Source organism: Nonomuraea sp. NPDC059194, assembly GCF_042754765.1.
In the GTDB taxonomy this organism is placed as follows: domain Bacteria; phylum Actinomycetota; class Actinomycetes; order Streptosporangiales; family Streptosporangiaceae; genus Nonomuraea.
In genome coordinates this window covers 111,632-169,302 of sequence record NZ_JBHZBH010000010.1, presented here as the reverse complement: position 1 = coordinate 169,302, position 57,671 = coordinate 111,632, and the positions used below count along the sequence as shown (strand labels likewise).

Genomic DNA, 57,671 nt, shown 5'->3' with positions numbered 1-57,671 from the left:
TAGATGGTCTGTTCGCCCACCCGGGCCTCGGCGGCGATGGCGTTGATGCTCGTGGCGGAGTATCCGGCGGTGGTGAAGAGCTCGGTGGCGGCGGCGACGATGCGGGCACGCGTGGCCCGTGACCGCGCGGTCCGGCCGTCCTGTGGCGATCTCACGGGATCATGGTAGCTGCACTACAAAAAGCTCAGCGGTCGAGCCGGTAGAAGCGGAAGAAGTCGTTCTCGACGGGCAGCACGGTGCACGCGCCGAAGCCCGCCTCCCTGGCGTACCGGTCCACGGTGGCGGCCCGCATCACGGTGCCGATGGCCGCCGAGGGCTGCTCGACGAGCTGGGTGGGCAGGCAGTGCGTGACGCTCCAGCCGTACATCATCCGCTCCACCTCGTCGCCCGGAGCGGTGAAGCGTTCGGCCACCCGCTCGTCGGCGACGAGCACGACGCCGCCCTCCGCCAGGGCGTCGCGCACCGCCCGCAGCGTCTCCACCGGCCGGGACAGGTCGTGCAGGACCTCCATGATGAGCACGAGGTCGTACGGCCCGCTGTCGCGCAGGGTCGTCGCGTCGGCGCGCACCAGCCGGACCCGGTCGCCGAGACCGGCCTGTTCGGCGTGGGCACGCGCGTCGGCGATCGAGGACTCGTCCGCGTCCAGGCCGTCCACCTGCGCGTTCGGGAAGGCGCGGGCGACCGCGAGCGCCGACCAGCCCTGCCCGCAGCCGAGGTCGGCGATGCGCGGGCGCGGCGCGGCCTGCAGCCGGGCCAGGACGTCGGGCATGGCGGCGATCCAGTTGCCTGCCAGCTCATGGGTGAAGGCGGGCCGGTTGATGTGGCCCTGACCGTGGCGAAATGCCCTGCCGTACGACTCGTACGGCACGCCGCCGCCGGTGCGGTAGGCCTGCGCGACCTGCGAGATGACGCCGCCGATCCCGGCCAGCATGTAGGCGAAGGGCGCGGCGTGCGCGGGATCGTCGGCGTCGACCAGCACCCGGGCGTAGGCGGGATCGAGGCGGTAGCGGCGCTCCTGCGCGGGCACGTCAGGGTCGGTGTCCAGCAGTCCGGCGACGGCCTGCTGCTCCAGCCACTCGGCGGCGTAGCGCGGCGCGATCCCGGCCCGCTCGCTCAACTGCTCCGCCGTCAACGGGCCGTGCTCCTGGAGGGCGCGGTAGAGGCCGAGCTCGCCGCCCAGGTAGACAGCGAACAGTTCGAGAGCGCCGAGGGTGCTCGCGAACAGGCGCTCGGCGAGCTGATCGGTGCGATCGGTATCCAAGGCATTCATGATGACTCGTCTCCAGCGCGGATGCCGTGGCGGTATGGAGAAGGGGGGTCGGGCGCCATGTCGGGCGCTCTCCTCTCCAACCCACGGTAGCCGAAGCACACCCGGCATCTGGTAAGCCAACGTTCCATCATGACCCGCGGCGAAGGAAAGTTTCTAGAGGGTAACCGCAAGGAAAATTTTCTTCCTCGATCTTCTTGACCTTCCGCCTTACCACTCGGAAAGCTCTTGGATATGACGCTCACAGTCCGCGCGTTCGCGCCCGGGGACGAGCACTCCCTGATCGAATCCTGGAACCTGAGCCTGCCGGGGGACCCGACGACCGCGACGTGGTTTCGCGACTGCGTCCTGCTCGACCCGAACTTCGATCCCCAGGGCCTGTGGGTGGCCGTGGCGGACGGGCGCGTCGTCGGGTGCGCCTACGCCGTCCGCCGGTTGACGCCGCTCGCGCCCGGCACTGACCTGGAGCCGGAGACCGGCTGGATCCCGTTCTTCTTCGTCGCACCCGGACATCGGGGCGGCGGCCTTGGACGGCGGTTGCTCACCGAGGCGCTCGACTTCCTGCGGGCCGACGGGCGCACCCGGGTCGACTTCGCCTCCTACACCCCCAACTACGTGCTGCCCGGCGCCGACCCCGAGCTCTATCCCGAGGGGGTCGCCCTGCTGGCCGGCATGGGGTTCACCACGCTCTACTCGCCGGTCGCGATGGACCGCACGCTGGTCGGCTACCTGACGCCGCAGGAGGTGCACGAGCTGCGCGCCAAGCGGGAGAGCGAGGGGTATGCCTTCCGCAGCCCGGCCGACGGCGAACTGCCCGAGCTGATCAGGTTCGCGGCCGAGAGGTTCAACCCCGACTGGGGCGAGGCGATCCGCCACCACAGGGACACCACGCGCATGGTCATCGCCAGGAAGGGCGACCGGCTGGTGGGGTTCGCCCTCTACGCCGCCTACCGCGGCATCCCCGAACGGTTCGGGCCGTTCGGCGTGGACGCCGGTGAGCGGGGCACCGGGCTCGGCAAGATCCTGCTCCACCTCACGATGACGCGGATGCGGGCCGAGGGCCTGCACTCCTCGTGGTTCCTCTGGACCGGGGAGGCCAGCCCGGCCGGACACCTGTACGCCAAGGCGGGCTACCAGGTCACCCGCCGCTTCCACGTCATGCGGTGGGCCGTCCGTGAACGAGCGTAGCGAGGGAACCAGTGAACACAGCCGTCTGAATTTCACGGCCGACGAAGGAGGTCGTGGAATTCTGGCGATCGGGGCGCATGCCGGGGACATGGACCTGACGGCGGGAGCCGTACTCGCGCAGCACGTCCTGGAGGGACACCGCGCCACGCTCCTGCACCTCACGCTCGGCGAGCGCGGCCACCCGCGGCTGCCCGTCGCCGACTACGCCAAGCAGAAGCACGACGAGGCGCTGGCGTTCGCGCAGGCGATCGGCGCCGAGGCCAGGTTCCTCGACTACGAGGACGGTCTGCTGCCCGAGGACGAGGACGTCAAGCTGCGCGTCGGCGACCTGATCAGGGAGCTGCGGCCGGACGTGATCCTGACCCACTGGAGCCGGTCGATCCACAAGGACCACGCCCGCACGCACCGCATCGTCGAGGACGCCCGCTTCTACGGCGGGCTGAAGACGCTGGAGCGGGAGCGGCTCGCGCACTGGGCGGGGCAGCTGTTCTATGCCGACAACTGGGAGGACGCCGAGGGCTACCGGCCCGACGTCTTCGTCGAGCTGACCGACGAGGCCTACCAGGTCTGGTCGGAGGCGATCACCGGCTACGCCTTCGCCAGGGGCGAGACCTACGGATTCCCTTACGTCGACTACTACCGTGCCCTCACCGTCGTGCGCGGCGCTCCGGCCGGTTTCGGCCGCGCCCAGGCCTTCGCCGCGCCGGTCGGCTCCCGTGACCTCCGCGTGAGAGGAACCTTCTGATGAGACGCTTGACCGCCGTCGTCTTAGCACTCGCCCTGGCCGGTTGTTCCAGCTCCGGCGCCCCCAAGCAGGCCGACGAGGCGCCGCCGCTGGTCGTGCACGCCATCGACTCCGGCACCTTCCAGGAGAACTTCAACCCGTTCCACCTCGAAGGCGTCAACTTCGGCACGACCGGGATGATCTACGAGACGCTCGAGTACTTCAACAAGCTCAAACCCGGTGAGGTCAAGCCGTGGCTGGCGCTGGGCCACGAGTGGGGCGACGACGGCAAGTCGCTCACCTTCACCCTGCGCCAGGGCGTGAAGTGGACCGACGGCAAGCCGTTCACCGCCGACGACGTGGCCTTCACCTTCGACACGATGACCAAGCACCCCGAGCTCAACAAGGGCGCGCTGGAGATCTCCGGCACCGAGGTGCTCGCGCCCGACAAGGTGCGCATCGACTTCAAGACCACGTCGTACGCCAAGCTGTTCAACATCTCCGGCAACACGGGCATCGTGCCGAAGCACGTGTTCGAGAAGGAGAACCCGGTCACCTTCACCAACCCCAAGCCGGTCGGCACCGGGCCGTACCAGCTCTCGAAGTTCTCCGCCCAGCTCTACGAGATGACGAAGAATCCGGCGTACTGGCAGCCGGGCAAGCCGGTCGTGCCCACGATCAGGTTCCCCGCCTACACCGCCAACGCCGTGCAGACCGGGCTCCAGCAGGGCGAGATCGACTGGGCGGGCGCGTTCGTCCCCGACATCGACAAGATCTACGTCCAGGGCCAGCCGGAGGTCAACAAGTACTTCTTCCCGCCCGAGGGCGTGGTCTCGCTGCTGCCGAACCTGACCCACCCCGTCCTGTCCAAGCCGGAGGTACGGCAGGCCATCAGCCTGGCCATCGACCGCGACAAGATCGTCAAGGTGGCGGAGCGCGGCTACACCAAGGTCGCCCACCCGACGAGCATCCCGATGCCCGGCGGCGAGGCGTTCCTGCCGCCGGAGTACAAGGACGCGGCCTACCAGGTGGACGTCGAGAAGGCCAAGGAACTGCTGAAAGGCCAGGGCCCGCTCACGTTCACGCTGCTGGTGCCCTCGCCGTTCACCGACTGGGTGAACGCCGCCCAGCTCATCAGGGAAGACCTGGCCAAGGTCGGCATCACGGTCGAGACCCGAGGGGTGGCCTTCCAGGACTGGGTGTCGAAGGTCGGCAAGGGCGACTTCGAGCTGTCGATCAGGGCCACGCCCGCCGGGGTCTCGCCGTACTTCCAGATGCGGTCGCTGCTGTTCGGTGAGCTGGCCAAGCCCGTCGGCACCGCCGCCACCGGCAACTACCAGCGGTGGAAGGACCCCGAGACGGACCGGCTGATCAACGCCTACGCCGCCACCGAGGACCTGGCCGAGCAGCAGCGGGCCACCCAGGCGCTCGGCAAGATCATGGTGGAGCGGCTGCCGGTGCTGCCGCTGTTCTACAGCCCGGCGTGGGCGCAGTTCAGGACCAACAAGTACGTGGGCTGGCCGTCGGAGCAGGACCCGTACGCGATGCCCTCGCCGTACACCTCGCCCGACGCCGCCGTGGTGCTGCTCAACCTGAGGCCCGCGGGCACGTGAGGTTCCTGGCCAGGCGGCTCGGGTTCTACCTCCTCACGGCCTGGGCCGCCGTCACGCTCAACTTCCTGATCCCCCGGATGATGCCGGGGGATCCGGTGGACCTGCTGGTCGCCAGGCTCAAGGGCAACGTGGACCCGGCGGCCATCGAGGCGATGAAGAAGGCGTTCGGGATCAGCGACGCGGGTCTGTGGACGCAGTACCTCGACTACCTGGGCAACCTGTTCCGGGGCGAGCTGGGCCGCTCGATCACCTTCTTCCCGACGCAGGTGTCCACGGTCATCGCCGACAGCCTGCCGTGGACGATCGGGCTCGTCGGCATCGCCACGCTGATCAGCTACGCGGCCGGCACCTCGCTCGGGGTGCTGATGGCCTGGAAGCGCGGCACCTGGCTCGACGGGGTGCTGCCCGCCGCGACCTTCCTGCACGCGGTGCCGTACTTCTGGGTGGCGCTGGTGCTGGTCTTCGTCTTCGGCTCGACGCTGGGCTGGTTTCCCGGCTCGCGCGCGTACGGGCTGGAGGTGACGCCCGGCCTCACCGGGGAGTTCCTGGCCAGCGTGGCCTACCACGCGACGCTGCCGGCGGTCACGATCGTGCTGGCCTCGATGGCCGACCGCATCCTCGGCATGCGCAACGTCATGGTCACCACGCTCGGCGAGGACTACGTGGTCATGGCCGAGGCCAAGGGGCTGACCAGCCGCCGCGTCATGTGGGCCTACGCCGCCCGCAACGCGATCCTGCCCAACATCACCAGCTTCGCGCTGTCGCTCGGGTTCGTGGTCGGCGGCTCGGTGCTGACCGAGATCGTCTTCTCCTATCCGGGCATCGGCTCGATGCTGCTGAAGGGCGTGGAGAACGAGGACTTCCCGCTCATGCAGGGCATCTTCCTGGTGATCTCGCTGGCCGTCCTCGTCGCGAACCTGCTGGCCGACCTCGCCTACGTGGTCCTCGACCCAAGGACGCGGCAATGAAGATCCGCATCGGCATCGCCATCCTGGCCTTCTTCACGCTGATGGCGCTCGTCGGCCCGCTGCTGCTGCCCGCCGACCCGGCCGCGACCAGCGACGCCGGGCTCCAGGGGCCCTCCGTCGAGCACTGGCTCGGCACCACGCAGACCGGTCAGGACGTGCTCACCCAGATCGTGTACGGCTCGCGCGTCTCGATGGGCGTCGGCCTGCTCTCGGCGATCATCGCCACCGTGCTCGCCGTCGCCGTGGGCCTGGTCGGCGGCTACGTCGGCGGCGCGGTCGACGAGGTGCTGTCGGTGCTCACCAACATCTTCCTGGTGCTGCCCGCGCTGCCGCTGATCATCGTGCTGGCGGGCTACCTGCCCCAGCGCGGCGTCGCCTCGGTCGCGGTGGTGATCGCCGTGACCGGCTGGGCCTGGGGCGCCCGCGTGCTGCGCGCCCAGACCCTGTCGGTACGGCGGCGCGACTTCGTCGAGGCGGCCAGGGCCGGTGGCGAGGGCCCGTTCCGCATCGTCTTCTTCGAGATCCTGCCCGTGCTGCTGCCGGTGATCGCCACCAGCTTCCTGGCCACCGTGGTCGGCGCGATCCTGGCCGAGGCGGGGCTGTCCTTCCTCGGTCTGGCCGACCTGTCCACGGTGAGCTGGGGCAGCATGCTCTACTTCGCGCAGAACGGCCAGGCGCTGCTGATCGGCGCCTGGTGGTGGTTCGTGCCGCCGGGGCTGTGCATCGCGCTCATCGGCACCGGGCTGGCGCTGGTCAACTTCGGCCTGGACGAGATCGCCAACCCCCGGCTGCGCACGGTCAAGCTCCCCAAGGAGGCGAAGGCGTGAACGTCCTGGAAGTCCGCGGGCTCGGCGTCGACTACCTGTCGAACACCGGCGCGGTCCACGCGGTCGCCGACGTCACACTCGACCTGCGGCGCGGCGAGATCCTCGGGCTGGCGGGGGAGAGCGGCAGCGGCAAGTCCACCCTCGCGCACGCGATCGGCAGGCTGCTGCGGCCACCGGCCGTGATCACCGGCGGCTCGGTGACCTACCGCAGGCCAGACGGCTCCGGCGTGGACGTGCTGGAGCTGAAACGCGAACGGCTTCGCGCCTTCCGGTGGCGGGAGCTGGCGGTCGTCTTCCAGAGCGCCATGAACTCCCTCAACCCGGTCAGCACCGTCGGAGCCCAGATCGACGACGTGCTCCGCATCCACGTGCCCGGCATGTCGCGCAAGGAACGCCTCGAACGCTCGGTGGAACTGCTCCGTCGAGTGGGAATCAGCGCCGACCGCCGCCGCAGCTACCCGCACGAGCTATCCGGCGGCATGCGCCAGCGCGCGGCGATCGCCATCGCGCTGGCGCTCAACCCCGAGATCATCATCATGGACGAGCCCACCACCGCGCTCGACGTGGTGGTGCAGCGCGACATCCTGCACGAGATCAGGGCGCTGCGGGAGGAGTACGGCTTCGCCGTCGTGTTCATCACCCACGACCTGTCCCTGCTGATGGAGATCTCCGACCGGATCGCCATCATGTACGCGGGCCGGGTCGTCGAGACAGGCACCGCCCGAGCCCTGCGCCAGGCGCCGCGTCATCCGTACACGCTGGGGCTGCTGCGCTCCTTCCCGCGCCTGCACGGGCCGCGCGAGGAGTTGCTCGGCATCCCCGGCACCCCGCCCGACCTGCGTTCGCTGCCGCCCGGCTGCGCCTTCCACCCGCGCTGCCGCTTCGCCTTCGACGCCTGCGACTCGACGCTGCCGCGGCTCGACCCCGACGTGGCCTGCCTGCTCAACGAGGGGAAGGGGATCCGATGAGCGAGATCGTGCTCGAAGGCAGGAACCTCACCAAGCACTTCAAAGCCGCCCGCGGCCGGGGTACCGTCCATGCGGTCGAGGACGTGTCGCTGGCGCTGCGCGCCGGGTCGGTGACGGCGCTGGTGGGGGAGAGCGGCTGCGGCAAGAGCACCGTGGCCAGGCTGCTGGCCCAGGTGTACCCGCCGACGTCCGGCGAGGTGCTGCTGCGCGGCGAGAAGGTGACGGGCTTCAGGGAGTACCGGCGGCAGGTGCAGCTGATCTTCCAGGACCCGTTCGCCTCGCTCAACCCCTTCCACCGGGTCCGCTACCACCTGGCCAGGCCGATGCGCGTCCACGGGCACGTGCGCTCGGCCGCGCACGAGCGGGAACGGGTGGCCGAACTGCTGGAACGGGTCAGCCTCACACCCGTCGAGCAGTTCATGGACAAGCTGCCGCACGAGCTGTCGGGCGGGCAGCGGCAGCGGGTGGCGATCGCCCGCGCGCTCGCAGTGCAGCCGATCGCGCTGATCGCCGACGAGCCCGTCTCCATGCTCGACGTGTCGATCAGGCTCGGGGTGCTGCGGCTGCTGGAGCAACTGGCCGCCGACAGCGGGCTGGCGCTGCTGTACATCACTCACGACATCGCCAGTGCCCGCTACTTCGCCGAGGACATCACCGTCATGTACGCCGGCCGGCTGATCGAGAGCGGCCCCGGCGAGGCGCTCACCCAGACGGCCCGCCACCCCTACACGCGGCTGCTGCTGGACTCGGCCCCCGACCCCGACCGGGTCACGCCGCCCGACCGCACCAGGCACGGTGAGCCGCCCAGCCTGATCTCGCCGCCGAGCGGGTGCCGCTTCCACCCGCGCTGCCCCGTCGCGCTGCCGATCTGCGCCGCAGAGGTGCCCGGCCGTACCGATCTCGGTGACGGCCGGTGGACACACTGCTGGCATGCCGCGAGCGGTTAACGTGTACCTGGTCGACAGACTTCGGCCCAGGAGGTTCGATCGCCATGCGGGATCTGGAAGGGGACGAACAGGGCCGCAGGACGGCCCTGTTCGACGCGGTCGAACGCGGTGACCTGGCGCTGGCCAGGATGCTGGTCGAGCACGGGGCCACCCGCGACGAGGACGCGTTCTACCACGCCTGCGAGCAGGCCGACACCGCGTTTCTCGACCTGCTCTACCAGCCAGGCTACGAACGCATGGTGGCCCACAAGCTCGACTTCGAGGACGCCGCGGGGCTGGCCTGGTTCCTGGACCACGGCGCCGACGTCAACGCCTGCCGAGCCCTGCACCACGCGATCGCCCGTGGGCGCGGGACGACCATCCTGACGATGCTGCTGGAGGCGGGTGCCGACGTGAACCTGCCATGGGACCGCTGGGACGTCGGCCGCCTGCCGCTGGCGCTGGCCGCGCGCTGTGGCCATCTGGCCGCCTACGAGCTGCTGGCCGCGCGTGGCGCGAGCGCCGAGCTCGATCCGGTCGACACCGCCGTTCTGGCCGTCGCGCGTGGCCAGTCGGTACGGTTGCCCACCGCACCGCCACCGGCGCTGGGCAACCCCGACGGCGACGACTACGGCTGGATCCTCGGCCAGTTCGCGCTGCTCGGCCGTACCGAGGTGGTGCGGGTGCTGCTCGACAGCGGCCTGGCCGTCGACACCCGCGGCTGGAGCAACTTCACGCCGCTGGAGCAGGCCGCCATGCACGGCCGTACCGCGACCGTGCGGTTGCTGGTCGAGCGCGGCGCGGACCTGCACGACCGCGCCTTCGACGACGACGGGCCCACCCCGCTCGACTGCGCGCTGTGGGGGCTGCGCAACAACCGGGCAGAGACGGAGACTACCTGGGCACGGTCGAGACGCTGCTGGCCGCGGGCGCTCCCACCCGCCTCGGCCCGCCGACCGGCGACGCGGCGATCGACGCCCTGCTGAGTCTCAGAGCTTGAGGACTCAGAGCTTGAGGACGAAGTCGCGCAGCGCGGCGCCGATCTCGTCCGGTGAGTCCTCCTGGATGTAGTGGCTGCCGGACACGGTCACCTCGTGCTGGTTCGGCCAGGTGCGGGCGAACTCCAGGGCGCGGCCGACCAGCAGGGCGCCGGGTTCGGCGCTGATGAGGAGCTTGGGCAGCTCGCTGCCGGCCAGCCACCGGCCGTACGTCTCGATGATCGCGGCGACGTCCTCGGGGGTGCCGTCGATGGGCAGTTCGCGGGGGAAGACCAGCGTCGGGACCCTCGACTCGGGTGTGGGGAACGGCGCGCGGTAGGCGTCCATCTCGGCCTCGCTCAGCGGGCGCAGGATGCTCTTGGGCAGCACGGTCTCGACGAAGAAGTTCTCCTGCAGGATGAGCCGCTCGCCCTCGGGGCCGCGCATCGTTCGGAAGAGCGCGTCGCGTCCGGGCGGGAAGTCGCTCCACAGGCGGGGCTGGACGATGGCCTCCATGTACGCGATCGCCCTGACCCGCTCGCGGTGCCGCTCGGCCCAGTGGAACCCGAGGGCCGAGCCCCAGTCGTGCAGCACGAGGGTCACCTCGCCGTCGAGCCCCAGGGCGTCGAACCAGGCGTCGAGGCGGCGGGCGTGGTCGGCGAAGCGGTAGGCCCCGTCGGGCGCGGGGCCGGAGGCGCCCATCCCCGCCAGGTCGGGGGCCAGGCAACGGCCGAGGTCGGCGACGTGGGGGATGACGTTGCGCCACAGGTAGGAGGAGGTGGGATTGCCGTGCAGGAAGACGATCGGGTCGCCGGAGCCGGTGTCGACGTAGCTGAACTCGGTACCGGCCGCGGCGACGCGCCTGCGGGGGTGGGGGTCGTGGGCGTTCATATCGTTCTCCGGAGGACGGTGGAAAAGATGATCTCTTGGAACCGCTGGAGCGGCTGGGCACTGTGGTCGACCTTCATCCGCAGGATCGCGCCCTGCCAGGAGGCCAGCAGGAAGTCGGCCAGGTCGAGGGCCGGCACGTCCAGCCGGATCTCCCCGGCCGCCGCGGCCTCCTCCAGGCAGTCGGCGAACGGCTCGCGCCACTGCGCGAAGATCTCCGACAGCCGCCGGCGCAGGGCCTCGCTCGTCTCGGCCGACTCCAGGCTCAGGTTGCCGATCAGGCATCCGTCGCGCCACTCACGCGCCTCGAACCGGGCGGTGATGGCGTCGAAGTAGGCCCGCAGCCGCTCGATCGGCGGCAGCTCGGGGTCACGCAGCGTCGCGTCGATCGCCGACCCGACGTCGTCGGTGAAGTACCGGTCGAGGATCTCCAGCCCGAACGCCTCCTTCGAGGCGAAATGGTTGGTGAACGAGCCCTGCGGTACGCCGGCGGCGGCGGTGATGTCCCGCACCCCGGCCGCGTTGAACCCGCGCCTGCGCACGACCTGGAGTCCTTCGCGGAGGATCTGCTCTTTGTTGGAAGCTCGCGCCATGCCTTCAATATGTACGACCGTATTACTTCTGTCAACCAGCTCCCGCTCATCGGACCGTCACGAAAGTAGCCCGCTGGTGGGCGGGTCGGGCGCCGCGCTGAAGGGCCATGCCGACGACATCCGCGCCGTCGCCGCCGATGCGACCGGCGGCGTTCCCATCGCGGTCAGCGGGGGCAGCGACGGGACCATGAGGCTGTGGAGTCTGGCGACGCCGTACCCGACGGGCCGCTGAGCCGGCGTCTCCTCCACCGGCGTGTCGGTTGGGAACGCGAGCGTAGGACCGCGATGACAACGATGTCAACAGGTGTCCTCCGTTAAACCCATAAGGCTTGACATGGTCGGATCTGTGGCACTACTAAATGCATTTAGCAGTCACCGACGAGCGGAGCAGACATGGGCTGGCCTGGAGACAGAGACCCGGAGACCCCGGGCACTCATCCGACGATCGCCGATGTCGCCCGGCTGGCCGGAGTGTCGAAGGGCGCCGTTTCGCTCGCGCTCAACGACAAGCCGGGCGTGAGCGATGAGACCAGGCGGCGGATCAAGCAGGCCGCCGAACAGCTCAACTGGCGGCCGAGCATCCACGCCAGGGCGATGCTCAGATCGCGGGCCTTCGCCGTCGGCCTGGTGCTGGCGCGCGACACCCGCCACCTGGCCGTGGACCCGTTCTTCGCCGGGTTCCTCGGCGGTGTGGAAAGCGTGCTGGCCGGCAGCGGCTCGGTGCTGCTGCTGCAGGTCGTGGGCGAGGACGCGGAGGTGGAGGCGGAAAGCTACCGGCGGCTGGTGCGCGAACGCCGCATCGACGGAGCCTTCTTACTCGACATCCGTGCCGACGACCAACGGCCAGAGCTGCTGCGGGAGCTGGGACTGCCCGCCGCGGCGGTCGGCCCGGCCGGGACCGACTGCGGGCACGTGCCCGTGGTGGGCATCCGTGACGGCGACGGGATCGCCGCCGCGGTCGACCATCTCGTACGGCTCGGCCACCGCGAGATCGCGTTCGTCGAAGGGGCGCCCGCCTACCGGCACTCCGCCTCCCGCCTGGACGCCTGGCGCCAGTCCATGCGATCCCACGGGCTATCCGCCGTCCTGCATGAGCCCGGGCACTTCACCGGCGGCGGCGGCGCGGCCGCGACCAGGCGGCTGCTGGAGCACCACCCGACCGCGATCATCTACGCCAGCGACCTGATGGCCATCGCGGGCATGTCGGTGGCCCGCGAGGCGGGCCTGGACATTCCCGGCGACCTGTCCGTCACCGGGTTCGACGACAACCCGGAGGCGGCGCATCTGCATCCGCCGCTGACCACCGTCCGGCAGGACCCGGTGTCGGTCGGGGCCATGGCGGCCGAGGTGCTGCTGGCCCAGATCGACGGCCGCAGGGCCCGGTCGGAGTCCCTCTCACCCCAGCTGATCGTGCGTGCCTCCACCGCGCCCCCACCATCGGCGCGTTAAACCCCCACCCCCCAATCCCACGAGCGGTAAGGAACGACCATGTCCGAACCCCGTAACCTGTCCAGGCGCGGACTGCTGTCCGGCCTCGCCGGCATCGGCGGCCTCGCGGCGCTGTCTGCCTGTGGCGGCGGCTCCGGCAGCCCCAGCGGCTCGGCCAGCCCGGCCGCGAACGGCGGCAAGTCGGCCGCCATCACCCACTGGGACAAGTGGGCCTCCCAGGAGCCCTGGGTGAAGAAGGAGATCGAACTCTTCCAGGCGGCCCATCCCGGCGTCACCGTCAACCGGACCCTCCAGGCGAGCGGCAACCTCGAGAACCTGCTCGGCCTGGCCGCGCGCGGCGACAACATGCCCGACGTGTTCATGGTGGCGCAGGACCGGCTGGACGAGCACATCAAGGAGGGATGGGTGCTGCCGCTGGACAAGTACGCCACGCCGGACTGGCAGAAGACCTTCCCCGCCTACTCCTTCGTCGAGGGCGTCAACGCCGCCGACGGCAAGATCTACTCGGCGCCCTTCGAGGGTAACGGGCCGTCCATGCAGCTCTACATCAACAACCAGGTCTTCAAGGACGCCGGGCTGGTCGAGGCCGACGGCACCGTCAAGATCCCCAAGACCTGGGACGACGTCACGCTGTTCGCCGAGCAGATCACCAAGAAGGGCAACGGCAGCGTCCACGGGCTCGGCTTCGGCAACAGCGCCTTCCCCATCATTCCCTGGTGGATCGGCTTCTTCCTGGGCGGCTCCGGCACCCCCACCCAGATGGCGTCGAGTGTCCCCGGCGGCATGGACATGCGCACCGGCAAGTTCACGGCGTACGCCGAGCGCGCCTACACCGACTTCCTCACGCTGTTCCTGGAGTGGAAGAACCGCGGCTACATCTTCCCCAACTCGCTCAGCATCGACGACGAGATCGCTCGCCAGCAGTTCGCCCGCGGCAAGTTCGGCATGACCGTCGGCGGCGTCTGGAACCAGCCGGGCTGGACCGATCTCGGCTTCACCGACTACACGACCGTCGTGATGGTCAGCCCCGACGGGCAGCAGAAGAGCTTCTTCTACCACGGCGCCGGCTCGGTCCACCTGGCGATCTCCGCCAAGGCCAAGAACCCCGATGCGGCGTGGGAGTGGTTCAAGTGGTGGTACAGCAAGGACGCGGCCGCACGCTTCGTGCAGGAGCTGAAGGGCGGCCTGTCGGTGTACCCGGAGGCCAACGACGCCAGCAAGATTGACTTCGCGCCGTTCGCGTCGTACGTCGCGGGGTCGAAGCTGGTCCTGCCCGGGCCGCAGCCCTCGCTGCGCAACCCGGCGACCATCCACGTCGTCCCCGAGGCCGCCAAACCCAGCTTCGACGACATCTGCACCGGCATCTACACCGGCCAGGTCAAGGACATCCGGGCGGCACTGGACAAGCTGTCGGAGAACCTCGAGAAGAACTTCGAGGACGCCCTGGACAAGGCGAAGAAGGAGGGCCACAGGGTCAGCAGGGACGACTACGTCTTCGCCGACTGGGACCTCACCAAGCCCTACAAGTGGGACATCCCCGAGTATCTCGGGGCCTGAGCAACCGAAGGGAGGTTCCCCGATGTCGACCACTCAGCTCACCACAGCGCGAACGCCCGGCCCCGCCGCCACCGCGCGCCACGAGCCGTCACGGTGGCGCCGCATCCGCGACAACCGCTGGTCCTACGCCTACCTGCTGCCGTTCGTGGTGCTCACCGCGGTGTTCACGATCTACCCGATCTTCGCCTCGCTCGGCTACACGCTGTACGACTGGGACGGCATCGGGGAACCGACCAGCTTCGTCGGACTCGACAACTTCCGTGACGTGATCACGGACGGCTTCTTCTGGAACGCCTTCAAGAACTCGGCCGTCTACACGGTCGTCCTGGTGCCGGTGCAGCTCATCCTGGCGCTCGCCCTGGCGCTGGTGCTGAACAACCCCAAGCTGCGCGGCTCCACGTTCTACCGGGCGGTCTACTTCCTGCCCGCCGTCACCTCGATCGCGATCGTCGGCATCGTGCTGAAGCTGATGCTGGCCAACTTCAGCGACACGCTCAGCGCGCCGCTCATCTCCCTCGGCCTCATCGACCAGCCCCTGCAGTTCCTCGGCGACCCCGACGCCGTGCTCTGGACGGTCATCGCCATCGGCATCTGGAACACGCTCGGCTACAACCTCATCTACTTCCTGGCCGGACTGCAGACGATCCCCAAGGACCTGTACGAGGCCGCCCAGCTCGACGGCGCGGGACGCCTCGCCCAGCTCGTCCACGTCACCATTCCCGGCCTGCGCAACGTCGGCCTGGTCATCCTGTTCCTGGCGATCATCGGCAGCCTGCAGGTCTTCGACCTGATCATGGTGCTGACCGGCGGCGGGCCGTTCTTCGCCTCCGAGGTCGTCAACACCTACATCTACCACCAGGCGTTCGGCCAGGTCGGCACGGGGACCGTGACGGAGCCCAACATCGGGTTCGCCTCGGCCGCCTCGTTCTTCTTCGGCCTGGTCCTGCTGGCCCTCACGGCGGGACAGATGCTGGCGATCAAGAAGATGCGGGCCCGCAAGGAGCACAAGTGAACCAGTTGAAGACGGCGGGCGCCCGCCGTGCCATGACCCACATCGTGCTGCTCGGCTTCGGGTTCGCCTATGTCTACCCGTTCCTGTGGGCGGTCGGCAGCTCGCTGAAGACCAAGCTCGACTTCCTGGACACCGGCCTGAGTCTGGTGCCGCCCACCCCGCGATGGGAGAACTACGCCGAGGCGTGGGACCAGGCCAGCTTCGGCACCTACTTCCTCAACTCGCTGATCATCTCGGTGACCAGCGTGGCCTTCACGCTGCTGTTCACCGCGATGGCCGGCTTCGCCCTGGCCAGGACCACCTTCCCCGGCAAGAAGGCGCTGCTCGGCGTCATCCTGATCACGTTCCTGCTGCCCACCGGCTACACCATCATCCCGGTCTTCGACATCGTGAAGGCGCTCGGGCTGCTCAACACGCTGTGGTCGGTCATCCTGGTGCAGGTCGGCGGCGGCCTGGTGTTCGGCACGTTCATGTTCATGGCCTACTTCACCACGATGCCCCGCGAGCTGGAGGAGGCGGCCAGAGTCGACGGCGCGGGCTTCAACACGCTGTTCTTCCGGGTGATGCTGCCGCTGTCCAAGCCGATGGCCGCCACGCTCGGCCTGTTCACGTTCATCAGCTCGTGGAACAACTTCTTCCTGCCGCTGGTGTTCACCCTCGGCAGACCGGAGCTGCGCACGGTCGGCGTGGGCCTGTACGCCTTCACCAACCAGACGTCCACGAACTGGACCCTGCTGTGCGCGGGCGCCATCATCTCGCTCGCCCCGATCGTGGTGGTGTTCGTCATCGCGCAGCGCTACATCGTCGAGGCCATCGCCGGGGCGGTGAAGGCATGATCACCGACCACGTCATCGTCTTCGGCGTCGACGGCGTCCGCTACGACACTCTGGGCGCCGCCCGCACCCCGGCGGTGGACGCTGTCGCGGCGGCGGGATTCGCCGCGCCGCTGCGGGTCAACGACGCCGCCCCCACCATCTCGGGCCCCGGCTGGGCGACGATCGCCACCGGCGTGCTCGCCGACCGGCACCGGATCTTCGGCAACGATCTGACCGGCCACCGGATCGCCGACCATCCCGACTTCCTGACCCGCGTCCGTGCCGCCCTGCCCGGCCGGGCCGCCCACGCGTGGGCCTGCTGGCCCCAGCTGGTCCACGAGACGTACGGCGGGCCGATCTTCCTCGGCGGCGGGAGCCTGCCGTACGGGCAGGACCCGCCCGACCGGGCGGCCTGGGAGCAGGCCGACGAGATGGTGGCCGACGCGGCGAGCGAGGCGATGGACAGTGAGGACGTGGCGGCGGCGTTCGTGTACTTCGGCCTGCCGGACGTCGTCGCGCACGAGGAGGGCGTCACCCCCGCCTACACGCGCGCGATCGAGAACTCCGACCGGCTGATCGGCCGGGTGCTGGCCGCCGTCCGGCGGCGGCCCGGCTACGAGCGCGAACGGTGGACCGTGATCGTGGTGACCGACCACGGGCACGTGGACGTCGTGGGCGGCCATGGCGGCGACAGCGAGGCCGAGCGCACCGCGTGGATCGCCGCCGCGGGGCCCGGCGTGCCCGGCGAACCTCCGGCCCGGCTGGAGCAGGCCGACGTGCACGCGCACGTGCTGTTCGCGCTGGGCATCGAGGCGCGGCCGGAGTGGGCGCTGGCCGGGCGCCCGTTCTGTCATTGATCCATAGAGATCCGTAGAGGATCCATTGAGGAGACATTGTGTCGTTGTTGATTCCGCTGGCTGACGGTTGGACCGTGCGGGCGGATTCGCCCAGCCCCCTGCCCGCCGGGACGGCGGTGGCCGCCCAGGTGCCGGGGTGCGTGCACACCGACCTGATGGCGGCGGGGTTGCTGCCCGACCCGTTCCTGGACGACAACGAGCTGAAGGTCGCCTGGGTGGGCCGGACCGGCTGGCTGTACGAGACGCGGCTGCCGGAGCTGGACGACTCCTACGAGCGGACCGACCTCGTCTTCGACGGCCTGGACACGGTGGCCGAGATCCGGGTGGGCGATCGGGTGCTGGGCGCGACGCGCAACATGCACCGCAGCCACCGGTTCGACGTGAGCGGCCTGGCGGGCTCGCTGTCGGTACGGTTCACCTCGGCCTACACCGAGGCCGAGGCCGTACGCGCCAAGGTGGGGGACCGGCCCACGACCTACAGCGAGCCGTTCAACTTCGTGCGGAAGATGGCGTGCAGCTTCGGCTGGGACTGGGGGCCCACGCTGGTCACGGCCGGGATCTGGCGCCCGGTACGGCTGGAGCGGTGGAACACCGCCCGCCTGGCCGGGGTCCGCCCCCTGGTCACCGTCGACGACGGGACCGGCCGCGTCGAGGTGCGCCTCGACGTGGAACGCACCACCGCGGGCGCGCAGGCGCCGCTGGAGGTGCGCGTGCGGGTCGGCGAGGCGCGCGCCCGCACGGTGATCGAGCCCGGCGCGAGCAGCGGCGTGGTGGTGCTGGAACTGCCCGGCGTGGAGCTGTGGTGGCCGCGCGGCTACGGCGACCAGCCCCTCTACGACTGCGAGGTCGGCCTGTTCTCCGGCGGGACGGAGCTGGGCCGGTGGAGCCGCAGGATCGGGTTCCGCACGGTCGAGCTCGACACCAGCGCCGACGAGCACGGCACCGGCTTCACCCTCGTGGTCAACGGCGAACCGATCTTCGCGCGCGGGGTCAACTGGATCCCTGACGACGTCTTCCCCAGCCGCATCACGCCCGAACGCTACCGGCATCGTCTGAGGCAGGCGGTCGAGGCGAACGTCGATCTGATCAGGGTGTGGGGCGGCGGCATCTACGAGGACGAGGCCTTCTACGACGCCTGCGACGAGCTCGGGCTGATGGTGTGGCAGGACTTCCTGTTCGCCTGCGGCGCCTACAGCGAGGAGGAGCCGCTGCGCGGTGAGGTCGACGCCGAGGCGCGCGAGAACGTGGCCCGGCTGTGCCCCCACCCCAGCCTGGTGCTGTGGAACGGCAACAACGAGAACCTCTGGGGCTTCAGGGACTGGGGCTGGGAGGAGCGGCTGGCAGGCGCGTCCTGGGGCGAGGGCTACTACCTGGGCCTGCTGCCGCGGATCGTGGCCGAGACCGACCCGACCCGCCCGTACTGGCCGGGCAGCCCGTGGTCCGGCTCCTGGCGGCATCACCCCAACGACCCCGCCCACGGCACCACCCACTCCTGGCGGGTGTGGAACGAGGCCGACCACGCCGACTACCTGAACGACGTGCCGCGCTTCATGGCCGAGTTCGGCTGGCAGGCGCCGCCCGCCTGGGCCACGCTCAGGCGGGCGCTGCCTGACGAGGCGCTGGCCACCGGCACGCCGCTGCTGGACCAGCGCCAGAAGGCCGAGGACGGGGTGGGCAAGCTGGCCCGCGGCCTGGCCCGCCACTTCGACGAGCCCGCGAGCTTCGACGACTGGCACCACCTGACACAGGTGGTGCAGGCCCGCGCGATCGCCACCGGGATCGAGCACTGGCGCTCCCACTGGCCCGTCTGCGCGGGCACGATCCTCTGGCAGCTGAACGACTGCTGGCCGGTCATCTCGTGGTCGGCGATCGACGGCGACGCCCGCAGGAAGCCGCTCTACTTCGAGCTGCGCCGCCTGTACGCCGACCACCTGCTCACCCTGCAGGAACGCGCCCACGGCCTGGTCAGCGCGGTGGTCAACCAGTCCGCCCACCCATGGCGGGGCACCGTCACCGTCCGGCGGATCCACACGGACGGCACCGTGCTGGCCGAGGTGGACCTGCCCTTCCACGCGGCGCCCCGTTCGGTGGCGACCCTGGAGCTGCCCGCCGAGGTGACCAAGGCCGCCGACGTGACGCGCGAGTTCTGGGTCGCCGAGACCGCGGGTCTGCGGGCCTGGCGGTTCGCCTGCCCCGACCGTGACTTCGCCTACCCCAGGCCGCGCATGGACGTGCGGGTGGCCCCCACCGAGACCGGCAGCGAGGTCACCGTCACCGCGCACACCCTGATCCGCGACCTCTACCTGCACGCCGACCGGCTCGACCCGCAGGCGGGCACCGACACCGGACTGACCACCCTGTTGCCCGGCGAGCGGTGCGCCATCGCCGTCCATGGCTGGCATGGTGATGCCGCCGAGGTCACGGCCGCGCTGCGCCACGTCAACGGCCACTGAAGGGAGCTCTTGTGCTGTTGCTCGACATCGCCTTCGCCGGAAGCTTCACCACGGCCACCGAATACACCCCGGCCACCGGCGAACGCGGCACGCTCGTCCGCCTCACCGGCCTGGAGACGATCCGGCCGGGCGAGGGCCTGCTGTTGACCTGAGCAGGGAGTGCGCCTTCCCGTGGTGCCCGAGGCTCGGGGCGTGGCCGTACGTGCCGCCTTCCTGCCCGAGGCGGGTACGGCCGAGCGCGCGTTGCTGCTCGTCAGGGAGCACGGCAGCGAGGCGGCGGCCGAAGGGATCGCCGTCGACGGCACGGACATCGTCATCCGGGGACTGCGCGGCACGCTCCGCCGGGTGACGGTGACCGCCTTCGACGGTTCGTATCAGCCCGAGCCCGACGTGCCGGGCCGTACCGGTCACCAACGCGAGGGCGGTCAGGCGCGGCCGGGGTGGCGGGTGCCGATCGGGCCCGGCGACGACCCGGTTGAGATGGCCGCGCTGGTCCGCCCGACCGAGCGGCAGCTCGCCTGGCACCGGCTCGAACGCACCGCGTTCCTGCACTTCGGCGTCAACACCTTCACCGGCCAGGAATGGGGCTACGGCGACGAGGACCCCAACCTGTTCCATCCGCAGGACCTCGACACCGACCAGTGGGCGCGGGAGCTGAAGGCGGCCGGGTTCACGCTGGCCATCCTGACCGTCAAGCACCACGACGGGTTCGTCCTCTACCCCTCGGCGCACACCGGGCACAGCGTGGCGTCCTCCTCCTGGCGGGACGGCAAGGGGGACGTGCTGCGGAACTTCACCGACTCGATGCGGGCGCACGGGCTGAAGGCGGGGGTGTATCTGTCACCCGCCGACGAGCACGCGTTCGCCGCCGGGACCTTCGCCAACGGCAGCCCGCGCCTCCCGCGCGAGGTGGGCGGGCTCACCCTGCCCGCGACCGACTACGGCCACTACATGCTGCGGCAGCTGCACGAGGTGCTGACCGGGTACGGGCCGATCGCCGAGGTGTGGTTCGACGGCTCGCAGGGCCGCATCCCCGCAGGCCAGGCGGAGGACTACGACTTCGACAGCTGGTACGCGCTCATCAGGCACCTGGCGCCCGAGGCGACGATCGCGGTGTGCGGGCCCGACGTGCGCTGGGTGGGCAACGAGAGCGGCCTGGCCCGCGAGGACGAGTGGAACGTCGTCCCGGTCACCGTCGCGCGCGAGCGGGTCGAGGTGGCCGACCGATATGACGCCGCCGACCTCGGCAGCCGGGCGGCGCTGGCCGTACCGGCCGACTATCTGCAGTGGTGGCCCGCCGAGGTGGACGTGAGCATCCGGCCCGGCTGGTTCTTTCACGACGACCAGCGGCCCAAGAGCGTCGACGAGCTGATGGACATCTACCACGAGTCGGTCGGGCGCGGCGCCGTCCTGCTGCTCAACATCCCGCCGGACCGGCGCGGCCGCCTGGCCGAGGCGGATGTTGGGGTGCTGCGGGAGTGGTCGGCCCGCATCGAGCGCAGCTACGGCACCAACCTCGCCCCGGACCTGCCGGTCTGGGAGGGGGACCGGCCGCTGATGCTCGACCTGCCGCAGCCGGTCACCTTCGACCGGATCGTGCTGGCCGAAGACCTGCGCCACGGCCAACTGGTGGAATCGCTCACCGTGGAGGCCTGGGGCGACGACGGCTGGCACCAGGTGGCCGCCTGCGGCACCGTCGGCGCCAAACGCATCCTCCTGCTGCCCGCACCGGTCACCACCGCAACCCTCCGGTTCACCGTACGGCAGGCCAGAGGACCGGCTCGGGTCAGCCACATCGGGCTGCACCTGGCCGACAAATGATCAACCGCTTCCGGGGCGGACGAGCCCGCTCTCGTAGGCGAAGACGACCGCCTGGACGCGCGTGGTCACGTTCAGCTTCATCAGGATCCGCGACAGGTGCGTTTTGACGGTCGCCTCGCCCAGGTAGAGCCGGGCGGCGATCTGGGTGTTCGTCAGTCCCTGCGCCAGCAGCCGCAGCACGTCGGTCTCCCGGCTGGTGAGCGACTCCAGCTCGGCCGCCCGGCTCGTCACCCGGGCCGGATCCGGCTGTCCGGCGAACGCCGCGATCACCCGCAGGGTGACCGCCGGGTCCAGCAGGCCGCCGCCCGCCGCGACCGTCCGCACCGCCTCGATCAGATGCTCCGGCGGGGCCACCTTCAGCAGGAATCCGCTGACCCCGGCGCGCAGGGCGGCCGCGACGTGCTCGTCCTCGTCGAACGTGGTCAGCACGATGACCTTGCTCTCCGGGTGCTCGCGGACGAGCTGCCGCGACGCCTCCAGGCCGTCCATGCGCGGCATCCGCACGTCGATGAGGACGACGTCGGGGCGGGTGCGGGCGACGAGGGCGAGCGCCTCGACACCGTCGGACGCCTCGCCGACGACCTCGATGTCCGGCTCGCCGCTGAGCACCATGCGCAGGCCGACCCGGATCATCGCCTCGTCGTCGACGAGCGCCACCGAGATTGTCATGTCGTTGTTCCTACCAGTTGTTTTTACCGTGGTGTCGAGGTTCGGGGGAGCGGGAAGCGGGCGCGGACCGTGAACCCGCCGTCCGGTTCGGGGCCGGCATGCAGGGTGCCGTGCACCATCGCCAGCCGTTCGCGCATGCCGACCAGCCCGCAATGCCAGGAACTTAAGAGTGAAGGGCATGGCCCCTCTCGGTGGCGCGCTGCGCGCGTTTCGGGTTCGGGACTGTTCTTCCCAGGGGCTTTCCAGCCCCTTCGACCCCGGCCTGGGCCGCTTGGACGACCAAAAGGGGAGATCACGATAGGGGACCAGGCCGGATCGTTGCCGGACACAGCAACGAAGCTGCTGCCAGGACGGCGATTGTCGAGATCGTTTCGCCTGGCAAGGAGCTTCGTTGGCTGCTCGTGCTGTCACATCGCGTGGCCGGTCCACCAGCCAGCCATGGCACTACTGGAAGTACTGTTGCGTGAGTCTCAGCGATTCTCGCACTGAGACTCTTCCTGCTTCATCGACCGCGGCCCACTCCGGAGAGTGAGGTCTTACGCGGTCTCCACGAGGCGTTTTACCTCTCCGGGGAACTTCCCGGCGAGGGGTCCGATGTCAAGCGGCCTGGTCGGCGAGCATCGCGTCCAGCAGGTTGCCGGCGGCGTTCTCGTCTCGGTCATGCAGCACGCCGCAGCCGGGGCACATCCAGCTCCGGTCAGCCAGGACCAGACCCCGGTTGATCCGGCCGCAGTCCCCGCACGTCTTCGAGGAAGGGAACCATCGGTCGGCCTTCCACACGGTCGAGCCGTACCAGTCGGCCTTGTAGCCGAGTTGGCGGACGAACTCGCCGAACCCGGCGTCGGAAATCGCGCGAGCGAGCCTGCGGTTCTTGACCATCCCCCGCACGTTGAGGGTTTCTACCGCGATGGCCGACTTGGTTCTCGTCAGCCTCGTCGTGGTCTTATGCAGGAAGTCACGCCGCCGGTCGGCCACCCGAAGATGCAGGGCGGCGACGCGGCGCCGTGCCTTGGCCCTGTTCTTCGAGTCCTCGGCGGATCGAGCCAGTTTGCGGTTGGCCCGCTTCAGCGCCCGCAGCGCGGCCTTGAGCGGCTTCGGTGCATCGATCTGTTCGGTGGTGCCGTCGCTGTTCTTGATGACTGCGAACGTCTTCAGCCCGAGGTCGATCCCGCATTCCGGGGCGTCGGTGTCGGCCTGGTGGCGCTTGTTGATCTCGTCTCGGTCCACGTCGACCTGGAAGGAGATCCACCAGCGTCCGGCCTGTTCCCGCACGGTGGCGCCGAGTATCCGGGCCTCGCCTCGGGCCAGGCGGTCGACCAGCCAGGACATGTCCTCCCGGGTCGCCACGTCCCCGATCGCGGGCAGCCGGACGGTGCGGGCGTCGAGTGGCTTGGCCCGGTCGGCGTCGTAGCGGAAGCGGGAGTCGTGCTTACGCTTGCGCCACCTCGGAAAGCCCATGCGCGGGCCTTTGCGCTCGCCCTTCCTCGATGCGAGGTAGTTGGCGAACCCTGCCGCCCGCACCCGGCAGGCCTCCTTGGGGACGCGGGAAGACATCCTGTTCTCGCCGAACCACGGGAACAGCTCCGGATGGGCGGCGCGCCATTCCTTCTCCAGTGCCGGGGCCGACCACGGCACGGGGGTCAGGTCGTCGCCGGTGATGCTGTAGGACTCCTCGGCCTTGCGCTGCGCCCATTTCTTGCGCACGATCTCCAGGCAGAAGTTCTCCACCACCCGCGACAGCCCGCAGTGACGGCCCATGAGGACGGCCTGCTCGTCGGTGGGGGCGAGCTCGAATCGGACGCCCTGCTTGTGGCTCACGCGGCGTCCTGCACCGCTCCGGCCAACGCGGTCTTGACCACCGGGACGGGCATCTTGCCGTCCCGTGCCCACTGCCAGGCGGTCTGGTCGTGCACACCATTCCACCGCGCCCACTCGGAAAGTTTCACACACTGATGATCCCAGGAGAGAGCTGACGAACGCTGAGGAATCAACTAACAGCTAACTCTTCCAGCACGTGGGCGACCGCCGAGATGATCTCGGGTAGTAAGACCTTCACCAGAGACTGGGTCGAGAACGGCACCACCAAGGGATCGACCGCCTTCGCCGTCGCCACCGGCGACGACTACGGCCGCTGGAAGGAGTCGGCGCCGATCACCTGGTCGGTCACCTGCAAGGCCGACGAACCAGGACAGGTCACCGTCGCCAAGGCGGCCGTCACCACCTGGAGCAGCGAGCCGGGCGCCTGCACGACCGCCAACCCCTACCAGCTCACCGCCGCGGCGACGCTCACCGCCACCAAGGGCCTCACCTACCCGCTGACCGTGACCTACCGCTGGCGCTGGGACGATGGCGGCTACTGGCAGGAGGAGAAGCTGCAGTTCACCGAGCCGGGAGCGCGGCGTGCCACGCACAGCTGGATGACCTCCAGGAGCCACGCGGCCAAGGTGTGGCTGGAAGTCACCGGCCCCGCCAGGGTGCAGGGCGAGCCGGGCGCGTACTCCCTGACCTGCAACGGGAAGCCGCCCGCGCCGAACACCGGCGGGAAGGTGACATCCGTGACGAACCCCGCCATCACCCCGTCCAACCACACGGGCGCCTGCCCCGTCGACCTGAAGGCCACCGCGACGATCACCGTGTCCGCGCCGACCACCGCACCGGTCGAGTACGCCTGGCGCTTCGACAACAACACCAGCAGCCCGGCCCAGCAGATCGCCTTCCCCGAGGGCGGCCCGCTCACCAGGACCGTGGAGTGGAAGGACTGGCGCGCCGTCGCGTCCACCAACGGGAAGGTGACCGGCTACCTCCAGGTCGTCGCGCCCAACACGGCGGTTTCCGCGCCCGTCTCCTACAGCGTCACCTGCGGCTGACGGCGCACGTCATGACAACCGGCAGGTCACCTCGAGTGCCGCCGCGTACACGGGCCGCTCCGCGACCGCGTCGCGGCCCTGGTACTTCCACTGGCACACGGTCGTCGGGGTGATCTTCGCGCCGCCGAAGCACCACAGGTTGTCCCAGTTGCCGCCGCCCATGTTCTGGCCCTGCGTCTTGCAGTACGCGTGGACGTCGTTGAAGGTGATCGTGCCCTGGGAGGGCGCGGGCGGGTCGTCGCTCGGGGGCGGCGGCGCGGCCTCGGTCGGTGTCGGCCTGGGCTCGGGGTTGCGGGTCGGCTTCTTGGTGCGCGGCGCGGTGGTGGGCTCGACCAGGGTTTTGTCGGTCGGCTGCTTGCTCGGCCTGCTCTTCGGGCTGGCGCCGGCGGTGGAGACCGCCTTGGCCGCCTGCGACCGCCTGGCGGCCCGCGGAGCGGGCGTGACGGCTGCGGTCGGCGTCGCGGGCGCGCTGGTGGAAGGCTCGCTCGGCAGCTCGGGGGTCGGGGGCGCAGATGACGGCACAGTGGACGACGGCATGGCCACTGGTTGCGACACCGCAGGGGATGCCCCCGCCGCTCGGCTGCCGGAAGCGATGGGCGCCAGGGCGAGGTAGCCGGTCACCGCGGTGGCGAGCAGGGCCGCGACCGCCGTACCCATGATCAGGCCACCGGGCCGCCGCCCGCCCGCTCGCTGAGCAGGGCCGCCCACAGCGGCTCCGGGCGCGGTCGGGACCCCGGACCCGCCCGAAACCCCGGACGCGCCAGGGACGGCGAGCCAGGCGGGCGCGGGAAGGGCGCGCAGGCGTTCGAGCACCTGGGCGGCGGTGGGCCGCCGGGCCGGGTCCTTGTCCAGGCACTCGGCCAGCAGCGCCCGCAGCGCCCCCTGCAGCCCGCCGAGGTCCGGCTCGCCCTGCAGGATCAGGTGCAGGATGCCGGGGATGGAGTCGCCGACGAAGGCCCGCTGCCCGGTGGCCGCATAGACCATGGTCGCGCCCCAGGCGAACACGTCGACCGCGGGCCCGACGCCGCGGCCGGCGATCTGCTCGGGCGCCATGTAGGCGGGGCTGCCGATGGGCTGGCTGCTGACGACCGACTGGCTGAGATCCAGCGCCCTGGCGATGCCGAAGTCGATGACGACCGGCCCGTCGGGCCCGAGCAGCACATTGCCGGGCTTGAAGTCGCGGTGCACCACCTCGGCCTCGTGGATGGCCGCCAGGGCGGTCGCGGTGTTGACCGCCAGCCGCTGCAGAGCCGCGGCCCGGCGCGGCCCGCCGTCGCGCACGGCGGTCTGCAGCGAGGGGCCGTCGATGAACTCGCTGACGATGTACGGCCGGTCGCCGACGAACCCGAAGTCGAGCACCTGGGCCGTGCAGAACGGCGCCACCCGCTGCGCGGTCTCCACCTCGCGCAGGAAGCGCTGCTGCTCCTTGTGATCGGCTATCAGGTGCGGGTGCAGCAGCTTGATCGCCACGAGCGCGTCGCCGTCGCCCCGCCCCACGTAGACGGTGCCCTGCCCGCCCGCCCCGAGCCGACCCTCCAGGTGGTACGGCCCGACAGCTCTGGGCTCCTCAGGTAACAGGGCCAACACCTCGGCCACCCAGCCTCCCGCCGGTCAAGTGGGTCAAGATCGTATCAGGGCCGGCGGCGGCGGGTTCGGGCGAGGCTAGCGGTCCGGCGGGATGCGGTAGACGGACACGTGGGAGCGCGACTCGGCGGTGAAGTCGGCCCCGGCCCAGTCGGCATGCCTGCTCTCCAGCTCGAACCCGGCGAGCTGAGCCATGAGGTCGAGCTCGGCCGGCCAGATGTAGCGGTGCGGGCTGCGGAACAGCTGAGCCTGCCTGCTCTCGTCGAACCTGAAGTGGTGCGACACGACGTGCTGGCGCAGGACGTCGTAGGTGTCCAGGCCGATGTAGCCGGGCTCGCACTGCCAGACCGTGGCCTGCTGACCCGGTGGCAGCTTGCGCAGCTCGGGCACCCAGAGCTCGATCACGAACCGGCCGCCGGGAGTGAGGTGACGGGCGGCGTTGCGGAAGCAGGCGACCTGCTCGGCCTGGGTGAGCAGGTTGGAGATCGTGTTGTAGACCAGGTAGACGAGCGTGAACTTCCCCGGAGCGACGGCCCTCGTCATGTCGCCGACGACCACGGGGACCGTCGCTTCGTCGACCTTCGTCCGTAGCTGGTCGATCATCGGAACCGACAGCTCGATGCCGGTCACGGGCACTCCTCGCGCGGCCAGCGGTACGGCCACGCGGCCGGTGCCGATGGCGAACTCGAGCGCCTGCCCGTCGCCCGCGAGCTCGGCCAGGCGGTCCACGGTCGGCTCCAGGACCTCGGCGGCGAACATGCCGGTGCCCGGCGTGTCATAGCGCAGGGCGGCATCGACGCCCCAGATCTCCTCCTGTTGCATGCCGCCCACGATGGTCATGGGCGCGGGCGTTGTCCAACGCTTTTAGCCGTCCGACGTGCGTCTGGTGCGGGCCTGGCGGCGGCGGGCGGCGCGCTGCTCGGGGGCGGACGGCTGCCGCTCCCCGCCGGTCAGGTGCTCGGCGAGCCTGGCGACGGTCGGATAGGCGTACAGCGTGCTGAGCGGCAGGCGCGTGCCCAACGACAGTTCCAGTCGATGCTGCACCTGGGCCATCAGGAGGGAGTGGCCGCCGACGTCGAAGAAGTTCTGCTCCCTGCCCACCTCGGCCACCCCCAGCACGGCGCACCAGGCCGCGGCGATGACCGATGCCAGGTCGCCGCGCCCCTCGGACGGCGGGCTCGCGTCGGGTCCGGCCGGTTCGGGGAGCGCGGCGGTGTCGACCTTGCCGGTCGGGGTCAGCGGGAAGGCGTCCATCCTGACGATCAGGCTGGGCAGCATGAACTCGGGCAGCACGTCGGCCAGCGCCTTGCGCAGCGTGGTGGGTTCGGCCAGTTCCCCGATCACGTAGGCGACGATCCGCTTGTCTCCCGGCGCGCCGTCCACGGCGGCGGGGGCCTGCCCGGCCACGACCGCGGCCCTGGTGACCTGGGGCAGCGCGGACAGCGCCGCCTCGACCTCGCCCAGCTCGACCCGGTGGCCGCGGATCTTCACCTGGCGGTCGGCGCGCCCGAGGTAGCGGATGCGGCCGTCGGGCAGGCGGCGGCCGAGGTCGCCGGTGCGGTAGTGGCGGGTGCCGTCGGGATCCACCCCGAACCGGGAATCGTCGCTCACCCCGGCGCGCCAGTAGGACGCCAGATAGGCGCTGCGCACGACGATCTCCCCTTCGGCCTGGTCCGAACCCGAAGACCCGTGCGGGCGCAGCTCCACCTCCGTCCCGTCCAGCGGCAGGCCGATGGGGACCACACCCGCGCCCACCCCCGTGCCCGCGAGGATGTCCTCGACGGTCAGGTGGTTCTGGACGGCGAAGGAGATCTCCGTCGCGCCGTACCCGTTGACGAACACGGACGTGGCGGGGAAGTGCCTGACGAACCTGTCCAGGTCATGCCGGACCACCTCCTCCCCGCCGAGCACGACCGCCCTGACGCTCTCCAGCCGGGCCGCACCCGGCAGCGAGTCCAGCAGGTAGCGGTAGACCGTGGGCGTGGAGTGGTAGATCGTCACCCCGCGGTCGACGAGCATCTCGCCCAGCTCCGCCAGGCCGTGTTCGCGCAGGTCGACGGGGACCGAGGCGGCGCCGTTGAGCAGCGCGGAGAAGCCGTCCGTCATCGCCATGTCGAAGCTGAACGACGACAGCACGCTCACCCGGTCGGACGGCCCGATGCGCAGGTTCGCGGTGTGCGTGCGCACCTGGAACAGCGCGTTGCGGTGGGTCTGTACCACGCCCTTCGGCCGCCCGGTCGACCCCGAGGTGAACAGGATGTAGGCGGGGGCGTCGGGGTCGGAAGGACCCGTCACGTCGGCGGGTCCCGGCGGCAGCGCGGTGATGTCGACCACCGGCACCCCGGGGGCCAGCCGCTCCGCCATGGCGGCGTGCGCGGGCGTGACCAGGACCGCGTCGGGCGCGGCGAGCTCGGCCATCCGCGTCAGCCGTACCAGGGGATAGCGGGGATCGAGGGGGACGTAGAGCGCGCCCGCCGCCAACGCGCCGAGAATGGCCGCCAGCGTATCGGGCCCATGGTCCAGCAGGACGGCCACCCGCGCCCGGCCGCGTACGGCGCCCGCGATGGCCCGCACCCGCTCGGCCAGCTCGGCGTAGGTGAGGCTCTCGCCGTCGCCGATGACCGCCGGGCGGCCGGGCTGCGCGGCCGCCACCTCCCGGAAGCGCTCGTGGATGGTCCGCGCCGACCACGGGCGGTGTTCGGGATCGCCGCCCCGGTGCGCCGCGGCGAACTGGCCGTCAGTCATTGCGTGCTCCGCTGGCCGCCAGCCGCTGCTCGCGCAGCTGGATGCCGATCAGGTCGTCGGGCAGGGCGTCGGGCAGGTCCGTGTCGAGCCTGGCGAGCGTCCTGGTGCGCAGCCCGACGGCGGCGGCCAGCGCCAGGCCGAGGCCGCACACGAGGTAGGCGAAGGCCAGGCCGCGGCCCGGTCCGGTGCCGATGACCGCCCCCACGCTGCCGGCCAGCGCGCCGTGCTCGGTGAAGAGCGGTTCGAGTACGGCTCCCGCCAGCGGCGTCAGCACGCCGAAGCCCAGCGGGAAGGCCGCCCAGGAGATGGCCTGGTTGATGGAGATGACCCGGCCGTGGAAGCGCTGCGGCACCTTCACCTGGATGATCGTCATGTAGATGCCCTGGCTGAGCGCCAGCCCGAACCCCATGCCGAGCATCCCGAACGCGATGAGCAGCACGTTGGGCCGCAGCCCCGTGACGAAGCAGCAGGCGGCCACGAGCAGGGTGAAGGTCATCAACCTGACCATCCTGCGCTGCCGGGGCCCGCCCCACATCGACATGAGCAGGCCGCCGGCAACCGCGCCGAGGCCCTCCGCGAAGGCGACCGTGCCCACGTCGGCCGTGGTGCCGAAGCCCAGCACCAGCGGCGAGACCAGGAACAGGGGAGCGGCCAGCAGCAGGTTCAGCACCGAGAAGTAGATCAGCATGGCCCTGAAGCCCTTCGTGCCCCAGGAGTAGCGCAGGCCCTCGGCCATCTCGGTGAGCAGCGGCTCCCTGCGGCGGCGGCCCATCAGGGCCGGGAACCGTACGGCCAGCAGCACCGCGATCGACAGCGTGTAGCTGACCACGTCGATCACCAGGATGCCGCCGAGCCCGATCGCGGCCAGCATCCCCGCCGCGATCAGCGGCATGACAAGCATCGCGGTGCCGTTCACCAGTTGCGCGGCGCCGTTGGCGTGGCCGAGGTAGCGCTTGGGGGCCAGCTGCGGGATGGCCGCGGTGTAGGCGACGCGCTGGAAGACCGAGGCGATGCCGAGCAGACCGACCAGCGCGAGGATCGGGCCGATCTCGGTGCTGCCGGTCCAGACCAAGGCGGCCATCGCCACCTCGCAGGCGACCGAGGCCAGGCTGGACAGCAGCAGGATGCGCCGCCGGTCGTGCCGGTCGGCCAGCGCGCCCGCCAGCGGCATTGCGATCAGGCCAGGGGCGTAGGCGACCACGCCGAACAGGCCGAACCACAGCAGCGACCCGGTCTGCAGGTAGATCCACACGGGGACGGCCCACTGGGTGAGCGCGGAGCCGAGCATGGAGACGAGCTGTCCGCCGGTGACGGCCAGGAAGCGGCCCATCCCGGGGGCGGCTTCCACACCGGAGGCGCCCGCACCGGACACGCCTGCACCGGGCACGCCCGCGTGGGCGACGCCCTCCAGCCACCAGCTCGCCTCCTCACCCCGCGCCGACCTGGTGAGGGAACGTCCCTCGTCCTTGGCGATCTCCACGTGCGTCTGGCTGAGCACGCGGGCCAGCTCGCCCGCGCGGTGCTTGACGAAGAAGTGCCCCGCCTCCTCCAGCACGACCAGCGCGGTGGTGCCGGTCAGGAAGGACCACTCCCTGAAGCGCTCCTGGTGGTAGTCGGTGAGCGGGTCGCGCTCGCCGACCACCGAGATGATCGGCGCCCGCAGCGGCGTCGCGCCCTCCTCCAGCAGCCGGGTGAAGTAGGCGCCCGCGTTGCGGGTGTCGTGGCGCATGTTGGCCACGATCCGGTCGGCCTGGGCCGGGTCGAACTCGTCCATGTCGACGCCCATCGACTTCAGCCAGTTGGCGTGCGCCCGGTTGCTCGACTTGCTGTCCAGCCAGGTCAGGAACCTGCTGAACCGTCCGGGCGGCTGCGCGGAGGGGAAGACGCCGCCGGTGTAGACGGCCCGCACCTCCCGGCCTGCCGCCTCCAGCCGCCTGGCCAGCTCGATGACCAGCGCCCCGCCGACGCCGCAGTGGCCGTACAGGACGATCGGCCCCTCGACGTCGCTCAGCACCTCGGCCGCGCAGCGCGCGGCCAGCTCGTCGAACGGCAGCGCCTCCTCGTCCAGGCCCACGTCGTGGCCGGGAATGGCCACCGAGTAGAGCGCGTGCCCGTACGGCATCGATTCGGCCAGCGGCAGGTAGACGACCGCGCTGCCCCCGCCGTACGGCACGCACACGTAGGAGACCTTCCGCTCGCCCGGCGGCAGCGGCTTGGTCAGCTCGTGCACCAGCCGGGCGGGCCGCTGCTCGTCGGGTTCGGCGGACGCCATCGCCGCGAGCTGCCTGATCGTGGGCGACTGGAACAGGTCCATGACGCTGACCTGCCGCCCCGTCGTGGCAGTGATCTTCCGCAGTTTGGCCACGACCTGGGTGGCCAGCAGCGAGTGGCCGCCGAGCTCGAAGAAGTCGTCGTCCACGCCGAGGCCGTCGATGCCGAGCACCTCGGTCCAGATGGCGGCGATGTCGCGCTCGATCTCGGTGCGGGGCGCGACGAGCTCGGCCGACAGCAGCCGCTGGCCCTCGGGGGCGGGCAGCGACTTGCGGTCCAGCTTGCCGTTGGTGGTCTGCGGGAAGCGCTCCATGGTGACGAACGCGGAGGGCACCATGTGGTCGGGCAGCCGCTTGCGCAGCGTGGCGCGCAGCTCGGCGAGGTCCGGCTCCTCGGTGACGGCCAGATAGCCGACCAGCCGCTTGTCGCCCGGCACGTCCTCGCGCACCAGCACGACGGCGTCGCGCACACCCGGCTGGTCGCGCAATGCCGACTCGATCTCGCCGAGTTCGATGCGCAGGCCGCGCAGCTTGATCTGGCCGTCGGTCCTGCCGAGGAACTCCAGCGTGCCGTCGGGCCGCCAGCGGGCCAGGTCGCCGGTGCGGTACAGCCGGGCGCCCGGCGCGCCGTACGGGTCGGGCACGAACTGGCGGGCGGTCAGCGAGGGCCTGCGGTGGTAGCCGCGGGCGACCTGCACCCCGCCGACGCACAGCTCGCCCGGCACTCCGGCGGGCTGAGGACGCAGGTCGGCGTCCAGGACGTAGAGGGCGGTGTTCTGGATGCCGCCGCCCAGCGGGGCGATGGTCTCGCCCTCCAGGCGTTCGGCCGTGACGGGCCACCAGGTCACGTCCATGGTGGTCTCGGTGGGCCCGTAGATGTTGACCAGATTGCAGTCCGGCAGCGTGCGGGAGAACCTGGCGCCCACATGCGCGGGCAGCGCCTCGCCGCCGCTGGTCACCACCCGCAGCGAGGTGCAGCTGGAGACGTCCTCCTCCAGGAAGACGGCCAGCATCGACGGGACGAAGTTGGTGATCGTGACGCGTTCGCCGTTGATCAGGTCCCGCAGGTAGGCGGCGTCCTTGTGGCCGCCCGGCCTGGCCAGCACCATGCGGGCGCCGGTCTGCAGCGGCCAGATGAACTCGCGCATCGACACGTCGGCGCTCATCACCGTCTTCTGCAGCATGGTGTCGCCGGGGCCGAGCCCGTGGCGGCGCTGCATGTCGTCGATGTGGTTGACCGCGCTGCGGTGCGGGGTCGGCACGCCCTTCGGCCGGCCCGTCGAGCCGGAGGTATAGATCATGTAGGCGATGTTGCCGGGGGTGACGCCGCTGACCGGGTCGTCGGACGGCTCGCCCGCCCAGATCGTCTCGTCGTCGAGCAGCAGCACCTCGGTCTCGGGCAGCAGCTCCACCAGGTGCCGCTGGGCCAGCAGCACGGGCGCCTGCGCGTCCTCGACCAGGAAGGCCAGCCGGTCCACCGGGTACTCGGGGTCGAGCGGCACGTAGGCGCCGCCCGACTTCATCACCCCGAGGATCGCGGCGACGAGCTCGAAGGAGCGCTCGGCGCAGACCCCGACCAGAGTCTCGGGGCCGACGCCCCGCCGGCGCAGGCCGTGCGCGATGCGGTTGGCCTTGGCGTTGAGCTCGGCGTAGCTGATCGTGCGGCCCTCGAAGGTGAGCGCGGGAGCGTCGGGGGTGCGCGCCACCTGCTCCTCGATCAGCCCGTGCAGCGTCGCTTGGTCGGGGTACGGCAGGGCCGTGTCGTTGAGCCCCTTGACCAGCCACTCGCGCTCGCCCTCGCGCAGCAGCTCCAGCTCCGAGATCCGGTGTCCTGGACGGGCGACGGCGTCGGCCAGCAGCGCGACGTAACGCTCGGCGAGGCTCTCGGCGGTCGCGTGGTCGAACAGGTCGGTGCTGTACTCCAGGCGGCACTCGCCCGAGGTCAGGTCGAACGACAGGTCGCGCCGCGAGGTGCCGTTGCCGAATGCCGCCCCCGACTGGGGCAGGTAGTTGAGGCTGACCTGGAACAGGGGGTGCACGCCGGGGTCGCGGCGCGGCGCGACCGCCTCGACGACCTTGTGGAAGGGGACTTCCTGGTGCTCCCACGCCTCCAGCACCACGTCCCGCTCGCGCAGCACCAGCTCGTCGAAGGTCGGGTCGCCGGACAGGTCGCTGCGCAGCACGACGTTGTTGACGAACATGCCGATCAGCGGCGCCAGCTCGGGCCGGTCGCGGCCGGCCACGAGCGCGCCGACCACGATGTCCTGCTGGCCGCTCAGCCGGTGCATCAGCGCGGTCAGCGCGGCCAGCAGCACCATGAGCGTGCTGCCCCGGTGCCGCCTGGCCAGGGCCTCGACGGCCGCCAGCACGTCCGGGCCGAGGCGGAAGGTCACCTCGCCGCCGCGGAAGCTGGGCACCGTGGGGCGCGGCCGGTCCGTGGGCAGGGCGTGCACCGGCGGCAGGTCTGCCAGCCGCTCCCGCCAGTGGGCCAGCTCCGACTCCAACGCCTCGCCGGAGAGCGCGTCGCGCTGCCACGCGGCGAAGTCGGCGTACTGGATGGGCAGCTCGGGCAGGTCGGCGGGCCGGTCCTCGACGGCCGCCGCGCACAGCTCGCGCAGCTCGGCGGCCAGGTTCAGCTGGGAGCTGGCATCGACGACCGTGTGGTGGGCGACCACCGCCAGCCACCACTCCTCCGGCGCCAGCCGTACCATCGTGGCCCGCCAGAGGGGAGCCTGGTCGAGCGGCAGGTCGAGCCTGCCGTAGGCGGCGAGCAGCTCGCGCAGGCGCTCCTGCCGTGCCTCCTCGGGCAGGTCCGAGAGGTCGATCAGCTCGGGCTCGACGGGCACCTCGTCGTGGACGACCTGCATCAGGTTGCCGTCGACGGTGGTGAAGTGGCTGCGCAGCGTCTCGTGCCGCCGCACGACCTCGGCGAAGGCGTCGGTCAGCGTGGCGGCGTCGAGCGGGAGATTCAGCGGAATGCGGTCGACGACGTTGTAGACCGGCAGGTCACCCGCGAGCTGGGCGGCCAGCCAGACGCGTTCCTGCGCGAAGGAGGCCGCCGCGACCCACTCGCCGGTGTCGAGTTCGGTCATCGCGCCGTCCTGAGGCTGCGCGGGCGCATGTCGGTCCACACCTCGTCGATGTGGGCGAGGCAGGCCTCCCGCTCGCCGCTGAACCCGGTCGCGTGCCAGCCGGCGGGCAGGGGGCCGCCCGCGGCCCAGATCGAGTACTGGTCCTCGTCGTTGACGACGACCAGCCAGTCCTGTTCGGACATCTGCCTACCTCCTGGACAGTCTCGGAATGGCGGCGGGGGCCGGCTCGGGCGCTGCCGTGAGCTGTTCGACCCTGGCGGCCATCTGCTCCACGGTGGGCGCCTCGAACAGCGTGCGCATCGGCAGCTTCACCCCGATCGTCGCCCGCACCTGGGCGATGAGCTGGACGGCGACCAGCGAGTTGCCGCCCAGGTCGAAGAAGTCGTCGTCGGCTCCGACGTTGGCCACGCCGAGGACCTCGCCCCAGATCCGGGCCAGCGTGAGAGCGAGCGCGCCCTCGGGCGCCTGGAAGGGGGTGTCGCGCTCGACGGGCTCGGCGGCCGTGGCCGCCTCGACCGGCCGCCGCTCCCGCTCGGCCACCTCGGCCAGCGCCGTCGCGCTGATCACCACCTGCGGCCCGAGACCGGAGGCGAGCACCCGGTGGAAGGCCTCCACCCCCTCGGCGGGGCCGATGCCGGAGCCGGTGGGCGCCGCGGCGCCACCGCCCAGCGCCAGCGCGCCGGGGTCCACGCGACGCAGCGTGAACTCCTCGATCTCGGCCAGCACGTTGCCCGACTCGTCCATGAGAGTGAGGTCCACCGCCACGATCTCCTCGCCGGTGCTGCGGTGGCGCAGATGGCTGTAGAACCGGTCCGGCAGCGGGGCCCTGACGAGCAGCCGGCCGTAGCTCAGCGGCAGGTAGGCGCCGTCGCCCCTGGCGGTGCTGAACGAGGTGGCCACGTCGAGCAGGGCCGGGTGCAGCACCCACTGGTCCTCCTCACCCGGGTGGGTGGCCGTCACCAGCGCCAACTCCTCGCCGTCGCCGCTCCACATCTGCTCGGGCTCGCGCCAGTGCGGACCGAACGTCAGCGCGCTCACCCTCCCCTCACCGGCCGGTACGGCGGGCCGCATCCGGTCGCGCAACCGCGCGGGATCGGCCTTCGCCGCCGTCTCGGGCCGCACCCAAGCGGCGCTGCCCGCGGTGCGTGTCCTGCCGTCGGCCGCGACCTCGAAGCGCCCGTCGCTTCCGATCGAGACGACCACCTCCGAGCGCTCGGGCACCGCCAGCGGCTCGGTGAACACCACGTCGCTCAGCTCGACCGCGTATCCCTCTCCCGGCGCGGGGACGCAGGCGGCGAAGGCCGCCCTGGCGCACTCCAGCTGGGCGGTGGCGGGCAGGACGGGGGTCTGGCCGATCCGGTGCTCGTCGAGCACCCAGTGCGTCCCGGCCGAGATCAGGCCCTTGGCCAGGTGGCCGCTCCTGGTGCGCAGCACCGGATGCTCCAGCGGCTCGGCGGCGGCCTCACCGCGCGCCTCCGCGGCCATGCCGACCTCGCGCCAGGCGCCCCAGTTGAGCGAGAGCACCCGCGGTCCGCGCGCCGACCTGGCGTAGGCGTCAAGGAAGGCGTTGGCGGCGCAGTAGTCGACCTGGCCGAACCCGCCGGTCAGCGAGGTGACCGAGGAGCACAGCGCGACGAAGTCGAGCTCCTGTCCCTCGACGGCCTGCCAGAGCGCGAGCGTGCCCGCGAGCTTGGGCGCCAGGACGGCGCGCGCCTGCTCCAGCTCCTTGACCTCGGCCATGCCGCCGCCGGGCAGCCCGGCCGCGTGCACGACGCCGTCGAGCCCGCCGTACGCGGCGACCACCTCGGCCATGACGGCGCGCAGCCGTACGGGGTCGGTGACGTCGGCGGTCACGATCGTGACCTGCCCGCCCGCCGCCTCGACGCGGCGGATCGCCGCGACCGCCCTGGCGGTACGGCTGTCGCCGGGCCGGTCCCACTCCTCGCGCGGCGGCAGACCGGTCCTGCCCAGCAGCACCAGGCGGGCCTTGAAAAGCGTGCCGAACTCCTCGGCGAGCGTGATGCCGATGCCGCCCACGCCACCGGTGATCAGGTAGCGGCCGCCCTCCCGCAGCCCGGTGACGGGCCCCGCGGGCACCGCGACCGGTTCCACCCGCCGCTGCCAGCGGCGGCCCGCGCGCAGCGCGACGACCTCCTCCTGCGCGGGACGGCGCAGCTCGGCGAGCACATCGACGTCGGGGGTGGCGGCGTCGAGGTCGAGATGACCCACGGTCAGCCCGGCGATCTCCAGCGGCGCCACCCTGGTGATGCCCGCGACGGTCGCGTGCTCCGGCCTGGTCAGGTCGCCGCCGAGCACGTCCTCGGTGCCCTCGGTCAGCACGTCGATCCGCACGCCCTCGGCGGCCTGCGCCGCCGCCAGCGCCTGGACCAGCAGCAGCAGGCTGAACAGGCCGTGTTCCTGCGCGCGATCGGCGGCCTCGACGTCGGTGCCCGCGGGTTCGCCCTCCAGCGCCCACGCGTGCAGCACCCGCGACATCGAATCGGGTGTGTTCAGGGCCGCCACCAGGGCGTCGTAGTCGTCCCGCGAGCCGGGGCGCAGCGTGTAGCCGCCCTCGGCGGGGGCGAACCTCTCGCCCGGACGGACCTCGACCACCTCGGCGCCCGCCGCGCGCAGCGCCGCGCACAGGCGCTCGCCGCGCGGCCCGGCCACGAACGCCACACACCTGTCGAGGCTCTCCCCGGCGGGCGTGGCGGGCACCTGGTGCCAGACCGGCACCTCGAACCAGTCGTCGATCGTCCGCGCGGGCGCCACGGTCGCGACCGCAAGCGCGCCCGCTCCGGGCTCGACGAAGTGCCGCTTGCGCTCGTACGGGTAGCCGGGCAGCGACACCCGCCTGCCCGTGCCGCCGAGCTCGACGGGCACGCCGGCGACCCACAGCCGGGCGGCCGAGCCGTACAGGGTGGGCAGGTCTCCGGTCTTCTCCGACGGGCCTGGCAGGCTGGACATCGGGGCGAGGGCGCCCTCGGCGATCGCCTCGCGCAGCTGCATCCGCGCCAGGCTCGACAGCTGCTTGCCGGGACCGCACTCCAGCAGCGCCCACGACCCCTCGGCGAGCAGGGTCGCCACGCAGTCGCCGAACAGCACGGGCTCGCGCAGGTGCCTGGCCCAGTAGGCGGGGTCGACGGCCTGCTCGGCGGTGATCCACCGCCCTGACACGTTCGACAGGAACGCCGTCTGGGGCGCGCGCCGCGGCACGGCGGCGACCAGGGCGGTGAACTCCTCCAGGATCGGCTCCATCATCACCGAGTGGAAGGCGTGCGAGGTGCGCAGCGGCGTGCAGCGCACGTCGTCGGCGCGCAGCCGCTCGGCGAACGCCTCGACCAGCTCGGAGGGACCGGCCACCACGCAGGTTCCAGGGCCGTTGACCGTGGCGACGGACAGGCCCTCGGGCAGCACGGAGGCGACGAAGGCCGCGTCGCGCTGGACGGCCAGCATCGATCCAGGCGGCATCGACTGCATCAGCCTGCCGCGGGCCGCGACCAGCCGCAGCGCGTCGGGCAGCGAGAAGACGCCCGCCAGGGTGGCGGCGACGTACTCGCCGATGGAGTGGCCGATCATGGCCGAGGGGCGCACGCCCCACTCCTGCCAGAGCGTGGCCAGCGCGTACTCAAGGGTGAACAGCGCGGGCTGGGCCAGGCGGGTCTGGCGCAGCGGCTCGTCGTCCGAGCCGAACATCAGCGGCCTGACGTCCTCGCCCAGCTCGGGCAGCAGCAGTTCGGCGCAGCGGTCGACCGCCGCGGCGAAGACGGGCTCGGCGGCGTACAGCTGCGCCCCCATGCCCGCGTACTGCGCGCCCTGCCCCGAGAAGAGGAAGGCCACGGAGGGCGCGGGGTCGGCGGCCGTACCGGTGTGGCACCGCTTGCGATCGTTCAGGGCGCCGGCGTCGTCGGCCAGGACGGCCAGGCGGTGGGGGTAGGTCTTCCGGCCCGACCGCAGCGTGAACGCCACGTCGGCCAGCGCCAGATCGGGCGCCCGCTCCAGGCGCTCGGCCAGCGCCGACCGCATCGTCTCCAGCGCCTCGGGAGTGCGGGCCGACAGCAGCAGCAGCTCGGGCCGCGGCCGGCGCGACACGGGCTCGGCAGGGGGAGCCTCCTGGAGCACCACGTGCGCGTTGGTGCCGCCGATGCCGAACGAGCTGATCGCCGCCCGCTTCTGCCCCTCCCACTTGGTCAGGCTGGAGACGACGTAGAAGGGGCTGGAGTCGAAGTCGATGGCGGGGTTGGGCCGCTCGTAGTTGATGCTGGGCGGGATCAGCCCGTGCTCCATCGACAGCACGGTCTTGATCAGGCCGACCACTCCCGAGGCCTGGCTGAGGTGACCCAGGTTCGACTTCACCGAGCCGACGCCGCACCAGCCCGTCTCCTCCTGGTCGCGGCCGTAGACCGCGGTCAGGGCGGACAGCTCGATCGGGTCGCCGAGCGCGGTGCCGGTGCCGTGCGCCTCGACGTAGCTGATCGTGCGCGGGTCCACCGCTGCCACGCCGAGCGCCTGGGCGATCACCTCGGCCTGGCCCTGCACGCTCGGCGCGGAGAAGCCGATCTTGCTGGTGCCGTCGTTGTTGATGGCGTTGCCCAGGATGACGGCCCTGATCTGGTCGCCGTCGGCGATGGCGTCGTCGAGCCGCTTCAGCGTCACGACGCCCACGCCGCTGCCCCACATCGTGCCGTCGGCGTCGGCGTCGAAGGGCCGCACGTGGCCGCTGGGGGAGGTGTAGCCGTCCATGGCCGCGTAGCCCCGGTGGTGCGGCAGCTCGACGCAGACGCCGCCGGCCAGCGCCATGTCGCACTCGCCGCCGCGCAACGCCTCGCAGGCCAGGTGGACGGCGACCAGGGAGGTCGAACAGGCCGTGGCCACCGAGAGGCTGGGCCCGCGCAGGTTCAGCCGGTAGGAGACCGTGGTGGCGACGTAGTCGGGGTTGTTGCCCACCGACAGGCCGAGGTCGCCCGCGCCGTTGGCGATCCTGGGGTTGGTCCGCAGGTTCAGCCACTGGTACTGGCTGGGGCCCGCGCCGCCGTACACGCCGATCTCGCCGTCGTAGCGTTCGGGGTCGTAGCCCGCGTCCACCAGCGCCGCGTGCGACTGCTCCAGGAACAGGCGCTGCTGGGGGTCGGCCAGCTCCGCCTCACGGGCGGTCATGCCGAAGAAGGCCGCGTCGAAGTCCTCCATGCCGGGCAGCACGTGCATGGCGGGCACGAAGGACGGGTTGGCGAGCTCCGCCTCCGTCACGCCCTGGGCGAGCTGCTCCTCGCGGGTGAAGACGGTCACCGACTCGACACCGTCGACGAGGTTGCGCCAGAACTGGGACAGGTCGCCGGCCCCCGGCACCCTGGCGCTCATCCCGATGATCGCGATGGGCTCCGCGCCGAACTCTGTCACTGTCGCCCTCTCTTCCTGCGTTGGTCTGTTCGCTGACGGCGGGCCTCGGCCCGCTGGTCGGCCCGGTTGAGAATCGGCCGGCCCGTGTCGCCGTCGAGATGCCCGGCGAGCGCGCGCACGGTCGTGTGCTGGAACAGGTCCACCACCGACAGCCGCCGCCCGGTCAGCTCGGCGAGCCGGTCCTGCACGACGACGAGGGACAGAGAGGTGCCGCCCACGTCGAAGAAGTTGTCCGTGGCGCCCACGGCGTCGCGGCCGAGCACCTCGCGCCAGACGCTCGCCACCAGGTGCTCGGTCGCGGTGGCGGGATTCACAGTGCCGCCGACCGTGACCCTGGCAGGCGCGGGAGCCTGGCTCACCCCCGCCGCCAGAACCGCCAGTCCGGGCACCGGGTGCTCGGCGACCGGCCGTTCCGGGGCCTTGGCCGCCTCCTCCAGCAGCGTGGTGTAGGCCGCCAGCAGAGTGTCGATCCGCTCGGCCGTGAACAGGTCGGGGTTGTAGACGCAGTCGATGGCGTAGCCGCCGTCGCGCTCGACCACGTAGACGGTGAGATCGAACGGCGAGCCCGCAAGGCCCGGCTCGACCCGCTCGGCGGTCACCCCTGGCAGGTCCAGGTGCGGTTCGGGGAAGTTGTAGACGTTGAACAGCACCTGCACCAGCGGCGCCCGGCTCGGATCGCGCGGCAGGGCCAGCGCCTCGACCATGCGCTCCAGCGTCGCCCCAGGCCGGGCCAGCACCGCCAGGAACTCCTCGGCGCACTCGCGCACCCTGGCGGCGAAGCTCTGCTCCCGCTCCATCCGCAGGCGCAGCGGCACCACCTCGACGAAGAAGCCGACCAGGTCGTGGAAGGCGTCGTGCCGCCGGTCGGCGGCCGGGGTGCCGACCACGAGGTCGTCGCGGCCCGTCACGCGGCGCAGGACCTCCCCGAAGGCGGCCAGCAGCACGGTCGGCGCGGTCGTGCCGAGCGTGGCGGCCAGCGCGCGGACCGCCGCGGAGGCCTCGGCGGGCAGCGCCCTGCTCGCCTGGGCGCCCGTGTACGTCTGCACAGGGGGTCGCGGCCGGTCTGCGGGCAGCTCCAGTGTCGCGGGCACGCCGGTCAAGTGGTCCTTCCACCAGGCGAGATCGGCCGCCCCCCGCCGGGCGTCCCTGGCGGCCCGCCACACGGCGTAGTCGGCGAAGCCGGCGGGCGTGGCACCGAGCGCGGGGTCGCGGTAGGCGCGGGCCAGGTCGTCGAGGAAGGGTCGCTGGGACCAGCCGTCGAAGACGGCGTGGTGGAAGGTCAGCGCGAGCACGTGCTCCTGCGGCGCCAGCCGTACCAGCCTGGCCTGCCACAGCGGGCCCTCGGCCAGGTCGAACCGGTGGCCCGCCTCGGCCGCCAGCACCCGCCGCAGCCGCTCCTCCCGCCCGCCGTGGCTCAGGTCGTGGCTGAGGTCCTCGACCGGCAGCGGCACCGCGCTCGGCGGATCCACCTCCACGTACGGCACGCCGCGCGCGTCCGGGATCCGCCAGCGCAGCACCTCGTGCCGGGCGGCGACCGCGGCCAGCGCCCGGCGCAGCGCCTCGACGTCGAGCGGGCCGCGCAGCCGCTCGGCCAGCGCGATGTTGTAGGCCGCGCTGTCCGGCGCGAGCTTGTCCACGAACCACAGCCGGTGCTGGGCAGCCGAGAGCGTGGGCGGGCTGGCCTGGGGGAGCGGGTCGGCCCCCGGCGCGGAGCGCTCGATCGCGGCGACGAGCCCGGCCACCGTACGGCCCGCGAAGACGTCCTCGGCGGCCACGGGCCGGTCGAGCTCCGACCTGATCGCCGACACCAGGCGCATCGCGCTGATGGAGTGGCCGCCCGAGGCGAAGAAGTCGTCGTCCATGCCGACCTTGTCCACGGGAAGGCCGAGCACCCGGGCCCACACCGCCGCCACCTGGCGTTCGAGCACGGTCGCCGGGACCGCGCCCGCGCTCGCGGTCCGTTCTGGCAGGAGGGCGCGCAGCGCCTGGCCGTCGACCTTGCCCGAGGGGAGCAGCGGCAGGCTCGGCAGCAGGACCACCTGGGAGGGGACCATCGCCGCGGGCAGCCGCAGGGCGCAGTGGGCGAGCAGGTCCTCCTCCGAGGAGTCGCCGGGCGCGCAGAAGGCCACCAGCCGCGTTCCGTCGCGGCCCTCGACGGCCTCGACGACGGCGTGCGCCACCCCGGGATGAGCCCGCAGCGCGGTCTCCACCTCGCCGATCTCGACGCGTTGACCCCTGATCTTGACCTGGCGGTCGGTCCTGCCCAGGAACATCAGCTCGCCGTCGTCCTGCCGGACGACCAGGTCGCCGGTGCGGTACAGCCGCTCGCCAGGCTCTCCCCACGGATCGGGCACGAACCGCTCGGCCGTCAGCGCCGGCCTGCCCAGGTAACCCCTGGCCAGTCCGAACCCGCCGATCAGCAGCTCACCGGGCACGCCTGCTCCGACGGGCCGCAGGTCGTCGTCGACGACGTAGGCCCGGTGGCCGTCCAGCGCCCTGCCGATCGGCAGCGGCCGCTCCCAGCGGCCCGCCGCCTCGAACGCGGTCACGCAGACCGTCGCCTCGGTCGGCCCGTAGCAGTTGAGGAACCGGCGGCCGACGGCCGACCAGCGCTCGACCTGCTCGGGGCCCGGCGCCTCGGCTCCCGTGATCACGGTGCGCCAGGCGGGCAGCCCCGCGGGGTCGAGCAGCGGCAGCAGCGCGACGGGCACGCAGCCCCAGGTGACCTCGTGCGCGGCCGCGAACCGCTGCAGCCTGACCGGGTCGGTGCGATCCGCCTCGCCCGCCAGCTGGACCGAGCCACCGGCCGCCAGCGGCACGAGAATGTCCATGACCGAGACGTCGAAGCCCAGGGCGGCGAACCCGAACGACCTGGTGTCCTCGCCCGCGCCGGTGAACCGTCCGAAGGCCAGGGCGTAGGACAGCAGGCTGTGGTGGCTGACCATCACACCCTTGGGACGGCCGGTGGACCCCGAGGTGTAAAGGACGTAGGCCACGTTGCCCGGCCGGGCAGGGCAGTCCAGCTCCGCGCCGGGCGCGTGCCCTGCTGTGGGCACCAGGACGGGGTCGGCGAACATCCCCGCCGTCTCCTCGTCCGCCACCACCACGTCGATGCCCGCGTCGCGGATGATCTCCTCCCTGCGCGCGGCGGGCCCGTCGGGGTCGAGCGGCACGTAGGCGGCACCGGACAGCAGCACGCCGAGCACCCCGGTGACCATGGAAGGCCTGCGGCGCAGGCACACCCCCACGCGGTGCTCGGGCAGCACCCCGCGCGCCCGCAGCTCGGCGGCCAGCGCGCGGGCCGCGCCCGCGAGAGCCGCGAAGGTCAGAGTTTCGTCCCACTGCCGTACGGCAGGCGCCTCGGGACGGCGTGCGGCCTGCTCCAGGATCAGATTGGGCAGGAGAGTGTGCGGCACGTTCATGAGGCCCCCCAGGCCGGTACCGGGTCGGTCGCGTGCAGGCGCAGCTCGGTGAAGTAGCGGCGGCCTTCGGCGTCGGCCAGCCACGCCTGCTCGGGAGCGGGCAGCATCTCGGTCACCACGAGCCGCGCGGACTCGTCGCCCGCGCGGCGCAGCATCGCGCACAGCAGCGAGGCGTACAGCGGGCTGCCCAGGTCCACGTACGTCGGCTTGATCTCGGTGCTCAGCTTGACGAACACCCGCTCGGGCAGCCCCATCGCCTGACGCCAGGCGCGGACCGCCAGGAAGCAGTCGCGCTCGCCCTTGACCGAGGCCAGGCCGGTCGCGCCGACGGTGGTCCGCCAGGTCTGCCTGGCGACCACCATGCGATCGATGGAGATGCGCGGCGTGTGGCCGTGGGCCGCGCCCGTCAGCTTGAAGCCGTCGACCGCGTGCATCGACACCAGCGAGGCGAACATCTCCAGCAGCGGCCACCGCCGCCCGTCGGGAGCCTGCGCCACCAGCTCGCCGTCCTCCTCGAAGACCAGCACGGAGGTCGTCGGCAGCAGCCGGTCGGGGTCGGCGCCGGGCGCGGCGGTCCAGCCGAGCTGCCGGTCCGTCGGGCCGTCCAGGCTGTGCGACACCCTGCCGGTGTAGCGCGGCCAGTCGAGCGGGTAGAGCGGCCGGATCCGGTGCGGACCGAGGTCGGCGGCCATGGCGGCGCGCAGCGACTCGAGGTCGGGGTGGGCGCGGGTGAACACCGCGCAGTCGAAGGTGGGCCAGGCGGCGTGCATTTCGCCGAGCACGACCAGGTAGTCGCCCCTCTCGATGGCCTCCACGCTCTCGGCGCAGATCTGCAGGTCGGGGCTGTGCAGGCGGCCGGAGGACCAGCCGGGCGCGTCGGCGGGGAACGTCTCGGCGACCGCCCGCGCCAGGTCGGCGGAGTCGAAGCGCAGCTCGGCAGGCCCGTCGGCGGGCTGCTCGCCGTCCAGGCCGAACAGGGCGGCCCAGCGTTCGGCGAACTCGCGGGCCACCTCGTCCACCGGGCGCGGACCCGAGCCGAACAGCAGTCCCTGGGCCAGGAACCATACGTCGGCCAGCCGTACCTGAGCTCCTTCCGCGCGCAGCTCCTCGTACAGCTCCCGCAGCGCGGCCCCGTAGGCGCGCGCCAGTGCGGCGGTCAGCCAGCGGGCCGCGCGCAGCAGCAGCGCCAGCGGTTCGGCGAGCTCATCGAGCAGCGGCCCGCCGAAGCGCACGTCCACGTCGCGGACGGTGTCCTCGTAGACCAGGCCGCGTCCCGCGTAGGTCTGTCCCGCTCGGCGCTGGGCGGGCAGCCCGGTGACCGCGGTGAACTCCTCGTCGAGCGCGTCGAGGGCGGCCTTCAGCGCGTCGGCGTCTCCTGCGGCGGCGGCGACCCTGTCCCTGGCGGCGCAGAGCCGGTCGAGCCCGGCGAGGGCGTCGGCCGGGTCGTACGAGGGGTGCTCCGCCGCGATGCCGGTCAGCAGGGCGCGCAGCCGTACCTCGGTGTCCGGCCCCTGGGCCAGGTCGTCGCCCCAGGACAGCAGCTCGCGCTCGTCCAGGCGGTCGAGCAGCAGGAGAGCGTCCGCCGCCGTGCGCACGCCTGCCTGGCCCGCCACCTCGGCGGCGACGGTCGCGGCGGCGCGGCGACCGTCGCACCGGGCCAGCACGGCGGCCTCGGCGGCCGACATCGGCTGGGGCGGGTGGGCGGGACGCAGCAGGTGGCGCCCCTCCAGGGTCAGGTGGGGGCGAAGCGCGACAGGCAGCAGCCGCCGGAACGCGGGATCCTTCGCGAGCCGGTCGGCGTAGGCGCGCACGGCCCAGTCCTCGAAGGCGACCTGCCGCCTGCCGACCAGGCCGGGGCCGACCTCGACGGTGGCGGCGGGCCCGTCCTGCTCGATCCGGGTCCAGGTGACAGGGCCGAAGAAGCCGATCGTCTCGTTCTTGGCGCAGTAGCGCTGCCAGTACTTGGCCACCATCAGCTCGCGGGCGCGCCTGTCCTTGTTGCGCGACTGGCCGGGGCCGCCGCGCACGAGCGCGTCCAGCGTGATCAGCGCGTTGCGGTTCTGCCAGGTGACGGCCTCGCGCAGCAGCGGATCGGCGGCCAGCGCGCTCATGTGCGCCGCGCCGTCGGCCAGCGCCTGGTCGAAGAGCTTGTCGAACCGTTCGGCGTCGGCCCGTCCCGCCAGCAGGTCGTCGGCGGCGGCGGCGCACTCGGGGGCGGAGAACAGGTCGAGGCCCTCGGCGGGGAAGCCGGTGCTGCGCAGGATGGCATCGCGCCACACCGACCAGCCGGTGCTCCCAAGGGGCACCAGGTGCTCGCTCGCAGCTGCCGTTCCCGGGATGCGATCCGTGCCTGCCGTGAGGTCGGCGCCTGCCGTCTCCGGGATGCGGTCCGCGCCCGACTGGAGGTCGGCGTTTGTCGTGAGGCCGGCGCGGATCGTTGCCAGGATGCGGTCCCTGCTGTCGTGCAGGAAGAAGTGACCGCCCGGCTCGACGCGCAGGTCGAAGGCGGCTGCCGTGTACGCCGCCCAGTGCCGCATGGCCTCGGCGGGCGCCGTGGCGTCCTCGCGCCCGGCGAACGCCGTGATCGGCACCGGCAGCGGCTCGTCCTCGTGGTAGCGGTAGGCGTCCAGCCAGCCGAAGTCCGCCCGCAGCGCGGGCAGGACCAGCTCCAGCAGCTCGGGCTCGGACATCAGCTCCGACGGCATGCCGCCGAGCTCGGACAGCCGCGCGAGCAGCGTGTCGTCGTCCACGGCCGACAGACCCTCCAACGGGTCGGCCAGGCCAGGCGGGCGGCAGCCGCCGAGGTAGAGCCTGACCGGCAGCCGCGCGCCGCGCCTGCGCAGCTCGCGCACGAGCTCGAAGCCGAGCCGTCCGCCCATGGAGTGGCCGTAGATGGCGTACGGCCGGTCGGCGCGCTCGGCGACCGCCGTGGCCAGCTCGCCGAGGTCGAAGGCGACGCTGTCCCAGATGCGGCTCTCCCTGCCGGGCAGCACCGCCGCGAGCACCTCGACGTCGGGACCGGCCGCGGCCGACCAGCCGCGGAACGCCGCGGCCCCCGCTCCTGCGTACGGCAGGCAGAACAAGCGCGCGCGAGCGCCGGGCCGCTGATGGGGCGTGCTGAACCAGTTGGTCATGACCGGGCCTCGATCCAGTGGCGCCGACGCTGGAAGGGGTAGGCGGGCAGCGACACGTGGCGCGCGCCGGACGGCTGCGGCCACTCGACATCGTCTCCCGACAGCCACGCGGCCGCCAGCTCCCGCAGCTCGCCAGGCGCTCCCGCATCCTCGGCACTGTCGGCACCGGCGCGCAGCAGCGCGACCGCCTCTTTCGGATCGCGGCAGAGCACCGTCGCCCGGTGCGGGAAGGCTCGCCGTCCTGCCAGCGTGTGGGCGACGTCGTCCAGCCGCGGCGCGGTGTCGGCCTCCAGGTGGTCGGCCAGCCTGACCATCGCCTCGCGTAGCGCCCGCGGCGTGCGCGCCGACACCGGCAGCACGTGCCACTCATCGGGCGAGGGGTCGCCGGGGGCCTCGGCGGGCGCGCTCTCCACGATCACGTGCGCGTTGGTGCCGCCCAGGCCGAAGGAGCTGACCCCGGCCCGGCGCCGCTCCTCGGGGAGCAGGTGGTCGCCCACCGGCACGAAGAACGGCGACGCGGCAAAATCGATCTCCGGATTCGGTGTTTCAAAGTGAAGGTTCCCGGGGACAACCCCATGGCATACGGCGAGCACCGCCTTGATCAGACCGACCGCACCCGCTGCCGCGTCCAGATTGCCGAGGTTTGTCTTCACCGAGCCGAGCGCGCACGAGCCAGGCGCGAGGCCCGGGCCGTACGCGCGCGTGAGAGCGGCCACCTCGATCGCGTCACCGACAGGAGTGCCGCTGCCGTGCGCCTCGACGTAGCCGATGTCCTCGGCGGATAATTCCGCGCTCGCCAGCGCCTCCGCCACGACCGCGGCCTGCCCTTCGAGCCCGGGGGCGGCGAACCCGGCCCTGGCCGCGCCGTCGTTGCCGACCGCCCAGCCGCGAAGGACCGCCAGCACCCGGTCGCCGTCCTGCCGCGCGTCCTCCAGCCGTTTCATCGCCAGGACCGCGACCCCGCTACCGAACGCCGCCCCCCGCCCCTCGGCGTCGAAGGCCCTGCAGCGTCCGTCGGGAGAGACGAGCCCGCCCTCGGTGTGCAGGAAGCGGGGCTCGGTGACACTCACCCCTCCCGCCAGCGCCAGGTCGCACCGGTAGTCGACGAGGCTCTGCGCGGCCATGCAGACCGCGACCAGCGAGCTGGAACAGGCGGTCTGTACGGCAACCGCGGGCCCAGTCAGGCCCAGCCGGTAGGCCACCTGGGCGGGCAGGTAGTCGGCGGCCGAGCCCGGCAGGAGCAGCGACTCCCAGTCGTCGGTCGTCGAGGGGTCGCCGAACTGGCGGAACAGGAAGTAGCGGTTGATGGACGAGCCCGCGAACACCCCGACCACCCCGTCGTAGCCCGCGGGGTCGTGACCGGAGTCCTCCAGCGCCACCCAGGCCTGCTCCAGGAAGAGCCGCTGCTGCGGATCCATCTGCACGGCCTCGGCGTCGGGGACGCCGAAGAACTCGGCGTCGAAGTCGGCCACGCCCGCCAGCCGCCCACCTGCGGGGACGTAGGCGGGATCGCCCGTCAGCCGCTCGCCGATCCCGAGCTCTCGCAGCTCGTCAGGGGTGTAGTCGTGGACGGCGTCCACGCCGTCCAGCAGGTTCCGCCAGAGGGTCGCCACATCGGGCGCGCCGGGGAAGCGCCCGGCCAGCCCGACGACGGCGATCGCGTCGCCGTCCATCAGCCGAGTACCGCCCCTGCGACGTCCTCGACGGTGGCGACGCGGGTGATGGCGTCGTGTTCGAGGGGCCGGTAGTCGGCGGCGGAGTAGCAGCCGGAGCCGTGGACCACGATGTCGCGGCCCTCCTCCACCAGACCCCTGTCGACCGCGTTCAGCACGCCCGTCAGGGCCATCACCAGCGACCACTCCCGCAGCGTCCGCAGGTCGGCGGGCAGCGCGCAGCCCGTCCCCGCCAGCATCTCGCGCAGGTACGGGTAGCGGGCCACGCACTCGGCCAGCGACACCACGATGCCGTCGCCGCCGAACCGGGCGATCAGCTCGTTCATCGCGGGCGAGGTGGCGGGCCTGTGGGTGTAGAAGGTCGGGTCGAGCACCTCGTCGGGGTCGTAGGTGACCTGAGGGAAGCGCGGATCGGCCGACTGCGCGAACATCCCCTGCCCGTCGGCGGTGTAGGCGGGCAGGTTGGCCCGGTCGAAGTCGCCGTGGCGCAGGTTGAGCACCATGTCGGGGGTGCCGAGATGCTGCACGAGCAGGCTGGCGGGGCGGGTCGCGACGTCGGCGAGGCCGTCCTCCTCCAGCACTGCGCGCCCACGGTGGTAGCCGAGCAGGCCGAACGCGCTGGAGACCGCGTGCGCGTGCAGGCGGGGCCGCTCGCCCGCCGGCTCCACCGCGTACTCGAAGAACGCCCTGGCGGTGTCGGCGACCAGGTAGTTGCCGAGCTCCAGTGAGTACCACAGGTTGTCGCCCATGGCCGCGAAGTCGCCGATGTATTTGTCGGCGAACTGCCTGCCGATCGCCTTGACGTCCTCGGCCTGCTGCCCGGTGTAGACCAGGACGGGGTTCAGCTCCCGCAGGACGGGGTCGGTGGACAGGCGGCTGGAGCGCAGCTTGGCCAGGCACGATTCGGGGGCGAGCACGATCACGCGCAGCTGCTCCGGCTCGACCAGGCCGGCGTCGATCGCGCGCAGCACGGCATCACGCAGGGCGGTGCCCTTGTTGGCCGAGGTGGGCGAGAAGATCGTGATCGGCTCGCCGTACCTGCGGATGTACTCCACCGCCCTGGCCACGATGAGCAGGGAGGCGAACGTCTTGGTGGTGCCGGTGCCCGGGTTGCCGGTCAGGTCGAGCAGCGACAGCCGGTGCCCGCCGTACGTGCCGAGGGCCTGCCAGCTCGCGGTGGCGACGGACAGGTAGTCCCGCACTCCCGCGTCCAGCTCGGGCAGCAGGAAGCCGGGGGAGAAGGCGGAGCCGCCCTTGACGGGGGCCGGGTCGTCGACGCAGGCGGCGATCGCGCGGGGCAGCCGGTCGTAGAAGTCGACCAGCAGGTTCGCGCTCGCGCCGGTGGACGGCGTGGATGCGGGCAGGACGGAGTTCGGCATCGTTGACGGACCTCGCTGGGCTTCAGAGAAACGGGGGACGGTCGCGCAGCTGGGCTCTGAGCTGGTGGAGCTGGCCGGTGACCTGGTGGAGCTCGGCGACGGGGAAGTCCGTCGGCAGGTCGAGCTCCGGATGGGTGGGGCCGGTGAACCGGACGCGTTCGCCGTCCACCACGACGCCGTCGCGGATCGCGCATCGCTGGTTGAAGGCGACGGCGTCCTCCAGCGCCAGCCCGTCGGGCAGGCGCAGCTCCAGCCGGGCGCCGGTGAGCCGTACCGGGTAGCCGCCCGGCAGGCCGAGCGGTCCCGGCAGGCTGGTGTGCGTCTCAGCTCCCGACAGCAGGCCCAGCACGAGCGTGGCGGCCGACAGGCCGGTGACGTGGTTGAGCTCGGACCTGTCGGCGGCGCGCTGGGCGGCCAGCAGCTTGCCGACCTCGGTGACGGGCTCGCCCTCCAGCCAGGCCATGGCCTCGTCGGCGTCGCCGTCGTCAGGCTTGTGCAGGTGGACGTGATGGGCGAGCACACGCAGCCGCCGCTGGTCGGGTAGGCCCAGCGCGGCCTGGAGGCTGGCGGCCAGCAGCCCGACGTTGCCGACTCCGCACAGCACGGGCACCCCCATGGCCGCGAGGACCGGGTTGACCGCGTCGGGGAAGCAGGCGTTCACGAACCAGGCGGCCGGCCGTACCGCGGCCAGCGCCCTGCCCGCGCACAGGGCCAGCTCGGCCTGGAAGGGCAGGGTCAGCCCGAACCCGGCGTGCCGTACCAGAGAGGTCCAGGCGGAGGGGGCGGTCGTGCGCTCCCACGGGGACTGACTGGAGGCGGCCAGGAAGAGACCGACAGGGGAGAGCCGGGACAGCAGGTCGGCCAGGGCGTCGTCACTGGACAGGTCCGCCGTCCGCGCGTGGAAGGCCACCGGCGCGTCCGCCAACGCGGCGCGCGCGGCGCCCACGTAGCACACTTCGGCGGCCCGCTCCTGGGTGCGGCCCACGACGACGACGTCGAGGGGGGTGCGGGTGATGGTGGCCAGGGCGTAACACAGGCCACGGGCGAGCCCGCCGGTGCCGATGACGACAAGGGTGGGCACGCCTCGCACTGAAGGGGTGGTCCTCGTCAGAACGGCGCGCTCCTCGAACAACGGCTGAGGGTGTCAACGGTTGCGTGTTCGTCCGCTTGGGGTTCCAAGCGGTGATCATTCTGGACACCCGGTCATGCACCTGTCAACGAGGACAAGTCCCTATTTATGGGGGTTTTTCGCAACTATTTGGGGTCATCCCAAAACCCAAGAAAGCGGCAGAGAGAGTGGGGTTTTGAACCCCGCCGCAGGTCGCGCCCACGGGGGTTCCGCAGGGTGGTTGACCTGTGACTTTGTGGCATGAGCGGCGCTGATCGCCGCAATGGCACAATGCGGGCATGCGATGCACCCAGTGTGACGGCGCGGACCTCGAGCCGGGCTTCGTCGAGGATGCCGGCGAGCATTCTCAAGGGTACGCGCGCTGGATCAGGGGCCCCCTGGAGCGCGGGCTGTTCGGCGGCGCCAGGCGGCTGGGGAAGACCCGCTGGATCATCGACGCCTACCGTTGTGTCGGCTGCTCGCACCTCGAACTGTTCGCCCGCCCGAAAGACTGAACCGGCGCTGAGCGAGCGCATGGTCCGCGGTCGGCGGATCGGGTGCGCGTCGACCTGGGCCCCGCGAGCCCGAGGGCCTGTCCGCGGTGTGATCCAACACGGCTGCCCCCATGGTTATTTGCCTCTTTTGTACCGTTTAGCTACCTTTGGGGAGTTGTGTAGCGACTGGTCGACACGTTCGTTGCCATCGCATTGCCCGGACCGCGCGTCTCCTGAGGTTCCCCCAGGACGACGCTCGGCCGCCGAATCCGTCTCCACGGAACCGGGGACCCACTTCCCTTGGGGTGAATCGGACGCCAGCTCAGCTGCGTCCGTAGGGCACTTCCCAGCCCGAACCCGTCAGCTAACCCGGTAGGCGGCATGGAAGCAAGGAGCAAACCCCTTCATGCCCACCCACCTCAAGAACCGGCTGAGCCACGCGCTGCTCGGCGTCGCCATCGCCGCAGGCGCCGTGACCGCCGTTGGCACTCCGGCGCTGGCCGGCACTCAGGCCGGCTCCGTCGTCTCATCGGCCCCCAGCGCCCACGTCGCGGACATCTCCGCCGACGCCCCCGTCGTGCGCGGCCGAGCGGCCCACGTGATCGACGCCAAGACCGGCAAGGTCTACTTCAGCAAGAAGGCCGACCTTCGCGTCCCCGTGGCCAGTATCACGAAGGTCATGACCGCCTACACGGTGCTGAAGGAGGCCAAGCCGACGGACGTGGTCGAGGTCACCGCGGCCGATGTGCGTTACGCGTCGAAGGGCGGGGCCTCGGTGGCGTACCTGCGCGCCGGTGACCGGCTCACCGTGGAGAACCTGCTGTACGCGCTGCTGCTGCCCTCCGGCGCGGACGCCGCCCACGCGCTCGCCCGCACGTACGGCCACGGCGTCGACGCGTTCGTGGCGAAGATGAACGCCAACGCCCGCGCGCTCGGCATGAAGGACACGCTGTACGTCAACGCCGACGGGATGCCCGCCAAGGGCGGCGGCTACTCCACCGCGGGTGACCAGGTACGGCTCGCGCAGGCGGCGCTGGACAACGAGGTGATCAAGAAGGTCGCCTCCACCCGGTTCCGTTCCGTCCCCGAGACGGCGGAGCACCGGGCCTACTCCTGGCGGAACACGAACCGCCTCCTCCGCACGGATGGCGCCATCGGCCTGAAGACCGGTTTCACGCGCGCCGCCGGCTACACCCTCGCCTTCGCCGCCGATCGTGACGGACATCGGCTGGTAGGCGTGCTTCTCGGAGAGTCCAGCTCCAGCAGCCGCTTCCAGACCGCTGGGGCGCTCCTCGACTGGGCGGCGACCAACAGCCGGCTCTGACAGGCGACCATTTCCACCAGGAAGCGCGCCCGCTATGGTGGCAAAAGTGATCACCCCCCACCCGAGGGAGGAATCCTTTGCCACCATCGCGGGACGGGACGGCACTCCACCTGAACGGCCTCGCCAAGGCGTTCGGGGAGAAGATCGCCGTCGATCACGTCGACCTGGACGTACCCAGGGGTTCCTTCTTCGGGCTCGTCGGCCCCAACGGCGCCGGCAAGACCACCACCCTGTCGATGGCCGTCGGCCTGCTCAAACCGGACGGCGGCAGCTCGTCGATCTTCGGCGTCGACGTGTGGACCGACCCGTCGCAGGCCAAGAAGTTGATCGGCGTGCTGCCGGACGGGCTGTCGATGCCAGAGCGCCTCACCGGGCGCGAGCTGCTGCGTTTCACCGGCCTCTTACGCGGGATGGACCGCAAGGACGTCGAGCGCCGCGCGGGCGAACTCCTGGAGGTCCTCGAACTCGACCAGGCCGAGCGCACGCTGGTGATGGAGTACTCCACCGGCATGCGCAAGAAGATCGGCCTCGCCTCCGCCCTTCTGCACGCCCCCAAACTCCTCGTCCTGGACGAGCCTCTCGAAGCGGTTGACCCCGTCTCGGCCGCCACCATCAAGGTCATCCTCCGGCGTTTCGTCGAGGGCGGCGGCTCCGTCGTCTTCTCCAGCCACGTCATGGCCGTTGTCGAGCAGCTCTGCGACCGCGTCGCCGTCATCGCCGCCGGAAAGGTCGTCGCCTCCGGCACGCTCGAGGCCGTCCGCGACGGCTCCAGTCTGGAGGACCGCTTCGTCAGCCTGGTCGGCGGCCAGGTGCCCGAGGTGGGTGACCTGGCGTGGTTGTCCTCCTGATCCGGATGAAGCTGGTCGTCCTGCGCCACTCCATGACCGGTCAGCGCGCCACCGAGATGATCAGTGGTGGCCTGTTCGGGCTCGTCCTGGCGGCGGGCACGATGCTGCTGGCGATCTGGGACTTTCCCGTCGCCTCGCTACCCTTCGACCTGCTCGGCGCCGTCTTCGCCCTGTGGACCGCCGGGTGGTTGCTCGGCCCCGTCCTGTTCGGCGGCGGCGACGAGACGCTCCGTCCCGAGCATTTCACCCTGCTGCCGGTCAAGCCGCGCCGCCTGGCCTCCGGGCTCCTCGGTGCCGCGTTCGCGGGCCTCGCCCCGTTGGTCACGATCGCCGCCTTCGCCGCGCTCGTCGTGGTCGCGGCGACGGCCGGGCTCGGCTCGGGCGCCGTCGTCGTGGGCGTCGTCGCGGCCGTGCTGCAACTGGTGTTCTGCGTCCTGGCCTCGAAGCTCGGCACCGCGGCGCTCGCCCAGATCATGCGTTCCAAGGGCGGCGCCGCCCTGGCCGCGCTCATCAGCGCCGGCATCCTGGCCGTGCTCAACTCCGGTTGGGTGCTGGTGCCGCTGGTCGAGGTCGCGCTGCTGACCGGCTTCCCCGAGCTGTTCTCCGCCTGGGTGCACGCGCTGCCCTCCGGGTGGGGGCTGGTCGCCGTCGAGGCGGCCGGCGGGGGCGACTGGCTCACGGTGGCCGCCTCGCTGGGCGGCCTCGCCGTACTCAGCCTGCTGTCGTTACTTGGCTGGGCCGCGCTGCTGCGGCGGCGGATGACCACGCGCCGCGCCAGCGGCAGGCCCGCGCGCCCGGGCTCCGGCGGATGGGCGGGCGGCCCGGTCACCGCGGTGGCCGCCAAGGAGTTGCGCACCTGGACGCGCGACCTGCTGCGCTTCCACTACCTGTGCTTCGCGCTCTGCTACGCCCTGGCCTTCTGCATGCTGCCGCTGGCCATCGGCACCGACATCTTCCTGCCCTGGACCGGGCTGGTGTTCGCCGTGTGGGCGGCCGCCATGTCGGCCAACCTCTACGGCGAGGACGGCACCGCGCTCTGGGGCACGATGATGATCCCCGGCGGGGCGCGCAACGACGTGCGCGGGCGCCAGCTCGGCTGGCTGCTCGTCGCCGCGCCGCTCACCCTGGTCCTGACGGCCTGCTCGCTGGCCTACACCGGCTCCTGGGAGCTGTGGCCGTGGCCGGCCGCGCTGGTGCCCGCCCTGCTGGGCGGCGGCGCGGGTGTGACGGTGCTGGTCTCGGTGCTGCGCCCGGTCCCGATGACCGACCCGCACAAGCGCGGCGGCAACCTTCTGGAGAACGGCACCGACTTCACGCAGGTCCTGCTCGTGCTGGTCCTCGTCGCGGCCACCGCCGCGCCCGCCTTCTTCGCCGTACGGCTCGGCCCGGTGTGGGCCGGTCCCGTGGTGGGGGTGCTCACCGGTGGCGGGCTCGCCTGGCTGCTGGGCCGCATCGCCGCCGACCGGCTCGACGCCCAGGCACCCGCCGTGCTCCACCGGATGCGTTCGGGCGCGCTGCGCAAGGAGAAGGCTGCCTTCGCTTGGGACCGGCTCAACCCGCAGCTCGGCGACGTCGACCTCGGCCTGGAGATGGGCCTGGACACCGCGCCCAGGGGCCGCAGGATCTACGTGCTTACCGCGCTGACCCTGTGCTGGGTGCCGCTCGTGGCCCAGGGCGTCGTTCCCGCACTGATGTTGGCCACGGGTACGGTCAACCCGTCATGGTTCCTGGCCCTGCACCTGCCCCTTCCTCTGCGGTGGCCCACGATCTGGGCCATGATCGGGATCGGCGCCGCGCTGGGGCTGAGCGGGCTGTATCTGCTGCTGAAGTCCCGCTCCGAGGCCCAGCGGACCTGCGAGCCAACCCAGGCAGGCGAGTGAGATCCGACCGGCTCTGCCCGCCGCGTCGTCGGCGACCGGTAGCCTCCGCCCGGCCGTTCCCGCGAACCGAGCGTAACTTCAGGTAGGCGGCCGCCGTCTCCGCCACGGCGCATGGGCTTCGGTCGAGAGGGCGCCCGCTTCGACGCGGATCGCGTAGGTGGGCTGGTCGCTCGGGACCGGGCCGAGATAGGTGTGTCCGGTCAGGTGGCACCAGGCGGCGAGGTCCAGGGGTGCGGCCGGATCGTGCGCGATCAGGTGCACCGCATCGCCGGGATTGAGGGCGCTGACATGACGCCGTAGCTCCATCAGGAGCACCACGCAGGAACGACGGCCCCCGTCCAGGACGCTGACGGTGGGGCCGTCGTTCACTGGTCGCTGGTTTCCACGGGCAGGCCGTCGACCTGCCATTCGAGCATCCCTTCAGTCAGCCGCCGGGCCTGCAGCCCGTTGCTGGTCAGGAGGCGGACCGCCTCCGGCGCGAACACACAATAGGCGCCCCGGCAATACGCCACGATCTCCGCGTCGGCTGGGAGTTCGTTGAGGCGACCGGGCAGCTCGTCTATCGGGATGCAGACCGATCCCGGGATGTGCCCCGCGTCGTACTCCTCCTTGGGGCGCACGTCGAGAATGGTGACGTTGCCGGATGCCGCCCGCTCGAGCAGCTCGTCACGCGTGACCTCTTCCGTGTGCTCTCCCAGATAGGCCGCTACGGCCGCCTGCACGTCAGCCAGATGAGTGGCCGCGACGTTTCGCAGTCGGGCGTAGAGCTCGACGACGTCGCCGCCCGCCAGGCTGTAGAGAACCCGCGTGCCGTCGCGCCGGGTGGAGACGAGCCCTCCGTGCTTCAGCGTCTGAAGGTGGGCGGACGTGCTGGTGACGCCAAGGCCGGCGGTCTGGGCCAGAACCTCGACGCTTCTCTCTCCCTGAGCCAGCAGGTCAAGCAGCTCCAGGCGCTTCCCATGACCAAGAGCCTTACCAACTCGGGCGATTTGGTCGAAAAGGGAGGCTTTCCTGCTGGGGTCTCCCACCATATAATCCTCCAAGGAGCAATGGATTAATGGATCCATGGAGGATTGTAGCGTTCTCACAGCTCTGTGTCCTCGTCTTTCTATGTCGCACCAACGTGCTCGTGCAGCCAAGAGACCAACGTCCGAGTTGACGGGAGCTCTGCACCATGGCAAAGACAGTTATCGTCCTAGGGGCTGGAGTCGGCGGGCTCAACGTCGCCAGTCAGCTCCGTGATCGACTCCCCGGATCAGACAAGGTCGTTCTCATCGACCAGTCCTTCGAGAGCGTCCTCGGCTTATCGCTTCTGTGGGTGCTGAGAGGGTGGCGCACAGCGGCCGACATCACGGTACGCCCCAGCCAGGACGCGCTGCCGGGGGTCGAGATGGTCAAGGCGAGGGTCAGGTTGATCGAGCCGGACCGTCGAAAGGTCGTCACCGACGCGGGAGAGTTCTCCTGCGACGCCCTGGTGATCGCGCTCGGCGCCGATCTAGCGCCCACCATGGTCCCGGGTCTGGCGGAAGCGCTCGAAGCCGGGCAGGCGGGGGAGTTCTACACGCTGGAGGGCTCGGCCCGGCTGCACGACAGCGTGCGGCGATTCGACGGCGGGCGCCTGGCCGTACTCGTGGCCGGTGTGCCCTTCAAATGTCCGGCGGCGCCTTTCGAGGGGGCCTTGCTGCTCGCTGATCTGTTGCGGGAAACCGGCGCCCGGGACAACGTCTCGATCGACACCTACACACCTGACCCGCTGCCGATGCCCGTCGCGGGGCCGGCCGTCGGCCAGGCGCTCGTCGACATGCTGACGGCGTACGGCATCGGCTTCCACGGGCAGCGGGCTGTCGAGCGGGTCGACGGCGGGGCGGGCGAGCTTCACTTCGCCGACGGGAGCCGGGAGAGCTTCGACCTCCTGGCTGTCGTGCCACCGCACCGGCCGCCCGCTGCGGTGAGAGGGTGGATCCCCGTGGACGCCCGGACGTTCACCACCACCTCGAGCGGTGTATGGGCGTTGGGCGATGTGACGGTGCTGACCCTGCCCAACGGCAAGCCGCTTCCCAAGGCCGCCGTGTTCGCCGAGGGAGCCGCGGACGTCGTCACCAACGGGGTGCTTCGTCACCTCGGCTACGAAGCACCCGAGCCATGGTTCGAAGGCCACGGCTCCTGCTATATCGAACTCGGGGACCACCTGGCCGCCAAGGGAGAGGGACAATTCCTCGCCGTGCCCGCGCCCACCGTGACCCTCTACGAACCTTCGGCCCGGTTCCACGAGGAAAAGACCGCCCAGGAGACCGATTGGCTCAAGCGCTGGAATGCATAGCGGTGCACGACTCCACACTCGATGCGAAAAGGCACGGTAGTGATGCCCTCTGACAATGTGACCACGGTGCTCGCAGAGTTCGCCCGCGTGGCGAAGGCCCTGGCTAATCCTGTCCGGCTTCACTTGCTCGACCTGCTGTCGCAGGCCGAACGCAGCGTCGAGGATCTGGCCGGCGCGGCGAAGGTACCCATCGGCAACACATCCGCGCAGCTCAAGGTGCTGCGTGACGCCGGGCTCGTGTGCAGCCGGAGGGAGGGCACGCGCATCTACTACCGGTTGGCGGGAGAAGACGTCGCCCTTCTGTACGTGAACCTGCGGAAGGTCTCGAGGAAGCGCACGCTGGAGCCGGAGGCCACTCGCATGACCGCCCTGCGCGCGGTCCCCGCGGATCCGGTCATCACCAGAGAGGAACTTCTCCGGAGGCGGGGTGACGGAAGGACGATGCTCATCGACGTACGGCCCGCTGTCGAGTACGTCTCCGCCCACATCCCTGGAGCGGTCTCGATCCCACTCGAAGAACTACGCGTCAGGATGGAGGAGATCCCGGTCGGGGTCGAGGTGG

The 57,671-nt window shown here is 71.5% G+C and carries 44 protein-coding genes and 1 riboswitch (2 of these 45 running past the window's edge); of the genes, 24 read left to right on the top strand and 20 right to left on the bottom strand.

All coding sequences use genetic code 11. The features are described 5' to 3' along the window. Together ACFXJ8_RS15885 and ACFXJ8_RS15880 are read right to left on the bottom strand one after the other, a co-directional pair. A protein-coding gene (locus ACFXJ8_RS15885; protein ID WP_379644616.1) for a TetR/AcrR family transcriptional regulator crosses the window boundary here: on the bottom strand, window positions 1-155 show its 5' portion. Its footprint begins 475 nt before the window's first position; only the first 155 of its 630 coding nucleotides appear in the window; it begins with the start codon at window positions 153-155; its stop codon lies off the left edge, out of view. 29 nt (window positions 156-184) lie between these two features. After that, window positions 185-1,261, bottom strand: a complete 1,077-nt coding sequence (locus ACFXJ8_RS15880) for a class I SAM-dependent methyltransferase (RefSeq protein WP_379644615.1) — start codon at window positions 1,259-1,261, stop codon at window positions 185-187. Window positions 1,262-1,501: 240 nt separating this feature from the next. On the opposite strand from ACFXJ8_RS15880, the gene ACFXJ8_RS15875 reads away from it, so the two are divergent. The 8 genes from ACFXJ8_RS15875 to ACFXJ8_RS15840 are packed head-to-tail and all read left to right on the top strand — an operon-like array spanning window position 1,502 to window position 9,467. Next, a complete protein-coding gene (locus ACFXJ8_RS15875; protein ID WP_379644614.1) occupies window positions 1,502-2,455 on the top strand; it encodes a GNAT family N-acetyltransferase in 954 nt (317 codons plus the stop codon). Continuing rightward, window positions 2,442-3,200 carry a PIG-L deacetylase family protein gene (locus tag ACFXJ8_RS15870; RefSeq protein ID WP_379644613.1) on the top strand — a complete coding sequence of 253 codons (759 nt, stop codon included), beginning with the start codon at window positions 2,442-2,444 and terminating at the stop codon, window positions 3,198-3,200. Before ACFXJ8_RS15875 ends, ACFXJ8_RS15870 begins: the two co-directional genes overlap by 14 nt. Continuing rightward, window positions 3,200-4,792, top strand: coding sequence for an ABC transporter substrate-binding protein (locus ACFXJ8_RS15865; protein WP_379644612.1), 1,593 nt, complete (start codon window positions 3,200-3,202; stop codon window positions 4,790-4,792). The genes ACFXJ8_RS15870 and ACFXJ8_RS15865 overlap by 1 nt, the downstream gene beginning before the upstream one ends. Continuing rightward, window positions 4,789-5,760: an ABC transporter permease gene (locus ACFXJ8_RS15860; protein ID WP_379644611.1), complete on the top strand. Its 972-nt coding sequence runs from the start codon at window positions 4,789-4,791 to the stop codon at window positions 5,758-5,760. Before ACFXJ8_RS15865 ends, ACFXJ8_RS15860 begins: the two co-directional genes overlap by 4 nt. Then, window positions 5,757-6,587: an ABC transporter permease gene (locus ACFXJ8_RS15855; protein WP_379644610.1), complete on the top strand. Its 831-nt coding sequence runs from the start codon at window positions 5,757-5,759 to the stop codon at window positions 6,585-6,587. The genes ACFXJ8_RS15860 and ACFXJ8_RS15855 overlap by 4 nt, the downstream gene beginning before the upstream one ends. Next, window positions 6,584-7,555, top strand: a complete 972-nt coding sequence (locus ACFXJ8_RS15850) for an ABC transporter ATP-binding protein (protein WP_379644609.1) — start codon at window positions 6,584-6,586, stop codon at window positions 7,553-7,555. The genes ACFXJ8_RS15855 and ACFXJ8_RS15850 overlap by 4 nt, the downstream gene beginning before the upstream one ends. Beyond that, window positions 7,552-8,502, top strand: coding sequence for an ABC transporter ATP-binding protein (locus ACFXJ8_RS15845; protein ID WP_379644608.1), 951 nt, complete (start codon window positions 7,552-7,554; stop codon window positions 8,500-8,502). The genes ACFXJ8_RS15850 and ACFXJ8_RS15845 overlap by 4 nt, the downstream gene beginning before the upstream one ends. A gap of 44 nt (window positions 8,503-8,546) precedes the next feature. Continuing rightward, window positions 8,547-9,467 (top strand): ankyrin repeat domain-containing protein, encoded by a 921-nt coding sequence (locus ACFXJ8_RS15840; protein ID WP_379644607.1) that lies wholly within the window; start codon window positions 8,547-8,549, stop codon window positions 9,465-9,467. An 18-nt stretch (window positions 9,468-9,485) separates the two neighbouring features. Here the strand turns inward: ACFXJ8_RS15840 and ACFXJ8_RS15835 are convergent, their stop codons facing one another. Together ACFXJ8_RS15835 and ACFXJ8_RS15830 are read right to left on the bottom strand one after the other, a co-directional pair. After that, window positions 9,486-10,349: a haloalkane dehalogenase gene (locus ACFXJ8_RS15835; RefSeq protein ID WP_379644606.1), complete on the bottom strand. Its 864-nt coding sequence runs from the start codon at window positions 10,347-10,349 to the stop codon at window positions 9,486-9,488. Further along, on the bottom strand, window positions 10,346-10,939 hold the full coding sequence (locus ACFXJ8_RS15830; protein ID WP_379644605.1) for a TetR family transcriptional regulator C-terminal domain-containing protein: 594 nt from the start codon (window positions 10,937-10,939) through the stop codon (window positions 10,346-10,348). Before ACFXJ8_RS15830 ends, ACFXJ8_RS15835 begins: the two co-directional genes overlap by 4 nt. 76 nt (window positions 10,940-11,015) lie before the next feature. Here ACFXJ8_RS15830 and ACFXJ8_RS15825 point away from each other — a divergent pair, with 76 nt between their 5' ends. From ACFXJ8_RS15825 to ACFXJ8_RS15785, 9 genes are all read left to right on the top strand, one after another. Continuing rightward, entirely contained in the window at window positions 11,016-11,171 is a 156-nt protein-coding gene (locus ACFXJ8_RS15825) for a hypothetical protein (RefSeq protein WP_379644604.1), read from the top strand. 161 nt (window positions 11,172-11,332) lie between these two features. Continuing rightward, complete coding sequence (locus ACFXJ8_RS15820; RefSeq protein WP_379644603.1) at window positions 11,333-12,388, top strand: LacI family DNA-binding transcriptional regulator; 1,056 nt, start codon at window positions 11,333-11,335, stop codon at window positions 12,386-12,388. Window positions 12,389-12,427: 39 nt separating this feature from the next. Next, complete coding sequence (locus ACFXJ8_RS15815; RefSeq protein WP_379644602.1) at window positions 12,428-13,945, top strand: ABC transporter substrate-binding protein; 1,518 nt, start codon at window positions 12,428-12,430, stop codon at window positions 13,943-13,945. Between the two features lie 22 nt (window positions 13,946-13,967). After that, window positions 13,968-14,957, top strand: coding sequence for a carbohydrate ABC transporter permease (locus tag ACFXJ8_RS15810; protein ID WP_379644601.1), 990 nt, complete (start codon window positions 13,968-13,970; stop codon window positions 14,955-14,957). Continuing rightward, the gene (locus ACFXJ8_RS15805; RefSeq protein ID WP_379644600.1) at window positions 14,954-15,793 is read left to right on the top strand and encodes a carbohydrate ABC transporter permease; all 840 of its coding nucleotides are present in this window, start codon (window positions 14,954-14,956) and stop codon (window positions 15,791-15,793) included. Before ACFXJ8_RS15810 ends, ACFXJ8_RS15805 begins: the two co-directional genes overlap by 4 nt. Next, on the top strand, window positions 15,790-16,629 hold the full coding sequence (locus tag ACFXJ8_RS15800; RefSeq protein ID WP_379644599.1) for an alkaline phosphatase family protein: 840 nt from the start codon (window positions 15,790-15,792) through the stop codon (window positions 16,627-16,629). Before ACFXJ8_RS15805 ends, ACFXJ8_RS15800 begins: the two co-directional genes overlap by 4 nt. 38 nt (window positions 16,630-16,667) lie before the next feature. Beyond that, entirely contained in the window at window positions 16,668-19,082 is a 2,415-nt protein-coding gene (locus ACFXJ8_RS15795) for a glycoside hydrolase family 2 protein (RefSeq protein ID WP_379644598.1), read from the top strand. 11 nt (window positions 19,083-19,093) lie between these two features. Beyond that, window positions 19,094-19,234, top strand: coding sequence for a hypothetical protein (locus ACFXJ8_RS15790; protein ID WP_379644597.1), 141 nt, complete (start codon window positions 19,094-19,096; stop codon window positions 19,232-19,234). 22 nt (window positions 19,235-19,256) lie between these two features. Next, window positions 19,257-20,903, top strand: a complete 1,647-nt coding sequence (locus ACFXJ8_RS15785) for an alpha-L-fucosidase (RefSeq protein ID WP_379644596.1) — start codon at window positions 19,257-19,259, stop codon at window positions 20,901-20,903. Here the strand turns inward: ACFXJ8_RS15785 and ACFXJ8_RS15780 are convergent, their stop codons facing one another. The 3 genes from ACFXJ8_RS15780 to ACFXJ8_RS15770 form a co-directional block, all read right to left on the bottom strand. Next, the gene (locus ACFXJ8_RS15780; protein WP_379644595.1) at window positions 20,904-21,572 is read right to left on the bottom strand and encodes a response regulator; all 669 of its coding nucleotides are present in this window, start codon (window positions 21,570-21,572) and stop codon (window positions 20,904-20,906) included. It lies immediately after the preceding gene. Window positions 21,573-22,169: 597 nt separating this feature from the next. Further along, window positions 22,170-23,390 (bottom strand): RNA-guided endonuclease TnpB family protein, encoded by a 1,221-nt coding sequence (locus tag ACFXJ8_RS15775; protein WP_379644594.1) that lies wholly within the window; start codon window positions 23,388-23,390, stop codon window positions 22,170-22,172. Further along, window positions 23,387-23,518, bottom strand: coding sequence for a hypothetical protein (locus tag ACFXJ8_RS15770; RefSeq protein WP_379644593.1), 132 nt, complete (start codon window positions 23,516-23,518; stop codon window positions 23,387-23,389). The genes ACFXJ8_RS15775 and ACFXJ8_RS15770 overlap by 4 nt, the downstream gene beginning before the upstream one ends. A gap of 84 nt (window positions 23,519-23,602) precedes the next feature. Between ACFXJ8_RS15770 and ACFXJ8_RS15765 the strand changes: the two genes are divergently transcribed. After that, entirely contained in the window at window positions 23,603-24,439 is an 837-nt protein-coding gene (locus ACFXJ8_RS15765; protein ID WP_379644592.1) for a hypothetical protein, read from the top strand. Between the two features lie 9 nt (window positions 24,440-24,448). Here ACFXJ8_RS15765 and ACFXJ8_RS15760 read toward each other — a convergent pair whose 3' ends face one another. From ACFXJ8_RS15760 to ACFXJ8_RS15710, 11 genes are all read right to left on the bottom strand, one after another. Further along, window positions 24,449-26,035 (bottom strand): serine/threonine protein kinase, encoded by a 1,587-nt coding sequence (locus tag ACFXJ8_RS15760; RefSeq protein ID WP_379644591.1) that lies wholly within the window; start codon window positions 26,033-26,035, stop codon window positions 24,449-24,451. A 66-nt stretch (window positions 26,036-26,101) separates the two neighbouring features. Continuing rightward, complete coding sequence (locus tag ACFXJ8_RS15755; RefSeq protein ID WP_379644590.1) at window positions 26,102-26,863, bottom strand: class I SAM-dependent DNA methyltransferase; 762 nt, start codon at window positions 26,861-26,863, stop codon at window positions 26,102-26,104. Between the two features lie 24 nt (window positions 26,864-26,887). After that, window positions 26,888-28,768 carry an AMP-binding protein gene (locus ACFXJ8_RS15750; RefSeq protein WP_379644589.1) on the bottom strand — a complete coding sequence of 627 codons (1,881 nt, stop codon included), beginning with the start codon at window positions 28,766-28,768 and terminating at the stop codon, window positions 26,888-26,890. Then, window positions 28,761-34,130, bottom strand: coding sequence for an amino acid adenylation domain-containing protein (locus ACFXJ8_RS15745; RefSeq protein WP_379644588.1), 5,370 nt, complete (start codon window positions 34,128-34,130; stop codon window positions 28,761-28,763). The genes ACFXJ8_RS15750 and ACFXJ8_RS15745 overlap by 8 nt, the downstream gene beginning before the upstream one ends. After that, entirely contained in the window at window positions 34,127-34,312 is a 186-nt protein-coding gene (locus ACFXJ8_RS15740) for an MbtH family protein (protein WP_379644587.1), read from the bottom strand. The genes ACFXJ8_RS15745 and ACFXJ8_RS15740 overlap by 4 nt, the downstream gene beginning before the upstream one ends. A 4-nt stretch (window positions 34,313-34,316) precedes the next feature. After that, window positions 34,317-39,527 carry an SDR family NAD(P)-dependent oxidoreductase gene (locus ACFXJ8_RS15735; RefSeq protein ID WP_379644586.1) on the bottom strand — a complete coding sequence of 1,737 codons (5,211 nt, stop codon included), beginning with the start codon at window positions 39,525-39,527 and terminating at the stop codon, window positions 34,317-34,319. Next, a complete protein-coding gene (locus ACFXJ8_RS15730; protein WP_379644585.1) occupies window positions 39,524-42,949 on the bottom strand; it encodes an amino acid adenylation domain-containing protein in 3,426 nt (1,141 codons plus the stop codon). The genes ACFXJ8_RS15735 and ACFXJ8_RS15730 overlap by 4 nt, the downstream gene beginning before the upstream one ends. Next, window positions 42,946-46,083, bottom strand: a complete 3,138-nt coding sequence (locus ACFXJ8_RS15725; protein ID WP_379644584.1) for a lantibiotic dehydratase — start codon at window positions 46,081-46,083, stop codon at window positions 42,946-42,948. The genes ACFXJ8_RS15730 and ACFXJ8_RS15725 overlap by 4 nt, the downstream gene beginning before the upstream one ends. Then, window positions 46,080-47,756 (bottom strand): beta-ketoacyl synthase N-terminal-like domain-containing protein, encoded by a 1,677-nt coding sequence (locus ACFXJ8_RS15720; protein WP_379644583.1) that lies wholly within the window; start codon window positions 47,754-47,756, stop codon window positions 46,080-46,082. Before ACFXJ8_RS15720 ends, ACFXJ8_RS15725 begins: the two co-directional genes overlap by 4 nt. Next, on the bottom strand, window positions 47,756-49,135 hold the full coding sequence (locus ACFXJ8_RS15715; protein WP_379644582.1) for a DUF6002 family protein: 1,380 nt from the start codon (window positions 49,133-49,135) through the stop codon (window positions 47,756-47,758). Before ACFXJ8_RS15715 ends, ACFXJ8_RS15720 begins: the two co-directional genes overlap by 1 nt. A gap of 22 nt (window positions 49,136-49,157) precedes the next feature. Beyond that, window positions 49,158-50,216: a hypothetical protein gene (locus ACFXJ8_RS15710; RefSeq protein WP_379644581.1), complete on the bottom strand. Its 1,059-nt coding sequence runs from the start codon at window positions 50,214-50,216 to the stop codon at window positions 49,158-49,160. Between the two features lie 326 nt (window positions 50,217-50,542). Between ACFXJ8_RS15710 and ACFXJ8_RS15705 the strand changes: the two genes are divergently transcribed. The 4 genes from ACFXJ8_RS15705 to ACFXJ8_RS15690 all read left to right on the top strand — a co-directional run bounded on the left by ACFXJ8_RS15705 (window position 50,543) and on the right by ACFXJ8_RS15690 (window position 54,789). Further along, window positions 50,543-50,758, top strand: a complete 216-nt coding sequence (locus tag ACFXJ8_RS15705) for a hypothetical protein (protein WP_379644580.1) — start codon at window positions 50,543-50,545, stop codon at window positions 50,756-50,758. Window positions 50,759-50,988: 230 nt separating this feature from the next. After that, window positions 50,989-51,131: riboswitch (cyclic di-AMP (ydaO/yuaA leader) on the top strand. Between the two features lie 12 nt (window positions 51,132-51,143). Further along, the gene (locus tag ACFXJ8_RS15700) at window positions 51,144-52,061 is read left to right on the top strand and encodes a D-alanyl-D-alanine carboxypeptidase family protein (RefSeq protein ID WP_379644579.1); all 918 of its coding nucleotides are present in this window, start codon (window positions 51,144-51,146) and stop codon (window positions 52,059-52,061) included. A gap of 77 nt (window positions 52,062-52,138) precedes the next feature. Continuing rightward, on the top strand, window positions 52,139-52,909 hold the full coding sequence (locus ACFXJ8_RS15695; protein ID WP_379644578.1) for an ABC transporter ATP-binding protein: 771 nt from the start codon (window positions 52,139-52,141) through the stop codon (window positions 52,907-52,909). Continuing rightward, the gene (locus tag ACFXJ8_RS15690) at window positions 52,894-54,789 is read left to right on the top strand and encodes a hypothetical protein (RefSeq protein ID WP_379644577.1); all 1,896 of its coding nucleotides are present in this window, start codon (window positions 52,894-52,896) and stop codon (window positions 54,787-54,789) included. The genes ACFXJ8_RS15695 and ACFXJ8_RS15690 overlap by 16 nt, the downstream gene beginning before the upstream one ends. A 78-nt stretch (window positions 54,790-54,867) precedes the next feature. On the opposite strand, the gene ACFXJ8_RS15685 is transcribed toward ACFXJ8_RS15690, so the two are convergent. Further along, window positions 54,868-55,158, bottom strand: a complete 291-nt coding sequence (locus ACFXJ8_RS15685; RefSeq protein ID WP_379644576.1) for a sulfurtransferase TusA family protein — start codon at window positions 55,156-55,158, stop codon at window positions 54,868-54,870. Continuing rightward, window positions 55,155-55,820, bottom strand: a complete 666-nt coding sequence (locus ACFXJ8_RS15680; RefSeq protein WP_379644575.1) for an ArsR/SmtB family transcription factor — start codon at window positions 55,818-55,820, stop codon at window positions 55,155-55,157. The genes ACFXJ8_RS15685 and ACFXJ8_RS15680 overlap by 4 nt, the downstream gene beginning before the upstream one ends. Window positions 55,821-55,963: 143 nt before the next feature. On the opposite strand from ACFXJ8_RS15680, the gene ACFXJ8_RS15675 reads away from it, so the two are divergent. Both ACFXJ8_RS15675 and ACFXJ8_RS15670 read left to right on the top strand, forming a co-directional pair. Next, on the top strand, window positions 55,964-57,109 hold the full coding sequence (locus ACFXJ8_RS15675; RefSeq protein WP_379644574.1) for an NAD(P)/FAD-dependent oxidoreductase: 1,146 nt from the start codon (window positions 55,964-55,966) through the stop codon (window positions 57,107-57,109). Between the two features lie 57 nt (window positions 57,110-57,166). After that, window positions 57,167-57,671: the 5' portion of an ArsR/SmtB family transcription factor gene (locus tag ACFXJ8_RS15670; RefSeq protein WP_379644573.1), read on the top strand. Its footprint extends 209 nt past the window's final position; 505 of the gene's 714 nt are visible here — the first part of the coding sequence; it begins with the start codon at window positions 57,167-57,169; its stop codon lies beyond the right edge, outside the window.

Bases quoted from the DNA above. Each gene is read 5' to 3' on its own strand.
- ACFXJ8_RS15750 (WP_379644589.1), bottom strand. From the start codon at position 28,768: ATGACTGACGGCCAGTTCGCCGCGGCGCACCGGGGCGGCGATCCCGAA.
- ACFXJ8_RS15755 (WP_379644590.1), bottom strand. From the start codon at position 26,863: ATGACCATCGTGGGCGGCATGCAACAGGAGGAGATCTGGGGCGTCGAT.
- ACFXJ8_RS15800 (WP_379644599.1), top strand. From the start codon at position 15,790: ATGATCACCGACCACGTCATCGTCTTCGGCGTCGACGGCGTCCGCTAC.
- ACFXJ8_RS15715 (WP_379644582.1), bottom strand. From the start codon at position 49,135: ATGCCGAACTCCGTCCTGCCCGCATCCACGCCGTCCACCGGCGCGAGC.
- ACFXJ8_RS15765 (WP_379644592.1), top strand. From the start codon at position 23,603: ATGATCTCGGGTAGTAAGACCTTCACCAGAGACTGGGTCGAGAACGGC.
- ACFXJ8_RS15845 (WP_379644608.1), top strand. From the start codon at position 7,552: ATGAGCGAGATCGTGCTCGAAGGCAGGAACCTCACCAAGCACTTCAAA.
- ACFXJ8_RS15815 (WP_379644602.1), top strand. From the start codon at position 12,428: ATGTCCGAACCCCGTAACCTGTCCAGGCGCGGACTGCTGTCCGGCCTC.
- ACFXJ8_RS15725 (WP_379644584.1), bottom strand. From the start codon at position 46,083: ATGACCAACTGGTTCAGCACGCCCCATCAGCGGCCCGGCGCTCGCGCG.
- ACFXJ8_RS15745 (WP_379644588.1), bottom strand. From the start codon at position 34,130: ATGACCGAACTCGACACCGGCGAGTGGGTCGCGGCGGCCTCCTTCGCG.
- ACFXJ8_RS15675 (WP_379644574.1), top strand. From the start codon at position 55,964: ATGGCAAAGACAGTTATCGTCCTAGGGGCTGGAGTCGGCGGGCTCAAC.
- ACFXJ8_RS15830 (WP_379644605.1), bottom strand. From the start codon at position 10,939: ATGGCGCGAGCTTCCAACAAAGAGCAGATCCTCCGCGAAGGACTCCAG.
- ACFXJ8_RS15740 (WP_379644587.1), bottom strand. From the start codon at position 34,312: ATGTCCGAACAGGACTGGCTGGTCGTCGTCAACGACGAGGACCAGTAC.
- ACFXJ8_RS15820 (WP_379644603.1), top strand. From the start codon at position 11,333: ATGGGCTGGCCTGGAGACAGAGACCCGGAGACCCCGGGCACTCATCCG.
- ACFXJ8_RS15810 (WP_379644601.1), top strand. From the start codon at position 13,968: ATGTCGACCACTCAGCTCACCACAGCGCGAACGCCCGGCCCCGCCGCC.
- ACFXJ8_RS15835 (WP_379644606.1), bottom strand. From the start codon at position 10,349: ATGAACGCCCACGACCCCCACCCCCGCAGGCGCGTCGCCGCGGCCGGT.
- ACFXJ8_RS15680 (WP_379644575.1), bottom strand. From the start codon at position 55,820: ATGGTGGGAGACCCCAGCAGGAAAGCCTCCCTTTTCGACCAAATCGCC.
- ACFXJ8_RS15730 (WP_379644585.1), bottom strand. From the start codon at position 42,949: ATGAACGTGCCGCACACTCTCCTGCCCAATCTGATCCTGGAGCAGGCC.
- ACFXJ8_RS15875 (WP_379644614.1), top strand. From the start codon at position 1,502: ATGACGCTCACAGTCCGCGCGTTCGCGCCCGGGGACGAGCACTCCCTG.
- ACFXJ8_RS15720 (WP_379644583.1), bottom strand. From the start codon at position 47,756: ATGGACGGCGACGCGATCGCCGTCGTCGGGCTGGCCGGGCGCTTCCCC.
- ACFXJ8_RS15840 (WP_379644607.1), top strand. From the start codon at position 8,547: ATGCGGGATCTGGAAGGGGACGAACAGGGCCGCAGGACGGCCCTGTTC.
- ACFXJ8_RS15700 (WP_379644579.1), top strand. From the start codon at position 51,144: ATGCCCACCCACCTCAAGAACCGGCTGAGCCACGCGCTGCTCGGCGTC.
- ACFXJ8_RS15780 (WP_379644595.1), bottom strand. From the start codon at position 21,572: ATGACAATCTCGGTGGCGCTCGTCGACGACGAGGCGATGATCCGGGTC.
- ACFXJ8_RS15865 (WP_379644612.1), top strand. From the start codon at position 3,200: ATGAGACGCTTGACCGCCGTCGTCTTAGCACTCGCCCTGGCCGGTTGT.
- ACFXJ8_RS15705 (WP_379644580.1), top strand. From the start codon at position 50,543: ATGCGATGCACCCAGTGTGACGGCGCGGACCTCGAGCCGGGCTTCGTC.
- ACFXJ8_RS15855 (WP_379644610.1), top strand. From the start codon at position 5,757: ATGAAGATCCGCATCGGCATCGCCATCCTGGCCTTCTTCACGCTGATG.